The organism is Duganella paludis (assembly GCF_054461335.1).
The window spans coordinates 4,998,277-5,055,947 of sequence record NZ_CM136922.1 but is presented as its reverse complement, the minus strand read 5'-3'; the positions used below and the strand labels follow the sequence as shown (position 1 = coordinate 5,055,947).

Here is a 57,671-nt window from a genome sequence, read left to right as displayed (position 1 = left end):
CTGCGGCCGCGCGGGCGCGCGCACCGGTTTGGCCGTCGCCGGACGCGGCGGCGCCGGCCTGACCCTGGCCACCAGCGCGGCCGCGTGCACCGTTCCACCATCGAGCCGGAACACGCTGACCACGCGCTCCAAACTGGCCGCCTGATTCTGCATGGCCTCGGCCGCCGCTGCCGCCTCCTCCACCAGCGCCGCGTTCTGCTGCGTCACCGTGTCCATTTCGCTGACGGCTTGGTTGATCTGCTCGATGCCGGCGCTCTGCTCGTCGCCCGCCGTGGAAATCTCGGCCATGATGTCGGTCACGCGCTGCACGCTGGCCACCACTTCGCCCATGGTGTGGCCGGCCTGCTCCACCAGCTTGCTGCCGATCTCCACCTTCTCGACCGAGGTGCCGATCAACTCCTTGATCTCCCTGGCGGCCGAGGCCGACCGCTGCGCCAAGGTGCGCACCTCTGAAGCCACCACGGCAAAGCCGCGTCCCTGCTCGCCGGCGCGCGCCGCTTCCACCGCCGCGTTCAGCGCCAGAATATTGGTCTGGAAGGCGATGCCGTCGATCACCGCGATAATGTCGACGATCTTGCGCGAGGACTCGTTGATCGCGCCCATGGTGTCGACCACCTGCGATACCACCGCGCCGCCCTGCTGCGCCACCGCCGACGCCGACTGCGCCAGCTGATTGGCCTGGCGCGCATTGTCGTTGTTGGCGCGCACCGCGCTGGTCAGCTCCTCCATCGACGACGCCGTCTCCTCCAGCGAGCTGGCCTGCTGCTCGGTACGCGCCGACAAGTCCTGGTTGCCGGAGGCGATCTCGGACGAGGCCGACGCAATCATGGCGGTGCCGGTGCGCACCTCGCCGACGATGCCGGCCAGCGCGTCGCGCATCATCTTCATGGCGTGCAGCATGCTTTGCTTATCGTTGCTGTGGGTATCGACCACCACCGTCAGATCGCCCGAGGCGATCCGGCCGGCGATGTCGGCCGCGTAATCCGGTTCGCCGCCGAGCTGGCGCAGCAGGCCGCGCGCGATGCGCACCGAAGCCACCACGCCAACCGCGATCGCCACCGCGCTCAGCACCAGCATCAGCGTGCGGGCCCGCTCATAGGCGGCTACGGCCTCGGCCGCGCCGGCCTGGTTGTTGGCCTTTTGCAGCGCCGCATACTCATCCATCTCATCCTGCCAGATCTGGGTGGCCGGGCCGGCCTGCTTCATCAGCAAGTCCGTGGCTTCCTGATCCTTGTTGCCCAGCGCCAGCTCGAACACCTTGTCGTTCAGCGGACGCGTGAGCTTGGCCTGGGCGGCGATGCGGTCGCGGATTTCCACGCCCTTGGGCGTGGCCGGCAGCCTGGCCAACGCCTCGACCGCCTCGTTGTAATCCGCACGCGCCTTGACCACCTTTTCCATTTCCCGGCGAATGGCCGGCTCCTCCTCCAGCAGCACCACGCTGCGCGTGACCCGCGCCACGATATGCACCGCCTCCGACATATCGTTGACCATCTGCATCTTGACCGCGTTCTCGTTGACGATGCGGTCGAGCTTGGCATAGATCGTGCTCATGTTGTACACGCCCAGCGAGGCGATCACCAGCAGCAAAACCAGCACCAAACCGAAGCCCAAACCTAACCGGGTACCTACTTTCATGTTCGCCATTTCGAATTGCTCCTAGCAAGGGGATAGCAAGGATTGTACGCCTGGAAAATTAAAGTAATTTCACGAATTGCCACATTACAACACTTGCATATGTGAATTCTGTATGACCTTATAGCCAAATATTCACTCAATCGCCTATAAACCGTGGCTTATCACCTATAAAATGGCCGATTGCTGATCAATATGTAGTAAAGGGTGGGAAATGACGATCAATGTAATCCTCAATCTGCTTGTGGCGCTGGCCTTGCTGGGACTGTTATATGCGCAGCAGCGCAAGCACGCGTCGTTTTCGGTGCGCGTCTTCACCGGCATGGGGCTGGGCGTGGTGCTGGGTGCGGCGCTGCAGGCCATCTACGGCGCCGCTTCGGCCGACATCAAGACCACCAGCGACTACCTCGACATCGTCGGCAGCGGCTACGTCAAACTGCTACAGATGATCGTGATGCCGCTGATTATGGTGTCCATCATTTCCGCCATCCTCAAGCTCAAAGGCATCAACTCGCTGGGCAAGATCAGCGCGCTCACCATCGGCACGCTGATGCTCACCACGCTTGTCGCGGCCGGCATCGGCATCCTGATGGCCAAGGCCTTCAGCCTGAGCGCGGTCGGCCTGACCGCCACGGCGGCCGACGTCGCGCGCGGCGTCTACCTGCAGGGCAAAGTGGAGGCGGCGCAGGCGATCTCGCTGCCGAGCATGCTGCTGAGCTTCATCCCGGCCAATCCCTTCCTCGACATGACGGGCGGACGCAAGACCTCCACCATTGCGGTGGTGATCTTCTCGGTGTTCATCGGCATCGCCGCCACCGGCATCCACGACAAGAAGGCCGACATCTTCGCTTCGTTCGAACGCTTCATCCACGTCGCCCACGCGATCGTGATGCGCATCGTCACCCTGGTGCTGCGCCTGACACCGTATGGCGTGTTCGCGCTGATGGCGCAGGTGGTCTCGACCTCCAGCTACACCGACATCCTGCGCCTGGTCGACTTCGTGCTGGCCTCGTACAGCGCGCTGCTGCTGATGTTCGTGGTGCATCTGCTGATCATCAGCGGCCTGGGCCTGAACCCGCTGCGCTGGACCAAAAAAATCCTGCCGGTGCTGACCTTCGCCTTCACCTCGCGCAGCAGCGCCGGCGCGATTCCGATGAGCGTGCAAACGCAGACGCAGCGCCTAGGCACCTCGGAAGGCATCGCCAACTTCGCCGCCTCGTTCGGCGCCACCATCGGCCAGAACGGCTGCGCCGGCATCTACCCGGCCATGCTGGCGGTGATGATCGCGCCGACGGTGGGGGTCGATCCGTTCACGCTGGGCTTCATCGCCCCGCTGCTGGCGATTATCACCATCGGCTCGGTGGGCGTGGCCGGCGTGGGCGGCGGCGCCACCTTTGCGGCGCTGATCGTGCTGTCGTCGATGAACCTGCCGGTGGCGCTGGCCGGCCTGCTGATCTCGATCGAACCACTGATCGACATGGGCCGCACGGCGCTCAACGTCAGCGGCTCGATCACGGCCGGCGCCGTCACCAGCCGCGTGCTGGGCGAAACCGACCTCGCCATCTTCAACAGCGACGTCGAACCGGCTATCGACAGCGAACGCAAGGCGGCATAAAAAAAAGGGCCCGAAGGCCCTTTGTCGTTGTTGCAGCTTACATTAGAACTTGTAGTTGTACGCCACGCCGATCAGCGACAGGTGGGTCTGGTAGACGCCACGGGTGGTTTCGCCGTTGCCGGTGCAGGTGCGGGTCAGCGGGGTGCACTGGTTGGTGTAGTTGATCTTGGCATCCTTGAAGTCCAGGAAGCTGTACGCCAGGTCGATCGACGAACGCGGGCTCAGTTTCCAGTTGGCGCCGACCGAGTACTGCATGCGGTCGCTGTCCGGCAGCGCCGGGTGGGTCAGCTCGGCGCTCTTGACCGGCGATTCGTCATACGCCACGCCAGCGCGCAGGGTCAACTGTTCGTTGTAGGCGTAGTTGCCGCCCAGCGAAACGCGCACGGTGTTCTTCCACTGCTGACGAATCACTTCATCGCCTTCGCCGGTACCAGGGAATTCAATGTGCAGGTCGCCCATGCGGTTGTTGCGCGTGAAGGTCACGTCCGCCATGCCGGCCCATTTCGAATCGAACTGGTGGAACACGTTGGCCGACAGGGTCTCAGGCGTGCGCAGCTTGACCAGCGCCGCCGAGTTGACCTTGTTCGAGGCCGCGCTCAGCACTTTGTTGACGATCGGATCGGTGGTCACTTGCGAGAAGTCCCACACGGTGCTGCCCTTCAGCTGGTGCGATACCGACGAACGGTAAGCCAGGCCGAAACGGGTGGCTTCGTCGAGCGTGAACAGGTAGCCCAGGTTGAAGCCCCAGCCCCAGTCCTTGCCGTCGTTGGCGCCGTGCGCGTCGCGCGCGGTGGCCAGCAGCGCAGGATTGCCGCCCAGTGCGGCGATCTGCTTGATCAGGGCCGCGCCTTGTGCAGCGCCGGCGCCGCTCGACAACGCAGCGATCGTGCCAGGCACGTCCACAGCCTGGCCCAGCTCGGCTTTCATGAATTCAGCATTGATGCCGAAGCCGAAGGCGTGGTGCTGGTTCAGCTTCCACGACACCGACGGGTTCAGGGTGATGGCTTCCAGCTTGATGTTGGACAGCGCGTAGCGGCCGGTCCAGGTATTGCCGTAGTCCAGCTTGGCGCCGTATGGCACGAACAGGCCCAAGCCCACGGCCCAGCTGTCGTCGATCTTCTTGCTGATGTACAGCGATGGCGCAGCGACCGCGTCCGGCGCGTAGCCGTCGGCGCCGGTGCCGCCGGTCGTCTTGCCGGTGAAGCGGGTCGAGCCGGTGTCGTTGAAGGTCGAGTGCGGCACAACCACGGTGGTGCCGGCGCTGATCTGCGTACCTTCCAGGCGCGACATGCCGGCCGGATTGTAGAAGATGGTCGAAGCGTCGTTGGCTTCGGCGCCGTTGGCGTCGGCCGTACCCTGGCCGGCCACGCTTTGCGAACCGAAACGGTAACCGGAGGCCTGCGCGCTCACGGACATGGCGCCCAGGGCGGCGGCGATGATCAGGGGGAGATATTTATGCTGCATGACAGTCTCGCTTTTTGAATGGTTTTATGGGGATCCGGTAGCCGTTCGGTACAGGAAGGCCAGCAGCATACTACATAAATAAACCAGTTTCAAAAGAAACCGAGCACTTGTTCTACAAATAATCATAAAAAAAGGGCCCGCAGGCCCTTTCTCATGCTTAAGTAAAAATACTTTTAAGCAATCTTGCGAGTTTCCTCTTGCGGCGCTTCCGGCGTCGGCGCGCGGCGGCCGGTCACCTTGTGCACCAGCTTCATCACCGAGCGGTAGACGAAGCGCGCCAGCACCAGGAACAGCAGGGTTTCGACCACGATGGCCGTCACCGCCAGCACCATGCCGAAACGCTCGGCGCGGCGATGGGTCTTGGCGAGCGCGCTGTCCTTGGCGATCTCGATGCTGTCGTAGAAGGTCGGCACCATCAGCAGGGTCAGCACGGTCGAGGTGATCGTGCCGCCGATGATGGCGATCGCCATCGGACGGTAGAACTCGCCGCCCTCGCCCAAGCCGATGGCCACCGGCAGCATGCCGGCGATCAGCGCGAACGTCGTCATCAGGATCGGACGCAGACGCATGCGGCCGGCGTACATCAGCGCGTCTTCACGGCTGAAGCCCTCTTCCTCGCGCTTGCGCGCCGCGTCCAGCAGCAGGATGGCGTTCTTCGCCACCAGGCCCATCAGCATGATCACGCCGATCAGGCTCATCAGGTTGATGGTGCTATTGGTGGCCAGCAGGCCCAGCACCACGCCGATCAGCGACAGCGGCAGCGACAACATAACCGCCACCGGCGCCGTGAAGGAACCGAACTGCATCACCAGGATCAGATACATCAGGCCGACGCCGGCGATCAGGGCGATGCCCATGGCGCCGAACACTTCCTGCATGTCCTTGCCGGCGCCGCCCAGCGACAGACCGTAGCCTGGCGGGAAGTCGATGTCTTTCACCAGCTTCATGGCGTCGGTGGTCACTTCGCCCGGCGAGCGGCCTTCGACGTTGGCGCTGACCGAGATCACGCGCTTGCCATCCTTGTGCTTGATGGTGGACGGGCCCTTGCCCATGGTGACGCTGGCGATCTGGTCGAGCGGCACCATCTGGTTGGTGCCGGCCACGGCGATCGGCAGGCGCTCGATGTTCTCGGCGCTGGTGCGGTCCGACGGCGACAGGCGCACCGCCACGTCGCGCGACTCGCCGGTCGGGTCGACCCAGTCGCCCACTTCGATACCGGCGAACGCCACGCGCAGCGCTTGTGCCGCGTCGCCGGCGGCGATGCCCATCGAATTGGCCAGGCCGCGGTTCAGCACGATCTGCAGTTCATCCTTCGGATCCATCTCCGACAGGCCGACGTCCACCGCGCCCGGCACTTTGCGCAGGCGGTCCATGAAGGCGTTGGTGATTTCCATCAGCTTGCGCGAATCGGTGCCGGTGAATTCGATCTGCACCGGTTTGCGGGCGCCGTTGCTCAGGTCGTCCAGCACCGTGTATTCGGCGCCGACCAGCCCGGCCAGCTTCTCACGCAATTCCTTGGCCACTTCCACCGCGCCGCGATCGCGCTCGGTCTTCTTGCCGATGTCGACGTAGATACGGCCGCCGCTCAGGTTGACGTAGCTATTGGTTTCCTTGGTTTCCTTGATGCCACGGGCGATCACGGCCGCTTTTTCCAGTTTCAGGCGCGAGTATTCCAGCGAGCTCGACGACGGCGTGCGGACGTCGATCGCGATCGTGCCCCAGTCCGAGGACGGCACGAAGCTGGCGCCGCCGAACTTGGCTTGCAGGCCCAGCGCCGCCACGAAGGTGGCCACGGCGATGATGCCCATCGCGCGGCGGTGATGCAGCGCCCATTCGATGACGTTGCCGTAGCGGTCGGCCTGGTGGTCGAACCAGTGGTTGAACTTGACCAGCACTTTTTCAAAGCCCTTGCGCGGCGCCGTGTGGTGATCCGGTGGATCGCCCCAGAAGGCCGACAGCATCGGATCGAGCGTGAACGAAATCAGCAGCGAGACGGCCACCGAGCAGGTCACGGTCAGCGCGAACGGACGGAACCATTCGCCGGTGATGCCGGGCATGAAGGCCACCGGAATGAATACCGCCATGATCGAGAAGGTGGTGGCGGCCACCGCCATGCCGATCTCTGCCGTGCCTTTCAGCGCGGCGGTGCGGCGGTCGGCGCCCAGCTGCATGTGACGCACGATGTTTTCGCGCACCACGATGGCGTCATCGATCAGCACGCCGATCGCCAGCGACAGGCCCAGCAGGGTCATGAAGTTCAGCGTGAAGCCGCACAGCCAGACGCCGATGAAGGCCGCCAGCACCGAGGTCGGCAGCGACAACGCGGTGATCAAGGTCGAGCGCCACGAGTTCAGGAAGGCATACACCACGAAGATGGTCAGGCCGGCGCCGAACACCAGCGCGTGGATCACGTTGTCCAAGCTGCTCTCGGCGTTCGCGCCGTCATCCTGGGTGATCTCCAGCTTGGTGCCGGATTGCATTTCCTTCTGCATTTCTTCGGCCATGGTCTTGATCTTCTTGGCCACGGTCACGGTCGAGGCATCGCGCGAGCGGGTCACGGAGATACCGACGTTCGGCTTGCCCGAGCGCACGCTCAGGCTGTTGACTTCGGCGAAGCCGTCTTCAATCGTCGCCACTTGCGCCAGGCGCACCAGCTCGTTGCCATTGCGCTTGACCACCACCTGCTGGAACTCTTCCGGACGCTCGATGCGGCCGACCAGGCGGATGCTCTTCTCGTCCAGCTCGCCGCGCACCTTGCCCACCGGCGCATTGGTGTTCTGGTTGCGCAGCGCGTTGACCACGTCGCCGACGGAGACGTTGTACTCGCGCAGCTTCTCGGCCTTCAGCAGCACGCTCAGCTCGCGCTTCAGGGCGCCGTCGATATTCACCGTGGCGACGCCGTCGATGCTGCGGAAGCGGTCGGCCAGCTTGTCCTCGGCCAGGCGCGAAATCTCGGCGTGGCTCTGGCTGCTCGACGACAGCGCCATCTGCATCACCGGCTGCGCCGACGGATCGATGCGCTGCAGGATCGGCTCGCGCATCTCGATCGGCAGCTTGTAGCGTACCGCTGCGATGGCGTTGCGGATCTCGTCCGAGGCCTCGATCAAGTTCTTGGTGAAGGTGAACTTGATGAAGATGCTGGCATAGCCTTCGGCCGAGGTGCTGTTCAGCTCGGTCACACCGGTGATCGAGTTCAGCGATTTTTCCAGGCGGTTGACGATCTCGCGCTCGACCGTTTCAGGCGAAGCGCCCGGATACGGAATATTGACCACGATGAACGGGACTTCAACGTCCGGGTTCTGGTTGACGCGCAGCTTGTTCAGCGCCATCAAGCCCAGGCACATCATCGCAACGATCAGGACGATCGTGGCGATGGGCCGTTTGATACTAAAATCGGATAAGAACATGGCTGGGTCTCCTTTTTATTTTTCCGCGACCTTGCCAGACGAAGCCGAAGCCACAGCCTTAGGCGCCGTCAATTCCACTTTCTGGCCATCCTTGAAACCGGAGGCCGGCACGCGCACCACCATGTCGCCGGCCTGCAGGCCGCTCAACACCTGCCAGCGACCGCTGCGCTCGTCGCGGGTGCCGATGGTCAGCGGCACCTTGGCCAACTGGCCGCCTTTCACGCGCCACACATAATTACTGTCGCCGGCCTGCACCAGCGCCGACGGCGGCACCATCAGCGAGGCGGTGGTCTGCGCCTCGACGCGGCCTTCGGCGTACAAGCCGGCCACGCCCGGACGGGCCGCCTCGGCGAAGTCGACCAACACCTCGACCTGGCGGGTGACGGCATTGGCGGCCGGATCGACGCGCTTGATCTTGCCGCTGAAGCTCTGGCCTTCGTAGCCGTTCACGCGGAACAGCACCGGCTGGCCGAGCTTGACCACGCCGATCTTGTCGGCCGAGACCATGCCTTCGAAGCGCATGCTGCTCGGGTCGATTACTTTAATCAATTCCTTGCCGACCTGGGCGGTGTCGCCGTTGGACACCTTGCGGTCGCTGACGATGCCGTCGAACGGCGCGCGCACCACGGTGCGGGTCAGTTGCTGGCGTGCCGCGACCGAACGCGAACGGGCCGCCGCCAGATCGCTCTGGGCGTTGTTGCGGCGCACTTCGGCGTCCTCCAGGGCGGTGGTCGAGACCATGCCGGAGGCCAGCAGGGTTTTCTGGCGCTCGAACATGCGCTGGGTCTGGGCCAGGGTCTGCTCGGAGGCGCGGGTGGCTTCGTCGGCCGAGGTCAGGCTGTCGCGGATCGAGGTTTCGTCCAGGCGCAGCAGCACGTCGCCTTTTTTAACCGTCTCGCCATTTTCCTTTAGTACTTGAATTACGATGGCGTTGACTTCGGCGCGCAGGTCGGCGCGGCGCTCGGGCTGGATCGAACCGGTGATGACCGGGCCGGACGCCAGCGCGTCGGATTGGATGGTCAGCGTATCCTCGGGCGACATCTGCAATGTCACTTTCTTGTCGTCTTTACCTGCGGAAGCTGAGGCCGAAGCACTGGCTCCGGCTTTTTCAGGCTCCTTGGCTGATTTGCCGCATGCAACCAGGGCAGAGGCAATGGCGAGAGCGAGAAGGGATTTGCGCAACATAAAGTTCTCCAGAAAGTGGCACATTGGTGCTTTTAGAATATTAGCCAGACTACAGGGCGCAGAGTATCCCCGACTGCCCTGAACAGGTCAATCACAGTGCGACGGACGGTAGAATTTGTGGCTGAAACGCCAAATAACGGGATGAACGGTAAAGCTAATGGCCGCCGTTCGGACGCCGACCGGACAGTCGGCGGACAGTGACGCGGTAGTGAGCGCGTGCTCAGCCGCGCCCGAAAATGGCGTGAACCAGATGACCGATGGCGATGCCGGTGCACAGGCCGCCGGCGATTTCCACCAGGGTATGGCCCATACGCTCGCGCAACCACGTGTGGCCGCCCTCTTCCTTGGCCAGGCGGTTGATGGCCGCCGCCTGCTTGCCGACGTGCTGGCGCAGGCTGTTGGCGTCAATGATGACAATAAAGCAAAGCGTGACCGCCACGCCGAAAGCCGGATGGCCGATGCCCTCGCGCAGCGCGATCAGGGTGGCCATGCTCGACACCACGGCGCTATGGTTGCTCGGGAAGCCGCCGTTGCCCACCAGATTGAAGGCCCATTTACCGGCCTTGGCGCTATTAATCAGAAACTTGATCGGTCCGACCGTGATCCAGGTAATCAGCGGGGTGACGAGATACGCGATGTCCATCGTGGCTATCCTTTGCATTTTTGTGGCGACATTATGGCAGACGGCCCCCAGTGGCGGAAGCAAGTAATATAAAATCCCACCTATCCCAAATTTCCACAAAGACAACAACTATGCAGCACTTCCGTATCTCCATTGCCGTCTCCTTCATCCTCATGGCGCTGGCCGGCTGGTGGGGCTACACCCAGGGCGGGACCGCCGGCCTGGCGCAGGCGCTCTGGATCACCGCCGTGCTGGGTGTGCTGGAGGTGTCGCTGTCGTTCGACAACGCGGTGGTCAACGCCTCGGTGCTGCGCCACTGGAACGAATTCTGGCGCAAGCTGTTCCTCACGGTCGGCATCCTGGTCGCCGTGTTTGGCATGCGGCTGGTGTTCCCGCTGCTGATCGTCTCCATGGCCACCGGCTTCGGCCTGATCGACGTCTGGCACATGGCCCTCAACACGCCGGACGAATACTCGCGCCACCTGACCGGCGCGCACGCCGAAGTGGCCGCCTTCGGTGGCGCCTTCCTGCTGCTGGTGTTCCTCAACTTCCTGTTCGACGACCAGAAGGAACTGCACTGGTTGGGCTGGATCGAAGAAAAACTGGGCCAGCACGGCACCGAAAGCCTGTCCGTGCTGCTGGCGCTGCTGGCGGTGTTCGGCTGCGTCTCGCTGGTGGCGGCGGAAGAACAGTACAAAGTGCTGACGGCCGGCGTGGTCGGCATCATCATCTACCTGGCGGTGATGTGGATCAGCAGCCTGCTTGAGGAAGATCCGCCGGCCGACGACGAAGACATCACCGAAGCGGGCGTCGGCCAGGTGGTGGCGACGGTGGCCAAGGGCAGCTTCGGCGGTTTCCTCTACCTGGAAGTGCTGGACGCCTCGTTCAGCTTCGACGGCGTGATCGGCGCGTTTGCGATCACCTCGGACGTGGTCATCATCATGCTGGGCCTGGCGATCGGCGCCATGTTCGTGCGCTCGATGACGGTGTATTTGGTACACAAAGGCACGCTGGAAGAGTACGTCTACCTCGAGCACGGCGCGCACTACGCCATCGGCATCCTGGCGCTGATCATGCTGGCCAGCGTGAAATACCACATCCCTGAATGGTTCACCGGCCTGTCCGGGGTCGCCTTCATCGCGGTCTCGATCTGGTCGTCGCTACGTCACAAACGGCTGCACACGGCGTGATAAGATTCAAAACATTGCCTAACTTCGAATCGCCATGACCTCATCCAAACGCATCCTGCTGTACTTCTTCGGCCTGCTGGCCGCCGCCCTGCTGCTGTTGAGCCTGTACACCTGGGCCATGCTGCACATCTCCTACTCGGAGGGCGAACGCGCCGGCTACCTGCAGAAATTCTCCAGCCGTGGCTGGGTCTGCAAAACCTGGGAAGGCGAAATCCTGCTGACCTCGATGCCAGGCGCGATTCCGGAAAAGTTTGAATTCAGCGTCCGCGAGGAAAAGATCGCCAATGAGCTAACGGCCGCCACCGGCAAGCGCGTGGTGCTGTCCTACGCCCAACACAAGGGCGTGCCGAGCCAATGCTTCGGCGAAACTGAATACTTCATCACCAAAGTGGCCGTACAGCAATAAAGCAGCGTGATCTGATTTCCGGTAGACTCGGCTTTTTGCCGGAACTTCTATTATGCAACGTACACTCTTTGCGGCAGCAATGCTGGCCACGGCCGGAATCGCGGCGGCGCAAGAAGTGACCGTCTATGGCGGCGCCCTGCGCGTGAAGGAAGCCGACGAGGTCACTTTCAGCGCCGGCGCTTCCTACTCCCATCCCATCAACGACCATCTGGCGCTGAGCCTGAGCTACCTGAACGAAGGCCACCCGCTGAGCCATCACCGCGACGGCGTGGCCGGCCAGGTCTGGGGCCGCACCCGCAGCAACGTGCCGGGCTGGAGTTTCGCGGCCGGCATCGGGCAGTATTACTACTTCGATACCAGCGACCTGCACAGTCAAAGCGGCACCCTCTACACGAACGACCACGGCTGGGCCGCGATCTACAGCGTGCAGGCCACCTACCACTATGCGGACAGCCGCTGGTACAACCAGGTGCAGATCAACCGTATTGTGCCGTCCGGCAAGGACTCGACCACCTCGCTGATGGTGGGCGTCGGTTACCAATTCAACGGCGTCAAAGGCGACAAGCTGCACGTGGAAGGTCCGGCCGCCGACGAGGCCATCACGCTGATGGCCGGACAAGGCATCAACAACAGCCTGCGTTCGGAAACCGCGCTGATCGGCGCGCTGGAATACCGCCGCGCGGTCGGACACTACGTGGACTGGACGGTGACGGCCCTACATGAAGGCAACAGCGCGCAAAGCAAGCGCAATGGCGTGGCCACGCAACTGTGGCTGATACGCTCGCTGAGCCAGAAGGTCGAACTGGGCATGGGGGCCGGCCCCTACTTCAACCTCCGGGTGCCCGACGGCGAAGGCCAGCGCTCGCACCGTTCCGGCCTGGTGACGGTGGGCGCGCGCTACCACCTGGACCGGCGCGTGGTGGCTGAAGCGGCCTGGAACCGCGTCGTCACCGACTACCACCGCGACGCCGACCTGTTACTCGTCGGCATAGGCTACAGCTTCTAAATCCGGGGTCAGGTCCTCCATTGCTACACGAGCTCTACCGTAGCGAACGTTACGGTAGAGCTCGTGTAGCAATGGAGGACCTGACCCCGTTTTTTAACGGGAGCGCCAGACGGCTTGGGTGGTCTCCACCGGGCCGGTCTGACGTGCCGCTTCCTTGCGGGCGCGGGCGTCGTCCAGGGTGGCGACGACCGTGGCGCCTTCTGCGGCGATCTTGGCTTGTACTGAGGCCAGCACTTTTTGCGCGGCGCCCAGGCGGCGCGTTTCCAGTTCCGCCAGCTCCTGCTTGGCCACCGTCATCGCGGCCGTGGTGTCCGCTACTTTGCGCTGCATCGCGGCGTGCGCTTGCGCTGCTTCCAGCAACGCTTTCTGCGCCTCGGCCTTGTCGAGCATCGCTTGCGCGGCTTCCTGCTCGGCCTGCTCGCGCTGACGGGCGCTAGCTGCGACGTTCTTTTCCGCTTCCAGGCGAGCGGCGATCGATTGCGAGGCGCGGATTTCCGATGCCGTAGTGATGCGCTGCTGGGTCAGCTTCTGCTCGATCAGCGCCAGCGATTTGCGCTCGGCTTCGACGAATTCACGTTCGGCCTGCAGCAGCTCTTCCGCCTTGGCCGCTTTGTCCTGCTCCACACGGGCGCGTTCGGCGTGCACCGCGCCCAGCTCGACCGCCAAGTTGGCTTGCGCCGCCAGCGCCTGCGCGGCGATGGCTTTCTGTTCCGCTTCGGCCGATACCTGCGCCGCCATGATGCGCGCCGCTTCCGCTTGCTGATTGGCGGCGTCGGCCAGGCGCTGCTCGGCGTCGCGCTGCTGACGCAGAGCCTCGCTCTGCGCGCGTTCGGCGGCCACGCGCTGCTGCGCCGCTTCGGTGGCGCGTTGTTCCGCTTCCAGTTTGTCCTTGAGCGAGGCGATCGCCTGCTGCTCGGCGGCGGCGCGCGCCTGCTCGGCTTGCAACAGTGCGGCCGCTTGCTCGGCGCGCTGCTGCGCTACCGCGTTGGCGGCGTTCTGCGCTTCCACCTGACGCGTCAGCGTGGCGACTTCTTCCTGTTCGGCGGCGTTGCGGCTGGCGGCCAGGTCGGCGGCGGCGCGCGACAAGGCGTCGCGCTCGCGCGCCAGATCGGCGGCGCGCTGCTGTTCCACGCCATCGACGCGGGCCGCTTCGGCGGCCGCCGTATCGGCGCTCTGGCGCAGCTTGGCTTGCTCCAGTGCTTCGGCTTCCGCTTCCACCTTGGCCAGGGTCGCCATTTCGGCTTCCTCTTCGGCGTGCACGCGCGCCACGGCCACTGCGCGCAGCTGGTTGTCCACTTCGATGCGCGCTTCGGTCGCGGCCAGGATGCGGGCGTCGGCTTCACGGCGCGCCTGCGCGCTGGCGGCGGCCACCGCTTCCATGCGCTCGCGGTGGATGGCGGCGTCGCGGATTTCTTTTTCGGTTTGCAAACGCAGGCGCAGCGATTGCGCGGCGCTGCGTTCGGATTCGGCCTTGGCCAGGGCGATCTGCTCGCGTTCCTGCTCCAGGTGGGCCAGCGCGCGCGCTTCTTCCAGCGCCCGCACTTCGGCGGCGGCACGGTTGAAGGCTGCTTCCAGCGCGATCTGGTCGGCGCGTTCGCGCTGCTTGGTCAGTTCCAGCGCTTCGGCTTCGGCTTCGGCCAACTGCTGCGCGGTCTGGCGCGCGCCGTGGGCGTGACGCTCGCGCTCGCGGGCCAGCGTGGCGACGCGGGCGTCGGCCGAGGCGATACCGACCATTTCTTCCTTGGCGGCCTGGACGGCGGCAACCCGTTCGGCGGCCTGGCGGCGCGTTTCTTCGGTCTGGACTTGCAGTTCTTCAGCGGCGCGCGAGGCTTGCTCGGCCATCGCCGATTCGGCGGCCACCTGTTCGTGGGCGCGCTTGCGGCTTTGTTCTTCGGCTTTGGCGCGCTCCTCGGCGGCCTTGCGGATCTGGTTGTCGGCCTCGGCGCGGGCGCGCAGTTCGGCGGTTTCCTGTTTCACGGCATCCAAACGTGCGACGCTGGCCTGGGCGGCGGCACGCAGCGATTCCAGGCGTTCCTTGTTGGCGACGATCGCCTCTTCCGACGCTTGCGCATTTTGCAGCGCTATGGCGGCGGCGGCGGCATCCATGGCGGCGCGGTCTTCGGCCAGCGCGCGGGCGCGCGATTCGGCGTGGGCGCGGCTTTCGGCGGCGCAGGCCGCCTTGGCTTCGGCTTCCACCCGGGCGATGGCTTCCTGGATGGCCTTCATTTCCATCGCCGCGCGCGGCATGGTTGCCGGTTCCTCAGCGTCCTGCAGCGACACCAGGGGGATCGGGAGCAAATCGTGATCGTTCGCGCGGTCTGGTTGGGTCAGTTGTGCTTGCATGAGAGTTCTCGCTAGGGGATTTCCGAGCTCTCATTATCATGTAGCCTTCAAGCAAGCCTTGCCGCAAGAAGAGGCGGAAACACCCGCTATTTCTCAACTTGCCAAATTGGCTAGACCGGCAGCGGCGGCTCGTCCATCAGGGCCACCTGCTCGCGCAGTTCCAGCACCCTGTCCTGCCAGTAACGCTGGGTGTTGAACCACGGGAAAGCCGCCGGGAAGGCCGGGTCGTCCCAGCGCCGCGCCAGCCAGGCCGAGTAATGGATCAGGCGCAGCGTGCGCAGCGCTTCCACCAAGTGCATCTGGCGCGGGTTGAATTCGCAGAAGTCTTCGTAGCCGGCCAGGATGTCGCTCATCTGGCGCACCTGCTCGGCGCGCTCGCCGGACAGCATCATCCACAAATCCTGGATCGCCGGCCCCATGCGGCTATCGTCGAAGTCCACAAAGTGCGGCCCGGCGTCGGTCCACAGCACGTTGCCGCCGTGGCAATCGCCGTGCAGACGCAAGGCCGGCAGTTCGCCGGCACGGTCATAGCAGCGGCGCACGCCGTCCAGTGCCTGGGCGGCAATGGTGGCGTAGGCCTGCTTCAGGTCCGGCGGAATGAAACCGTTGGTTTGCAGGAAATCGCAGGGCTCGGTGCCGAAGGTGGCGATGTCCAGCGCCGGCCGGTGCGCGAACGGCTTGACCACCCCCACCGCGTGGATGCGGGCGATGAAGCGGCCGGTCCACTCCAGCACGGCCGGATCGCCCAGCTCGGGCGCGCGGCCGCCGTGGCGCGTGAACACGGCGAAGCGGAAGCCCTGGAAGTGGTGCAAGGTGCGGCCATCGATGGCCAGCGCCGGCACCACCGGGATTTCGGCGGCGGTCAATTCTTCGGTAAAGCCATGTTCTTCGAGGATGGCCTCGTCGCTCCAGCGGCCGGGGCGGTAGAACTTCACCACCAGCGGTTTGTCGTCTTCGATGCCGACCTGGTAGACGCGGTTTTCGTAGCTGTTCAGCGCCAGCAGGCGGCCATCGCCGCGCAGGCCGATACTGTCGAGGGCGTCGAGCACGCAGTCCGGGCCTAGTGCGGAATAAGGATGTTCTTGAGTCATAAGCCCCATTGTACGGGGCGCGGCGTGTATACTGGCAGCTTCCCCCAAATAAAAAGAGCAAAATATGCAACTCGACCAGCCTTTGAGCGACAAAGAATTCGACGAATTGGACAACTTCCTGTTGTCCGAGCGCAGCCCTGAAGATGCCATGACCATGGACATGCTGCATGGCTACCTGACCGCCATCGCCATCGGTCCGGAAACCATCATGCCGGCCGAATGGCTGAAGAAAGTCTGGGGCAAGGAAGACACCGACGTGCCGAAGTTCAAGCACGAAAAAGAAGAACAACGCATCATCGAACTGATCATGCGCTTCATGAACGAAGTGCTGGTGACGTTTGAAGTGGCGCCGAAAGAATTCGAGCCGCTGTTCGTCGAGCACGAGCACGAAGGCCAGACCCTGATCGACGCCGAAGCCTGGTGCTGGGGCTTCTGGGAAGGCATGGAGCTGCGTCCGGGTTCGTGGGACGCGGTGTGGGATTCGGAAGTCGGCCCGCTGATGCGCCCGATCTACCTGCTCGGCGCCGACGAGATCGAAGAGGAAGAACTGCCGCAGGTGGAAGATCCGGTCAAGGCGCACAAGCTGGCGCAGGAACTGGAAGCCAATCTGCCTAACATCTACAAGTACTGGCTGCCACGCCGCAAAGCTGCAGTGGAAACCGTCAAGCGCGACGAACCGAAAGTCGGCCGCAACGATGACTGCCCTTGCGGCAGCGGCAAGAAGTACAAGAAGTGCCACGGCGCCGATTCGGCCGAGTAACTGTTACAAAATAGACAAAATGATAGAGGGGCAACTCCCTCTTTCTAACGTAGAATTCAGGCATCTATCGTCAGGATGCCTATGGCTGCCCTCCCCTCCAAGCCACCGTCGCCGCCACCCGGCGACGGCCAGCTATCGGCCAACATCGGCGCGGGCTTGCTTTCCGCCGTCGTCATGCTGTGCTACGCGCTCAGCTACGCATCACTGATCTTCAGCGGCGAACTCGCCCCCTACTTGCCGGCCGGCGTACTGGCCACCCTAGTGACTTGCATCGTCGTGATGCCGGTGATTGCTCTCGGCAGCTCGATCCGCATCGCCATCGGCGGGCCGGACGGCAACACCGCCGCCATTCTGGCCGGCATGGCGGGCGGCATGGCGGCCGAGATGGTGCACAGCACCGGCAGCGGCAACGACATGCTGGTCACGCTGCTGGCCGCTCTCGCGCTCAGCTCGGTGGTGACGGGCGTGCTGCTCTACCTGCTCGGGGTCACACGCGGCAGCACGCTGATCCAGTTCCTGCCCTTTCCCGTCATTGCCGGCTACCTGGCGGGCACCGGCTACATGCTGCTGGAAGGCGCGTTCCGCGTATTGACCGGGCACAGCCTGCACTGGTCGCGCCTGGGCAGCCTGTTCGCCGTGCCCTGGCTGGCCTGGTTGCCGGCGCTGGTGGTCTGCGCGGCGTTACTGATCGGCACGCGCAAGCTCAAGCGCTTCACGCCGGTCATCCCGCTCGGCATCGGCGCAGGGCTGCTGGTGTTCTACGGCGGCATGTACTGGTCCGGCATGAGTACGGCCACCGCGCACCAGCTTGGCTTGTTGTTTGAAGCGGTGCCGCTGTCGGCGCTGCACATGCCGCTAACGCTGCCGCCGCAGCAAATCCACTGGCACGTGATCCTCGCGCACACACCGGAATTCCTGGCGGTGGCGGCGGTCTCGGCGCTGACTATCCTGCTCAACACCACCAGCACCGGACTGGCCTGCCAGCAAGAGCCCGACTTCGACCGGGAAATGCGCATGGCCGGCGCGGCCAACGTGTTGAGCGGCGTGTGTGGCGGCATCATCGGCTACCAATCGCTGAGCCGCACCATGCTCAACCGCCGTGCCGGCGCGACCGGGCGCAGCAGTGGCATCGCGGCCGCCGTGGGCTGTTTGCTGGTGGTGCTGCTGGTTCCCGGGCTGTTCGGCTGGATGCCGAAAGCGGTGCTGGTAGGCCTGCAGCTGTACTTCGCCATCGGCCTGCTGCAAGAGTGGATGGTGCGCTCCTACCGCAAGCTGGGCCATGCCGAGTATCTGTTGATCCCGTTGATCGTGCTGGTGATCGCGGTGCAGGGCGTGGTGGCCGGCATTGCGCTCGGCATCCTGGCCGCCTGCGTCATGTTCGTGGTCAAGTACGGCAGCGTCAGCGTCATCCGTGGTGAATTCGACCTGGGCAACCGCAGCTCCAACGTCGAGCGCTCGATCGAAGACACCGCGCTGTTGCGCGCACACAGCCACGCGGTGGTCGGCGCCAGCCTGCACGGTTTTCTGTTCTTCGCCACAGCCAACTCCTGCCTGCGCCATTTACGCCGGCGGCTGGCCATGGTGGACGGGCCGCGTTTCGTGCTGCTGGACTTCCGCCAGATCGACGGCATGGACGCCTCGACCTCGATCAGCTTCTTGAAGCTGCGCCAGAGCTGTGACGCCGCCGGCGTGCAATTGGCGCTGAGCGGCTTGCCGGTCGAAGCACGGCGCCTGCTAGAACGCACCGGCCTGTTCAGCGGCACGGTGATCGACTTCGACACCCTGGACTCCGGCCTCGAATGGATAGAAAACCGGCTACTGGAAGCGGCCCTGAAAGCGAATCCGGCGCCGCGCCCGGGCTGGGTCTCGAGCCTGCAAGCGCACTTCAGCGACGATGTCTGGCTGCGCCTGGAAGCGCAACTGGAGCCGCGCGCTTTGACGGCGGGCGAACTGCTGTTCGCGCGCGGCGACGCCGGCGACGCGGTGTACATCATCGAGCACGGGCGGCTGACGGTATCGCTGCCGATGACGGCGGGCGGCGCCTTGCGCTTGCGCTCATTCGGCGCCGGCACCATCGTCGGCGAAATGGCGCTCTACACGCAAAACCCGCGCAGCGCCGACGTCCGCGCCGACCAGCCGACGCTGGTGCGGCGGCTATCGCTGGCGGCGCTGCAGCGCATGGAAGCCGACGACGGCCCCAGCGCCCAGCAATTCCACCGCTTTGTCGTCAATGTCCTCGCTTCTCGCCTCACCGTCGCCAACGAAGCCGTCCGCGCCGCTTACTAAGCCGCAACGCAGCAGGTATGATGGCGACCGAGAGCCATTCAACCGCATGAAATGATGTCAAGAAATCACAAGCCGCCACCCGAGAAACGCGTACTGCCGCCGCGCGTGCTGGCTGAGGAGACGCCCGAGCAAGCCGCCGCCAGCAAGCTGGCGCGCGAGCAGCGCGATGCACAGGTGCGCGGCGTCAGCTCTATCCACGAGATGCGTGAAGCGATCAAGCTGGCTGCAAGCCACTTGCCCACCATCGCCGCTGTGCCGCGCGTCGGCAAGCTCGATGCCGCCGGATTCCGCGAACGCGCCGCAGCCGGTCTGCCGTTTTTGATTGAAGGGATCGTCGGCCGCTGGCCGCTGGCCAAGCATTCCCACGAGATCCTGCGCGAACGCCACGGCCACATGCCGGTGCGCGCCCGCGTCGGCGACTACATCAACACCGCCTTCGCGCCCAACCGCGCCATGCAGGATATGTCGATGGCCGAGTACCTCGACCTGGCCGAAGGCACCGACGGCCTTCCGCCCTACCTCGGCAACCTGGAGCTGCGTGAGCTGAACAGCATGTGCCACTGGCCCACCTGGTTCGACAAGATGGGGCCGCCGCGCTTCTGGATCGGCCCGGCCGGCACCGTGACGCCGCTGCATTGCGACTACGACGACAACATCTTCGCGCAGATCTGGGGCAGCAAGCGCATCTTCCTGTCGCCGCCGCATCATGACGAGTTCCTGTATCCGCGCGAGGCCAACGCCATCCTGTTCGGCTCGCCCTTCGATCCGGAAGCGCCCGACTACGAGCAGTTCCCGCTGGCGCGCCAGGCCGCCATGCTCGAGGTCATCGTCCATCCCGGCGACATGCTGTATGTGCCGGCCGGCTGGTATCACCAAGTGCGCGCGCTGACATTCTCGCTGTCGTCCAACCGCTGGGCCAGGGGTGTGCCGCTGGCGCTGGCCCAGCATGGGCCACTCACATAAACGGAATGTACTCGATGCCGTGCTGGATCGCGCCGATCACGGCGGCTTGGTTCTCCGCGCTTTCGCTGAAGTCCATCAGCACCTGCTCGCGAGATACGGCGGCGTGCAGCGAATCCATCCAGAAGTTGTAGCCGGCTGTGTCGGCCACGCGGTGCAGCACATTCTGGTACAGCTTGGTGAGGAAGTCAGCGTCGGAGGGATGGGCGCCACCATACAGCGCGGCGAATTCCGTGCTGTGCATGAAGCCACGCGCAACCTCCGCAAAGCTCACGCCCTTGTCCATCGAGTCCAGCCAGAAGCCGATGCCGGCCTTATCCGGCGTACGGTCGAACGCCGCCTGGTAAATGCGGTACAACTGGCCGGCGCTGCCGTCGAGGTCGAGCGCCAGCGACTTGTCGCTGAAGCGCAGGCGCTCCAGGTTGAGCAGGTTGGCGCTGGCGCCGTTGCTGTCCACCACGCTGTAGCCGTCGCCGCTTGCGGTGATGGTGTAGCCGCTGCTGGCGACGTCGAATGCCAGCGTATCGACGCCCGCGCCGCCGTCGTAATAACCGTAACCCAATCCTGCCTGCAGCACATCGGCGCCGGCGCTGCCGTGGGCGGCGTGGCCAGCCTGCGTCGTGCCCAGCGATTGCGCCTTGCCGTTAAGGGTGAAGCTGTCGATGGTGTAGTACGCGGTGCCGCCGTCAGACTTGAACAGCGCGGCCAGGAAGTCCCTGCCGGCCAGGACATCGCTGGAAATACTGCCGGACAGCTTGAGTGTGCCGACTCCGCCGACTTCGCTGACTTGGGTCGACAGCGACGAAGCACCGTTACCCAGCGCTTTGGCGTCCACGAAGTGCATGCTATCGGCGTCATAGCGAATGGTGAGCGACACGCTATTGGTACCGGCCTTCCAATCGGCCGAAGACAGGTCCAGCGTCAGCTGGTCGCCACTGATGGCGAGCGTGCCTACCGCCGTCGGGGCCTTGCCATCGGTCACCGTGAACTGGGTATTAATGCCCATCGCCCGCAGCTGCTCGGTGGTGTAGACCGCGCGATTGCCGGCCAGGTCGTAGACCCACACCTGCTCGATATGGTAGACGCCCGGAGCGGTGTTCCGGGTCAGCGTCATCGTCTCGCTGCCGCTCTCGGGAGTGGCATCGTTGTAGCCGTCGCCGTAGCCAAGGACGCCGCCCAATGTCACGCTGCCGGTGACGCCGTAATTGGAAACCACATCGTTATCGAATAACAGCACCACCCGATCAATGCCTTTGCCGCCAGCGTTGTCGTGCGCAGCGGCGCCGAAGCTTACTGTCTGATCGCCGCCGCCGACCGCGATAGTGGAAGGAAGACTCAGGCTGTCCAGCATGGGCGCCACCTTGTCCGCCGTGGTGCCCGTCACGGTAAATGTCGTGCTCATTCCCAGCGCCTCAAGCTGAGAGGTGGTGTACACGGCGCGGTTGCCCGCCATGTCGTACACCCACACTTGCTCGATGGCGTAAGTTCCCGGCGCCGTGGCCGTGGTCAACTTCATGGAGTCGCTGCCGGTATTGGGCGTCGCATCGTTGTAGCCGTCGTCGTAACCCAAGCTCCCGCCCAGCGTTATGCTGCCTGTAGTGCCATACGATGACACCACGTCGTTATTGAAAAGCAGCACCACTCGGTCCACGCCCTTGCCGCCCGCGTTATCGTGGGCGGTTGCACCGAACGTTACGCTGCGGTCGCCTTGACTCAAATCGATGGTCTGCGGCAAGCTCAGGCTATCCAACGTCGGCGCCACCGTGTCGGCCGTGGTGCCGATCACCGTGAACGACGTGCCGATGCCCATGGCCTGCAACTGTTGCGTAGTATAGGTGGCGCGGTTGCCGGCCAGGTCGTAGACCCAGACCTGTTCCACGGTGTAAACGCCAGGTGCTGTGGCCGTGGTCAAGGCCATGCTCTCGCTACCGCTGTTGGGTGTGGCGTCGCCGTAGCCATCGCCGTAACCGAGGCTACCGCCCAGCGTCACACTGCCGGCGGCGCCGTAGCTGGACATCAAATCCTTATCGAACAGCAACACGACCCGGTCAATGCCGCTACCGCCGGCCTCGTCACGAGCGCCAGCGCCGAAGGTGAACGACGCGCCTCCTTTGCCAAGGTCTATGATGGACGGTAAAGTCAAACTGGTCAGAACTGGCAGCGTGGTATCGCTCAAAATCGCATCCTCGTATTGATTATTGGTTATAAATAATACCGAAAATCAATTATATCGAGAAGGAAACTTTATTTAAATACCAATTGATGAAAAAAAATATCAAGGTCAGGTCTTGAGGGCGTCGATGAGTTCCTTGACGTCAGCGAGCAGCACGCCGATGCATTCCTTCGCGCTGGGAAAATGGCGGTTGCCCAGCGTGATCACTTGGGCGCGGGCGTCGATCCAGATTTCGCCGCTCTTGCTTTGCTCGATCAGCTCCGCATGGGCGCTGGCCGTGTAGCGTTGCGCGCGCGGCGCGTCGCCGGCGGCGTCCTGGTCGGCCACGCAGCGGATCTCGATCCGCCAGCCCCGGTATTCGGCTTTAACGATCTGCTTCACGCGCGCTCCCTTGGCAAGACTGAGTCAGGGCGACCGCCGAGCGGTGCGCTTCCTGCGCGGTCACGAACGATGCCACCTCGTCCAGCGTCGGCGCCAGCCAGCGCAGTGGCGCCGCGATGCTGCCGACCAGCGTGGTGTGGCTGACCTTGTCGTAGTACACCTCGCGCACCGGCACTTGCCGCGCACGTAAGGCGTCGGCCAGTCCGCCCGTATTGCGCTGGGGGTTCACCAGCTTGTCGCTGCGGGCGGCGATCAGCAGGGCCGGCGGCGCCCCCGCGCTGACATGCCGTATCGGCTGCGATTCGGGCGGTGTATTCGGGAAGTGGAATACCGGCCTGGTGGTCGGATTTTCAATCGGCAAAAAGTCATACGGCCCGGCCAGCCCGATCCAGCCGCGCAGCTCGGCCGGCGACATGCCCTGCTCCGCCAGCCAGCGGCCGTCGAGCGCGATCATGGCGGCGTTGTAGGCGCCGGCGCTGTGGCCCATCACGTACAGGCGCTTGGGATCGCCGCCGTAATGGCCCGCCTCGCGCCGCGCCCACGCCACCGCCTGCGCCACGTCTTTCAGGAAATCCGGGTAGCGCACCTCGGGATACAGCCGGTAATCGGCAATCACCGTGACGATGCCACGCGACGCCAGTGCGCGGCCAACGAAGGCGTAATCGCCGCGATCGCCGCCGCCCCAATTGCCGCCGTAGAAGAACACCACCACCGGCGCACCATTGGCATCAGGCGGGCGATACACGTCCAGCTTGCGGCGCGGCCCTTCGCCGTAGGCCAGGTCCGCCGTCACGGTGGCGCCGCCGCCCGGCGACAACGCGTTCAGCGCCGTCAACGGCGAACAGGCGGCCAGCGCCAGCAACAACAGCGGCGCGGCGGCAAGCAATACGATGGCGGATCGGGTCATGGCTGGCGCTCGGACAGTTGAGATGGGCCAATATAGCCCACTCGCCGGCAATCCAGCGTGCGCCAGGGCACGGCGAAAAAAAACGCCGGACTGGGCCGGCGTTCTCGCATTACAGCTTGATGAAGTGCTCGCGGTAGTATTTCAGCTCCTCGATCGATTCGAGAATATCGGCCAGCGCCGTGTGCTTTTGCGCTTTCTTGAAGCCGCTGACCATTTCCGGTTTCCAGCGCTTGCCCAGCTCTTTCAGGGTCGAGACGTCGATATTCCGGTAGTGGAAGAACGCTTCCAGCTTCGGCATGTAGCGCACCATGAAACGGCGGTCCTGGCCGATGGTGTTGCCGCACATCGGCGCTTTGCCCTTCGGCACCCACAGCTTCATGAACTTGATCAGCTCTTCCTCGGCGTGCGCCTCGGTCACGGTCGAGGCCTTGACGCGCTCGGTCAGGCCCGAGCGGCCGTGCGTGCCCTTGTTCCAGTTATCCATCTTGTCCAGCGTTTCGTCCGACTGGTGAATGGCGAACACCGGGCCTTCGGCCAGCACGTTCAGGTGCATGTCGGTGATGACAATGGCAACTTCGATAATGCGGTCGGTGTCCGGCTCCAGGCCGGTCATTTCCATGTCGACCCACACCAGATTGAACTCGTTCTGGCGCGGCGCGGCCGGCGCAGCAGCGGAACCCTCTGGCAAATCTGTAGCTTGTGACATAATTCTCTCTTGGCTAAATTAATCCGAATCCGCCATTTTCTCACAGGCACAGAATGTATTCACTCGCGTTTTCGATTTTGTTCGTATCTTTCATCATTTTGACGCTGCTGGTCCGCTTCTGGCTGGCCTCGCGCCATATCCGTCATGTGCTGACCCATCGCGGCGCCGTGCCGGCGGAATTCGCTGAAAAGATCCCGCTCGCGGCCCACCAGAAGGCCGCCGACTACACCATCGCGCGCACCAAGTTCGGCCTGCTGACGCTGCTGGTCAACACCCTGGTGCTGATCGGCTTCACCCTGCTGGGCGGCCTGCAATGGCTGTCGCTGCAACTGTTCCAGGTGACCGGCGCCGGCATGGGCTACCAGCTGGCCCTGCTGGCCGCGTTCACCCTGATCTCGGGCGCCATCGACCTGCCGTTCGACTATTACAAGCAGTTCAAGCTAGAGCAACGTTTCGGTTTCAACAAGATGAGCAAGGGCCTGTTCTTTGCCGACATGATCAAGGGTTCCCTGCTGGCCGCCGCCATCGGCCTACCGCTGGCGTGGGTGGTGCTGACCCTGATGGACCAGGCCGGCGACCTGTGGTGGCTGTACACCTGGGTGGTGTGGAGCGGCTTCCAGCTGCTGATGATGGTGCTGTACCCGACCGTGATCGCGCCCATCTTCAACAAGTTCATGCCGCTGGAAGACCAGTCGCTGAAAGCCCGCATCGAAGGCTTGATGCAGCGCGTCGGCTTCGCCTCCAAGGGCCTGTTCGTGATGGACGGCTCCAAGCGCAGCGCCCACGGCAACGCCTATTTCTCCGGCTTCGGCGCGGCCAAGCGCATCGTCTTCTTCGACACCCTGCTGGCGCGCCTGCAGCCGCAGGAGATCGAGGCGGTGCTGGCGCATGAGCTGGGCCACTTCAAGCTCAAGCACATCGTCAAGCGCATCGCCATGATGTTCGCCATTTCGCTGGGCTTCCTGGCCCTGCTCGGCTACCTGAAGACCCAGCCGTGGTTCTTCGACGGCCTCGGCGTCAATCCGGTGCTGCTGCCGGGCCAGGGCAACGACGCCATGGCGCTGCTGCTGTTCATGCTGGTGCTGCCGGTGTTCACCTTCCTGCTCAATCCGCTGACCTCGATCGGCTCGCGCAAGCACGAGTTTGAAGCCGACGCCTTCGCCGCCAAGCACACCGATGCCCGCGACTTGGTCTCGGCGCTGGTCAAAATGTACGAAGACAACGCCTCGACACTGACGCCCGATCCGCTGCACTCGGCCTTCTACGACTCGCACCCGCCAGCCAGCGTGCGCATCCGTCAACTGAATCTGGCGGCCCAATGAGCGATAAACGTGTAGCCACCATCATCGCCGCCCACGGCCGCCACTACCTGGCGGAAGCGGACGGCGTCAAGCTGCAGTGCGTCACGCGCGGCAAGAAGACCAACGTGGCCGTCGGCGATGTCGTCAACATCACCATGACCTCGCCCGACCAGGGCGTCATCGACAAGATCGAGGAACGCAAGACGCTGCTGTACCGCTCGGACCAGTACAAGTCCAAGCTGCTGGCCGCCAATCTGACCCAGCTGTTCATCGTGGTCGCCACCGAGCCCGGCTTCACCGACGACCTGGTCTCGCGCTCGCTGGTGGCGGCCGAGGCGGCCGGCATCAAGGCCCACCTGATCCTCAACAAGACCGACGTGGTGGAGTCGCTGGAACGCACCCGCGAACGCGTGCGCGCCTACTCCTCGCTCGGCTACCCGGTGCACGAGGTGTCGGCCAAGGCCAACCCGGAACACACGCTGTCCGTGCTCAAGCCGCTGCTGGCGGGCCAGTCGTCGATTTTGATCGGCCAGTCCGGCATGGGCAAGTCCTCGCTGATCAACCTGCTGATTCCGGAAGCCGACATCGCCGTGCGCGAAATCTCGGCCGCGCTCGACACCGGCAAGCACACCACCACCTTCACCCGCCTGTACACGCTGCCGGAGCTGGGGCCGGACTCGGCCATCATCGATTCGCCGGGCTTCCAGGAATTCGGCCTCTACCATCTGAGCGAGGGCATGCTGGAGCGCGCTTTTGTAGAATTCGAGCCGTATCTCGGTCATTGCAAGTTCTACAATTGCCGTCACCTGATCGAACCGCAATGCGCGGTACTGGCCGCTGTCCAGGAGGGCAAGATCGCCAAAATGCGGCACACCCTGTACGGACAGCTATTGCACGAATCTTCACAGACCCTGTACTAATTACAAGGGTTTGTGTCTATAATGCCTTGAGGCAATTAGCCCGAGGGACCGTGATGGACATGTTTGCGCTCGACGACGCGTTGGCCGACTGGGAGGCAGCCCTGCCGACCTTGCGCGGCCCTGCGCGGCTGCCGATGCTGCTGCCGCTGGCGTGGCATCTGCGCCAGCGCGACACCCCGCGCGCCCTCGACCTGGCGGCCGAAGGCCTGACCCTGCTGCCTGCCGCCGAGCTGCCCGACGCGGACGCCCAATCCATCGCCGCCCGCTTCCTGCTGGTGCGCGCCGAAGCGACCTGGCTGTCCGGCAAGCTGGACGTGGCCGACGACCAGGCCGTCGACGCCGCCGCCCGTTTCACCACCCTGAACGACCCGCTCGGCCGCGCCGACGCCCACTGGCTGCGCGCCTGGATCGCCATCGACAGCGGCGAGCACGCGCGCGCCGCCGACGAACTGGAACAGATGGCCGCCGCCGCCGCGCAAGCCGGCGACGCCCAGCGCCAGGCCGTCGCCGACGCCGTCAACGCCCGCTGGAGCGTGCTGCGCGACCTGCCCAGCGCGCAGCAGCGCTGGTCCGGGCGTTTCAGCCGGGACGACGAAAACCTGCCGGCGGTGGTCGGCTGGATTTACGACTACTACGGCCTGTCGGCCAGCCAGTCCAGCGACTTCGGTTCCGCCGCCGCCCACTACCTGCGCTGCTACGAGGCGGCGCTGGAGAGCGGCCAGATGCGCCTGGCGATTACCGCCGCCATCAACATCGGCCTCGATTTCACGGTCCTCAACGACCACCACGCGGCGCTGGAATGGATGGAGAGCGCGCTCGATCTGGCCCGCCCCACCGGCTGGCCGCGCAGCATCGGCGCCTGTCTGATGCACACCGCCGACACCATGCGCCGCCTCGGCCGGCTCGAGGCCACCGAGGAACTGCTGCAGGAAGCGCTGCAGATCCTGGCGCCGATGTCGGCCGCGCGCACCTATGCCACCGCCCTGCACTACCTGGGCGACCTGTCGCTCGACAAGGCCGACTACACGGCCGCCTTGGACGCCTTCCGCAAGCTGCAGGCGCGCAGCGAAGCCTTGCAGCACGCCGACTTCCAGAGCATCGCGCGGCGCGGCCAGGCCCACGCGCTGTGCTTCCTCGACCGTCCGCAGGAAGCGCTGGCCATGGCCGACCGCGCAGCCGAACTGGCGCAGGCCCAGGCCAACCGCTACAACCACGTGGCGGCGCTGCGCGTGATGTCGCTGATCCACCTGCGCCACCAGTTGCCCACGCCGCCCGGCATGACGGAGCCCAACGCCACCCTGCACTACCTGCACCAGGCGCTGGCGGTGGCGGCCCATATCGACGGCTATACCCTGCCCTGCGACCTGCACGACGCGCTGGCGCGCGAATACGCGCAGATCGGCGACTACCAGAAGGCCTACGCCTCGGCCCAGCTGTCGGCCGCCGCGCGCGAGAAGACCCACAGCCAGGAAGCCACCAACCGCGCCATCGCCATGCAGGTGCAGCACCAGACCGAACACGCGCGCGCCGAAGGCCAGCACCACCGCGAGCTGGCCGCCGCCGAGGCGCGCCGCGTGCAGCTGCTGCAGCAGACCAGCACCACGCTGGAGCGCCTGTCGGCCATCGGCCAGGAGATCACCACCCACCTCGACGCCAGCGCCGTGTTCCAGGCGCTGGACCGCCACGTGCAGGCGCTGTTGCCGGCCAATTCGCTGGCGGTGTACATGTGCGATCCGGGCTGCGACACCATCAGCCGCGTGTTCGGCATGGAGAACGGCGTACCGCTGGCCAGCAACACCATCGATATCGGCAACCCGCGCGCCAACGCCGCCCGCAGCCTGCGCGAGCGCCAGGAGATCTACGTGGCGGAGGCCGGTCCGAACGACATCTTCCTGGCGCCCGGCACCCAGGTCATGGCCAGCGCCATCTACGTGCCGCTGTCGGTGGGCGAACGGGTGCTGGGCGTGATGACGGTGCAGTGCTCCATGCCCAACGCCTACGGCGCGCGCGAGCGCCTGATCTTCCGCACCCTGTGCGCCTACGGCGCCATCGCGCTCGATAACGCCGAGGCCTACCGCCAGTTGAAGGACGCGCAAACGCAACTGGTGTCGCAGGAGAAGCTGGCGGCGCTGGGTGCGCTGATGGCCGGCGTGGCGCACGAATTGAATACGCCGATCGGCAACAGCCTGCTGATCGCCAGCACCCTGATGCAAAAGACCGAGGAGCTGGAAGCGCAGATGAACAGCACCGGCCTGAAACGCTCGTCGCTGGCGAACTACCTGGAGGACGCGCGCAAGGCACACGACCTGGTGATGCGCGGCCTGACCAGCGCGGCCAACCTGGTCAACAGCTTCAAGCAGGTGGCGGTGGACCGCACCACCGAGCAGCGGCGTGAATTCAATCTGGCGCAAGTGTCGCAGGAAGTCATCGCCACCATGATGAACCGCATCCGCGCCTCCAACCACCGCATCGAGGTCGAGGTACCGGACACGATTTCGCTCGACAGCTATCCCGGCCCCTACGGCCAGGTGATCGCCAACTTCATCAACAACGCGCTGCTGCACGCCTTTACCCGCGAAGGCAACGGCTGCATGTGGCTGCGCGCGCAAGCGCAGACGGACGGCCGGGTGCAGGTCACGTTCCGCGACAATGGCAGCGGCATCGCGCCCGAACACATGTCGCGCATCTTCGATCCCTTCTTCACCACCAAGCTCGGACAAGGCGGCAGCGGCCTCGGACTGTCGATCAGCTACAACATTGTCACTTCGCTTATGGGCGGCCTGATTTCCGTCCACAGCTCGCGCGACGGCACCATCTTCACCCTCGATCTCCCTCTGACGGCGCCGGCGCACCAGCAGCCCGCCGCCAACCAGATCTACCGCCGCTGAAACCACCTGTCTAGACAGGAGATTCTGCGGCGATTAGCCCTATCCGCCGAATTGCCTTTATAATTGATCGGCTAAGCTTTAGCTATCTGTCAGTTGTCATTATGCCTATCCAAAAACCGATCAAGCATTACCTGCAGTTTTCCGACCTCACGCTGGAAGAGTACGAGTACGTCATCGAACGCGCGCACCTCATCAAGCGCAAGTTCAAGAACTACGAGATCTACCACCCGCTGATCGACCGCACCCTGGTCATGGTCTTCGAGAAGAACTCGACCCGTACCCGCCTGTCCTTCGAGGCCGGCATGCACCAGCTGGGCGGCGCCGCCATCTACCTGAACACGCGCGACTCGCAGCTGGGCCGCGGCGAACCGGTGGAAGACGCCGGCCAGGTGATGAGCCGCATGTGCGACATCATCATGGTGCGCACCTTCGGCCAGGAGATCATCGAGCGTTTCGCCGCCAATTCGCGCGTGCCGGTGATTAATGGCCTGACCAACGAACACCATCCGTGCCAGGTCTTCGCCGACATTTTCACCTACTACGAGCATCGCGGCTCGATCACCGGCAAGACGGTGGCCTGGGTGGGCGACGCCAACAACATGCTGTACTCCTGGCTGCAGGCGGCCGAAGTCTTCGGCTTCCACGTCAACGTGTCCACGCCCAAGGGCTACGACATGGACATGTCGCTGGTGTCGACCGACCGCTACACCTTCTTCGAGAACCCATCGGACGCCTGCCAAGGCGCGCACCTGGTCAACACCGACGTCTGGACCAGCATGGGCTACGAAGAAGAAAACGCCGCCCGCCTGAAGGCCTTCGACGGCTGGATCGTCGACAGCGCCAAGATGGCGCGCGCCGCACCGGATGCGCTGTTCATGCACTGCCTGCCGGCGCATCGCGGCGAGGAAGTCTCGGCCGACGTCATCGACGGCCCGCAATCGGTGGTCTGGGACGAGGCGGAGAACCGCCTGCACATCCAGAAGGCGCTGATCGAGTACCTGCTGATCGGCCGCGTCGAAACAACGAACTAAATTCAACACACACTTGGAACTAGCATGAGCGACATTAAAAAAGTAGTCCTCGCCTACTCGGGCGGCCTCGATACCTCCGTCATTCTGAAATGGCTGCAGGATAACTACCAATGCGAAATCGTCACCTTCACCGCCGATCTGGGCCAGGGTGAAGAGCTGGAACCGGCACGCGCCAAGGCGCTGAAGTTCGGCATCAAGCCAGAGAACATCTACATCGACGACGTGCGCGAAGAATTCGTGCGCGACTTCGTGTTCCCTATGTTCCGCGCCAACACCGTGTACGAAGGCGAATACCTGCTGGGCACCTCGATCGCGCGTCCGCTGATCGCCAAGCGCCTGATCGAAATCGCCAACGAAACCGGCGCCGACGCCATCTCGCACGGCGCCACCGGCAAGGGCAACGACCAGGTGCGCTTCGAACTGGGCGCCTACGCGCTGAAACCAGGCGTGAAAGTCATCGCTCCATGGCGCGAGTGGGATCTGCTGTCGCGCGAAAAACTGCTGAAGTACGCGGAAGACGCAGGCATCGCCATCGACATGAAGCACAAGAACGGTGGCGCACCGTACTCGATGGACGCCAACCTGCTGCACATCTCCTTCGAAGGCCGCCACCTGGAAAACCCGAGCGCCGAAGCCGAGGAATCGATGTGGCGCTGGAGCGTCAGCCCTGAGGCGGCGCCCGACCAGGCCGAGTACATCGACCTCGAATACGAAAAAGGCGACATCGTCGCCATCAACGGCGTGCGCATGTCGCCGGCCACCGTGCTGACCGAACTGAATCGCCTGGGCGGCAAGCATGGCATCGGCCGCCTGGACCTGGTGGAAAACCGCTACGTCGGCATGAAGTCGCGCGGCTGCTACGAAACCCCTGGCGGCACCATCATGCTGAAAGGCCACCGCGCCATCGAGTCGATCACCCTGGACCGCGAAGTGGCCCACCTGAAGGACGACCTGATGCCACGCTACGCCTCGATGATCTACAACGGCTACTGGTGGGCGCCGGAGCGCGTCGCGCTGCAAACCCTGATCGACCACACCCAGGCCACGGTCAATGGCTGGGTGCGCATCAAGCTGTACAAGGGTAATGTGATCGTCGTCTCGCGCGATTCGAAGACCGACTCCCTGTTTGATATGAACATCGCCACCTTCGACGAAGACGGCGGCGCCTACAACCAGGCCGACGCCGGCGGCTTCATCAAACTGAACGCGCTGCGCATGCGCATCGCCGCCAACGCACGTTTGAAGCGCGGCCAGTAAAGCGGCCAATAAGCGGCCAATAAGGTCGTCAAACCGCCACGCTGAAAATGGCCGCTCGCTGAGCGGCCATTTTTTTGATACATTGCTTGCACACCCCGACGGAGAGTGAAGCGGCCATGTTCAAAAACCTCAGTATCAAACAAAAACTCGCCTCTGGATTCGGCGCCATCGTCGTCATCATCATCATCCTGCTGGCACTCGCCTACAACAACTTCACCAAGCTTTCCACCGCCAACGAGTGGGACAAACACACGCTGCAAGTGCTGCTGCAGGCGCGCGAGATCGAAACCGCCCTGATACAGGTGCAGAATTCCACGCGCGGCTTCATGCTCACCGGCGAAGAGAGCATCACCAAGCCGATCCCGATCGAGGAAGACAAGGTGCGCCACCACATGGGCGAGATCACGCGCCTGACATCCGACAACTCCTCCCAGCAGGAGCGCCTGAAACGCCTGGCGCCCATGATGCAGAACTGGATCGACAATGTGATCCACCCGCTGCTGGAAAAGCGCCGCGCCCTGAACAAGCAGGTTGGCGTGTCGCAGCAGGTGGCGACATCGGCCGATGTCCTGAATGGCACCAAGATCATCGCCGATGTGCGCCAGCTGCTGCGCGACATCAGCGACGAGGAAAACCGCCTGCTGGCCGAACGCAGCAAAACCTCCAGCGACCTGTCCCAATCGATGATGCTGTTGCTGGTGCTGGGCGGCGGCCTTTGCACCGTGCTGGCCATCGTCATCGGCACGCTGCTGTCCGGGGCCCTGGCCGGACCGCTGATGCGCCTCAACGCGGTGGTCGAACGCATTGCCGGCGGCGATCAAAACGCCCGCGTGGTGGTGGACTCGCGCGATGAACTTGGCCAGGTGTCGATCGCCTTCAACCAGATGACGCAATCGATCCAGGACAACCAGGCCAAGGAACTGGCGGCCACCAACGACCTGCGGGCCAAGGTCGACGCCCTGCTCGGCGTGGTGTCGAAGGCCGCCGCCGGCGACCTGACCGGCAAGATCACGGTCAGCGGCGACGACGCCATCGGCCAGCTGGCCGCTGGGCTGGACCGCATGTTCGAGAACTTGCGCGCGCTGCTCAACAACGTGCAGAAGGCCGGCATCCAGGTCACCACCTCGGCCACCGAAATCGCCGCATCCGCCAAGGAGCAGGAAGCGACCGGGATGGAACAGGCCCAGACCAGCGTCGAAATCCTCAGCACCACCAAGGAAATCTCGGCCAATATCTCGCAACTGGTCAAGACCATGGAGGACGCCACCTCGGTGGCCGACTACACCACGCACGCCACTGCAGACGCCCAGAATAATCTGCAGCGCATGGACGGCACCATGCAGAACATGGTGACCGCCACCGATTCGATCAACGCCAAACTGGCGGCATTGTCCGAAAAGGCTTCCAATATCAACAGCGTTCTGATTACAATCACGAAGGTGGCCGACCAGACCAACATCCTGTCGCTGAACGCAGCCATCGAGGCTGAAAAGGCCGGCGAGGCGGGACGCGGCTTTTCCGTGGTCGCCACCGAAATCCGCAGGCTGGCAGACCAAACCTCCGTCTCCACCTGGGACATCGAACAGATGCTCAAGGAGATGCAGTCTGCCGTCTCCGCCAGCGTGATGGGCATGGACAAATTCTCCGAAGAGATCCGCCGCAGCGTGGGCGAAGTACGCCAGGTGACCAACCAACTCTCCGGCGTGATGGACCAGGTTCAGAAACTGGCGCCGCAATTCGACATGGTGCTGCAAGGGATGCAGTCGCAAGCCGTGGGCGCCACCCAGATCACCGAGACCATGATGCAGTTGAACGAAGCCACCCAACAAACCGTGGAATCGCTGAAATCGACCAGCGAAGCGGTCCACCAATTGCAGTATGCTGCGGGCGGGCTGCAAAGCAGCGTCGCCACCTTCTCGGTGGCGGGCTGAGACACCCCAATAGAGAATAGAGTCCGGAGAAAAAATTGTTTAAAAACTTGAGTATCAAGAAGAAGCTGTACCTCGGGTTTGGCGCCATCCTGGCCATCATCCTGGTGCTGCTGTCGATCGCCTACAACCGCTTCAACACGCTGTCCGAGGCCAACGCATGGGACCGCCACACGATGGAGGTCCTCCAGGACATCGACGTGCTGCGCAACGACCTGCTGCAAGTGCAGGTGGAGGCGCGTGGCTACTACCTGACCGGCAGCGAGCAACGCCTTCAGCGCGCGCGCAAGGAGATGGCCGACATTCCGGCGTCGGTCGCCGCGCTGCAAAAGATCACCTCCGATAATCCGGCCCAGGTGACCCGCTTCAAGCAACTGGCGGAAATGGTCCGCGTCTGGACCGGCGAAGTGATCGAGTCCCAACTCAAGATGCGCCAGGAACTGGGCGACAAGCCCGGCGCCGCCGACGCCATGGGCCGCACGCCGCAGCTGTCGGGCGCCACCTCCGCCATCGGCGACATTTACAAATTGATGAACGATGCGACGGCCGAAGAGAAACGGCTGCTGGTCGAGCGCAGCAAGGCCTCCGAAGAGCTGCAGCAATCCATGCGCACGGTACTGACCTTGGGCGGTGTGGTGTGCGTGGCGCTGTCGCTCGGCATCGCCTGGCTGCTGGTGGGATCGCTACTGTCGCCGCTGAACAATCTGACGCAGGCGGTGGGCCGGATCGCCGGCGGCGACCAGTCGGCGCGCGCGCACGTGTTGTCGGCCGATGAACTGGGCGCGGTGACCACGGAGTTCAACCGCATGGCGCAGGCGATCCAGGACAACCAGGCCAACGAACTGGCGGCCACCAACCTGCTCAAGTCCAAGGTCGACTCGCTGCTCGGCGTAGTGTCGAAAGCGGCGTCGGGCGACCTGACCGGCAAGATCGAAGTGCAAGGCAGCGACGCCATCGGCCAGTTGGCCAATGGCCTGGACCGCATGTTCCTGAACCTGCGCGCGCTGCTCAACAACGTGCAGAAGGCCGGCATCCAGGTCACCACATCGGCCACCGAAATCGCCGCCTCCGCCAAGCAGCAGGAAGCCACCGGCATCGAACAGGCGCAGACCAGCGTCGAGATCCTCAGCACCACCAAGGAAATCTCGGCCAACACCTCGCAGCTGCTCAAGACCATGGAGGAAGCGACCGCCGTCGCCGACTACACCACCACCGCCACCGCCGACGCGCAAAACAACCTGCAGCGCATGGACAACACCATGCAGCACATGGTGTCGGCCACCGATTCGATCAACGCCAAGCTGGCGGCGCTGTCGGAAAAGGCCTCCAACATCAACAGCGTGCTGATTACCATCACCAAGGTGGCCGACCAGACCAACATCCTGTCGCTGAACGCCGCCATCGAGGCCGAGAAGGCCGGCGAAGCGGGTCGCGGCTTCTCCGTGGTGGCGACCGAGATCCGCCGCCTGGCCGACCAGACCTCCGTCTCCACCTGGGATATCGAGCAGATGCTCAAGGAGATGCAATCGGCCGTATCGGCCAGCGTGATGGGCATGGATAAATTCTCCGAAGAGATCCGCCGCAGCGTGGGCGAAGTGCGCCAGGTGACCGACCAGCTGTCCGGCGTGATGGACCAGGTGCAGAAACTGGCGCCGCAGTTCGACCTGGTGCTGCAGGGGATGCAGTCGCAGGCGGTGGGCGCGGAACAGATCAGCGCCACCATGATGCAGCTGAACGACGCCACCCAGCAGACCGTGGAATCGCTCAAGGCCACCAGCGAAGCGGTGCACCAGCTGCAGTACGCGGCCGGCGACCTGCAAAGCAGCGTGGCCAACTTCGCCGTCGCGGTATAACGGCGGACGCCATGAAACTACTCGTCTTCCACATCGGCGCCGACCGCTACGGCTTGCGCCTGCGCGATGTGCTGCGCGTGCTGCCGCTGGTGGAACTCAAGCAGCTGCCGCTGGCGCCCGACAGCGTGGCCGGCATCATGGACCTGCACGGTGCGCCGGTGCCGGTGATCGACTTGTGCCGCGCCAGCGGCCTGCCCAGCGGCGAGGACCATTTCGACACCCGCATCATCGTGGCCGACTATGTGACGCCGGAGGGTGCGCACCACGCGCTGGGCCTGCGCGCCGAGCGCGTGCTGGGCGTGCAGGAAGTGGGCGATGAACTGCTGCGCGACAGCGGCGTGCAGGCCGCCCCCTTCCTCGGCGTGGTGGCCAGCGACGCGCAAGGCATGCTGCAAGTGGTCGAGCTGGCGCAGCTGCTGCCGGCCGAGCTGTGCGCCCTGCTGTTCCAGTCGGCGGATAGCACTACATGACACCCGCCCAATCCATGCTGCGAGCGGCCACCGGCTTGAACCTGTCCAAGTCGGTGGTGGAGCGCGCGATCAAGAATCGCATGGAGCAAACCGAGGTGGCCGATCACGACGCCTACCTGCAGCAAATGACGCCGGAGGAGCTGACCGCGCTGGTGGAACTGGTGGTGGTGCCGGAATCGTGGTTCTACCGCGACCCGCAAGCCTTCCAGGCCATGACCGAATTCGTGCGCGCGCGCCTGGCCACCGACAACGGGCGGCTGGTGCGCATCCTGTCGATACCCTGCGCCGGCGGCGAGGAGCCGTACACCATGGCGATGGTGCTGACCGACGCCGGCATCGCGCCGGGGAATTTCATGATCGACGCCTTCGACATCAGCCCGACCTGCGTGGCGCGCGCCAAGAGCGGCATCTACGGCCGCAATGCTTTCCGCGCGCAGGACCTGGGCTTTCGCGACCTGCATTTCACCAGCGCCGGCGACGGCGACTACCGCATCAACGACGCCATACGCAAGCAGGTGCGCTTCAAACAGGGCAACCTGCTGGAGTTCGACCTGAGCACGCGCAGCGGCCACTACGACGTGATCTTCTGCCGCAACCTGCTGATCTACTTCGACAAGCCCACCACCAAGGCCGCCATCGCCAAGCTGGAGGCGCTGCTGATGGATGACGGGCAGCTGTTCGCCGGCTATGCCGAAGTGCCGTCGTTCTGCCAGCATGGCTTTTCGCCGCTGTCGTACAGCCAGGCGTTCGGCTTGCGCAAGGAGGCCGCCGCAGCGGCGCACAAGCAGGCACACACCGCGCGCGCGACCGACAAGACCGCACCGCCACGCGCCGCACGTCCATCGCGCGCCGTGGCTTCGCCGCCCTCGCCGCCTGCATCCGCGCCGCAGCCGACGACAATGCGCGCGCGCGCAACGCCGACGCTCGGCGCGGCCGCCCGCGCCGCAGCTGCAACGCCTGCGATGCCTGCCACAGCGCCTGCGCCCGCCGCCGCCAACCTGCTGGCCGACGCACGCCGCCTGGCCGACCTGGGCGACGTCAAGGCCGCCGAAACGAAATGCCGCGATCACCTTGCCCAACATCCCGAATCGGCGGAAGCCTATTTCATCCTCGGCCTGCTGAATGAGCTGACCAACAAGCCGCAGATGGCATCGGAGTACTGGAAGCGCTGCATCTACCTGCAGCCGGACCACTACGAAGCCCTGTGCCACCTCGCCCTGCTGGCTGAAGCCAACAACGACGCCGCCGGCGCCGCCGCGCTCAAGGCGCGCGCCGCCCGCATCTACAAACGCCAGCAGGCATCCTGAGACGCCAAGTGAAACGCTAAGCCATGAGCACAACCATCATCGAAGCCTGCTGGAACCAGATCGGCGTGAACGGCGACCAGAGTTGCGAGAAGCTGGAGCAGCACGTCCACTGCCGCAACTGCGAAGTCTACGCCGCCGCCGCGCAACAGAACCTGCAGCGCGTGGTCGGCGACGACTACAAAAAAGACTGGGCCGCGCACTTCCGCCAGGCCGCCACCGATACCCAGCAGCAGGACGCCTCCTGCCTGGTATTCCGCATCGGCCGCGAATGGCTGTCGCTGCCGACCCGCATGTTCGTCGCCGTGGCGCCGATCGCCACGCCGCACCGCCTGCCGCACCGCGCCTCGCGCGGCTTGCGCGGCATCGTCAACGTCGGCGGCACGCTCTATCCCTGCATGTCGCTGGCCGAACTGCTGGGCATCGACGAAGCGGAGGGTGAAGCGGCCACCCACCGCCACACCTTCGCGCGCCTGCTGCTCACGCGCTGGGAAGACCAGTCCTACGCCATTCCGGTGGCCGACCTGCATGGCCTGCTGCGCTACGCCAGCGCCACGGTGCAGGCGCCGGCCGCCACCATCAACAAGGGCTTGTCCCGCTTCCTGTCCGGCGTGATATCGCATCAAAACATGCGTATCGGCGTGCTCGATGAAGCGCTGATCGGCTACCAACTCGCGAGAACCCTACGATGAGCGTCGATAACAACGGAGACCTGAGCCAGTTCTCCATGCTGGACCTGTTCCGCATGGAGGCCGACAGCCAGACCCAGATCCTGACCGACGGCCTGCTGGCGATGGAGCGCCTGAAGGACGACGCCAGCGCGGTGGAATCGATGATGCGCGCGGCGCACTCGATCAAAGGCGCGGCCTCCATCGTCGGGCTGGAAGTAGTGGTGCAGCTGGCGCACGGCATGGAGGACGCGTTCATCGCCGCGCAGAACGGCAAGCTGGCGCTGACGCCCAACCGCGTCGACGTGCTGCTGGCCGGCGTGGACCTGATCCTGCAGCTTTCACGCCTGCAGGACAGCGGCGTGGACGCCTGGCTGGCCGCCAACAGCGGTCAAATCAACAGCACCATGAACGCGATCTCCACCATCGCCTTCCTGCCGGAGCCAATCAGCTTCGCGCCGCCAACTCCAGCCGCCGCTCCCGCCGCCATACCGACCTTCCCGATCGGCGAGCTGCCGATCGCGCCGCAGCCCTCAGCCGTAAGTCCAGCTGCATCGGCTGCATCGGCTCCGACGCCTGCCGAAGAAACCGCCGCCACCCGCCAGTTGGCGCAAGCACCGATGAAGCACGCGCAAAACTTCGACAAGCTGCTGTCGCTGGCCAGCGAATCGCGCATCAACGCGCACCAGATGCACCCGTTCATCCAGAACATGCAGCGCTTCAAGCGCAACCAGAGCAGCCTGTTCACGCTGATCGAGCAACTGCACGAAGCGATCTCCAACAGCAGCGACGCCAGCCTGAAGGAAAAATCCCTGCTGGCGCTGCAGAAGACGCATCCCCTCAAGCAATTCGTGCTGGAGCACATCGCCGACATCGAAGCCTACGAGCGCCGCCTGCTAGGCGTCTCGCAAGGCATGGTGGACGAAGTGCTGACCATGCGCATGCGCCCCTTCAGGGACGGCGTGCAGCACTTCCCGCGCATGGTGCGCGACCTCTCGCGCAGCCTGGGCAAGGACGTGCAGTTGCAGATCATCGGCGAAGACACGCTGGTCGACCGCGACATCCTGGCCAAGATCGAGAGCCCGCTCAACCACATGCTGCGCAACGCCATCGACCACGGCATGGACAACGCCGCCGACCGCATCGCCGCCGGCAAGCCGGGCACCGGCACCATCGTGCTGGAGGCCAAACACCGCGCCGGCATGCTCAGTATTGAAATCAGCGACGACGGCAAAGGCGTCGACCTCGAACGCATCCGCGCCCGCGTGATCGAACGCAAAATGGCGCCGGCGCAGATGGCGACCTCGATGTCGGCGGCCGAATTGATGGAGTTCCTGTTCCTGCCCGCCTTCAGCCTGAAGGACAACATCACCGAAATCTCCGGGCGCGGCGTCGGCCTGGACATCGTGCACGAAACCATCCGCTCGCAGAACGGCACCGTGCGCATCGAATCCGAACTGGGTGTCGGCTTCCGCACCTACATCACGCTGCCGCTGACGCAATCGATCGTGCGTGCGCTGGTGGTGGACGTCAAGGGCGAAGCCTACGCCGTGCCGATCGTGCAGGTGGAGCGCGTGCTCAAGGTGCCGCAAGCGTCCATCCACACGCTGGAGAGCAAGCAGTTCTTCGACTTCGGCGGCGAGCATCTCGGCCTGGTCTCGGCCTCGCAGGTGCTGGAGCTGGGCGACACCGACGCCGGCGCCGGCGAACTGCCGGTGGTCGTCATCGGCGCCGGCGCGCGCCGCTATGCGCTGGTGGTGGACGCCATTCGCGGCGAACAAAGCCTGGCGGTGCAGGCCATCGACCCGATCTTCGGCAAGATGCGCGACATCTCCTCGGCCGCCCTGCTCGACAACGGCGAGCCGGTGCTGATCCTCGACGTGCCGGACCTGCTACTCTCGATCGACAAGCTGCTGCACGAAGGCGGCCTGCATCAACTGGCCAAGTCCGACGCCGCCGAGCGCCGCCGGACCAAGCGCATCCTGGTGGTGGACGACTCCCTCACCGTGCGCGAGATGGAGCGCAAGCTGCTGATGGCGCGCGGCTTCCTGGTCGATATCGCTATCGATGGCATCGACGGCTGGAACGTGGTGCGCAGCGGCGACTACGACCTGGTGATCACCGACGTCGACATGCCGCGCATGGACGGTATCGAACTGGTAACACTGATTAAAAAAGATATACACCTGCATAAATTGCCAGTCATGATAGTCTCTTATAAAGATCGACCGGAGGATCGCGCACGCGGCCTGTCGGCCGGCGCAGACTACTACCTGACCAAGGGCAGCTTCCATGACGAAACGCTGCTCGATGCAGTCAGCGATTTGATTGGGGACGCCCGTAGATGAAGATAGCCATCGCCAACGATGTCGCCATGGCGGCCGAGGCGCTGCGGCGCGTGATCGCCAGCACCGCCGAACACCAGGTATTGTGGATCGCGCGCACCGGCGCCGAAGCGGTGCGCATGTGTGCCGACAACCGCCCGGACCTGATCCTGATGGACCTGAACATGCCGGAGCTTGACGGCGTGGAGGCCACGCGCCAGATCATGGAACACAGCCCGTGCGCCATCCTGGTGGTGACAGGCCGGCCGCAGGACAACGTCAACCAGGTGTTCCGCGCGCTGGGCGCCGGCGCGCTCGACGTGACGGCCACGCCGGTGCTACAAGGCCAGCCGGGCGGCGATGCCGAACTGCTGGCCAAGATCCGCACCATGGACAAGCTGATACGCCACAGCGGCGGCAACCAGGCCATGCTGCCCCGCACCGCCGCCAACGCCAATGGCAACGGCCACGCGGGCGACGGGCCGGACACCGAACGAGTCACCTCGCTGCTGGCCATCGGCGCTTCCACCGGCGGGCCGGTGGCGGTGTCCAAGCTGCTGGCCGGCTGGAAGGCGCCGCGCGGCTGCGCCATCGTGGTGGTGCAGCACATCGACCAGCACTTCGCCGACAACTTCGCGCGCTGGCTGGGCGAACAGCTGGAGATGCCGGTGCGCTCCGCCGAAGAAGGCGACGAACTGGTGGCCGGCACCATCCTCATCGCCAAGAGCAACGATCACCTGACGCTGGATCAAAACCTTCGCTTGCGTTACGATATCCACCCGAAGGACTACGCCTACCGGCCGTCGGTGGACGTGTTCTTCCACTGCGTGGCGCAGCACTGGAAAGGCGAAGCGGTGGGCGTGCTGTTGACCGGCATGGGCCGCGACGGCGCCGAAGGCTTGCTGGCGATGCGCCGCGCCGGCCAGACCACCATCGCCCAGGACCAGGCCAGCAGCGCGGTGTACGGCATGCCGCGCGCGGCGGCGGAGCTGGATGCGGCACAAATGATTTTACCGCTGGCGAAGATCGGACCGGTCTTGCGCAGCACCCTGGGTGGACGTGGTCAATAACAAGCAAAGAGAATCCTGATGTCCGAAGCAAATGTAATCGCAGCAGATCAAGAGCCGTCCCTGCCTATCTTCAAGGTGAGAGTGCTGCTGGTGGACGATCAGTTGATCATCGTCGAAGCCGTGCGGCGCATGTTGAGCGACCAGCCCGACATCGAATTCCACTACGTGACCGACGCCACCAAATCGCTGGACACCGCGCTGCAGCTGCAGCCGACCGTGATCCTGCAGGACCTGGTGATGCCGACCATCGACGGCTTCGGCCAGATCACGCAATACCGCAACGAGGAAAGCCTGCGGCACGTGCCGGTGATCGTCCTCTCGGCCAAGGAAGACCCCAAGCTCAAGGCGCACAGCTTCGGCACCGGCGCCAACGACTACATGGTCAAGCTGCCGGACAAGCTGGAACTGCTGGCGCGCGTGCGCTATCACTCGGGCGCGCACATCAGCCGCCTGCAGCGCGACCAGGCCTTCCGCTTCCTGCGCGAGAGCCAGAAGCAGCTGGCCGACGCCAACATCGAACTGCAAAAGCTGGCGGCGCTCGACGGCCTGACCGGCATCGCCAACCGCCGCCGCTTCGACGACACCATGCGCATCGAATGGCAGCGCGGCCAGCGCGACAAGAAGCCGTTGACGCTGCTGATGTGCGACGTCGACTTCTTCAAACTATATAACGACAGCTTCGGCCACCTGGCGGGCGACCTATGCCTGAAAAAAGTGGCCGCTGTGTTGACCGAACATCTGAAGCGCCCGGCCGACCTGGCCGCGCGCTACGGCGGCGAGGAATTCGCAATTATCCTGCCCGAGACTCAATTGACTGGGGCACTGATCGTGGCCGAGTCATGCCGCCGCCACCTGGAGCAGCTCGCGATCGAAAATCCGCAGGCAACCACGGAAATGTCATGCGTGACCATGTCGGTCGGCGTGGCCAGCGTGGTGCCCTCGCCTGCGGGCAGCGTGGAAGAGCTGATCCGGCAAGCCGACCGGGCCCTGTACGCGGCCAAGAATGGTGGCCGCAACCGCGTGGTGAACGCGGACGACCTGCCCGGTCTCACACCATAACCAAGGAAAAACAGCAGCATGAGTGCACAAATCGAGCAAGTCAGCGTCGTCAAGAAATCGAACATCTACTTTGACGGCAAGTGCGTATCGCACACCGTCATCCTGGCCGACGGCAGCAAGAAAAGCGTGGGCGTGATCTTCCCATCGAGCCTGACCTTCAACACCGGCGCGCCGGAAATCATGGAAATCACGGGCGGCGTCTGCAAGGTGCGCCTGGACGGCGCCAGTGAATGGCAGACCTACAGCGCGGGCCAAGAGTTCAGCGTGGCCGGCAACAGCAAGTTCGACATCGAAACCGTCGAGACCCTCGACTACGTTTGCCACTTCGGCTAAACAAATTCAGGGTCAGTTCCGACATTCGGACACGAGCCCAACCGTAGCGGCCGCTACGGTTGGGCTCGTGTCCGAATGTCGGAACTGACCCCGAATTTAGATGAAGACAGGCTCCGGCTCCAGCAGCACGCCATAGCGCGCCTGCACGTCGGCCTGTATCGCCTTGGCCAGCGCCACCACTTCCGCACCGGTGGCGCCGCCGTTATTCACCAGCACCAGCGCCTGTTTCGGATAGACGCCGGCCGCGCCCAGGCTCTTGCCTTTCCACCCGCATTGATCGATCAGCCAGCCGGCGGCCAGCTTCTCGCTGCCATCGGGCTGCGCATGATGCACCAGGTTCGGGAAGCGCTCCAGCAGCGCCGCACATTGCGCGCCCGGCACCACAGGATTCTTGAAGAAGCTGCCGGCGTTGCCGATCGCCGCAGGATCGGGCAGCTTGCGGCGGCGGATGGCGATCACCGCTTCCGCCACCTGCTGCGGCGTCGGCGCATCCGCCATGCCCGGCTCCGCCGCCAGTTCCGCATAGCGCAGGTTCGGCGTCCATTGCTTGGGCAGCGCGAACGTTACGTCCAAAATAATCAGCTGCCGCGCTTCCTGCTTGAACACGCTGTCGCGATAGCCGAAACGGCAGGCCGCCGCGTCCATCACGCGCGTCTCGCCGTTGGCTGGATCGAACACCGTCACGCTGTGGAAGACGTCCTTGATTTCCAGTCCGTAGGCGCCGATATTCTGGATCGGCGCCGCGCCCACCGTGCCCGGAATCAGCGATAAATTTTCCAGCCCGCCGATGCCCTGCGCCACCGTCCACTGCACGAACGCGTGCCAGTTTTCACCGGCCGACGCACGCACGAAATGATGCCGGTCATCGCCGCTGATCAGCTCCTTGCCTTCGAGCGCGATGTGCAGCACCAGGCCGTCGAAGTCGCCCGTCAGCAGCACATTGCTGCCGCCGCCCAACACCAGCTTCGGCAAAGTAGCCCAGGCGCCATCAGCATAAACGCCGAGCAGTTGCTCCTTTTTCGTCACACGCAGATAGGCGCGCGCCGTCGCGGCAATGCCGAAAGTGTTGAGGGGTTGGAGGGAATGTTGATACTGGATGGAAGACGATGCGGGCATGAGGGAAATAAGCAATAAATTTAGTCGATTATAGAGCGAAACAAGTAAAAAACCAGTGTCGATATGGCTGCGAACGGCGGGTTGTCCGTTAAAATGGCAGTCTTTGAAGCAGCAAGATAAAGGAAATAGTTATGCCGTCGTTTGATGTAGTTTTGGAAGCCGATATGATCGAAGTAAAGAATGCCGTCGAGCAATCTCAAAAGGAGATCGCCACGCGCTTCGACTTCAAAGGCACCGGCGCCGCCGTCGAACAGAAGGAACGCGAACTGACCGTCACCGCCGATTCCGATTTCCAGTTGCAGCAGGTGCGCGACGTCCTGACCACCAAGCTGTCCAAGCGCAAGGTCGACGTGCGCTTCCTCGACGACGGCGAGATCAAGAAGATCGGCGGCGACAAGGTGCGCCAGGTGATCAAGGTCAAGAACGGCATCGAAACGGAAGACGCCAAGAAGATCGTGCGCATCATCAAGGACAGCAAGATGAAGGTGCAAGCCAGCATCCAGGGCGAATCGGTGCGCATCACCGGCGCCAAGCGCGACGACCTGCAGGCTGCCATGGCCCTGCTGCGCAAGGACGCCACCGACCTGCCGCTGGAATTCAACAACTTCCGCGACTGATCCCCTTCCGCGCACGGCCGGCCGGCGCGGCCGTGCCGTCATCAAGCTGTAGTACGCATGGAGTAGAATGACCGGGAGTCCCGATCATGCGTACTACCGCGCGACCGCAATTAACTTCGGTAGTCTAAGGATAGCAATGAAACGTGTTGATGATTTCCGCCTGCGATTTGGCAACGACGAGTATGTGCCCATCATGATCGGCGGAATGGGGGTCGACATCTCGACCTCGGAACTGGCGCTGGAGGCGGCCCGTCTGGGCGGCATCGGCCATATCTCGGACGCGATGGTGGAAGACGTTTCGGACCGCAAGTTCGACACCAGCTTCGTCAAGGACAAGACCAAGCTCTACAAGCACAACATCAACAACATGGACAAGTCGATTGTCCAGTTCGACCTGCAGCGCCTGGCCGAAGCCCAGCGCCTGCACATCGGCGCCACCATGAAGGCGAAACAGGGCCACGGCCTGATCTTCGTCAACTGCATGGAAAAGCTGACCATGAACGGCCCGCGCGAGACTCTGCGCACCCGCCTGAACGCGGCGCTGGACGCCGGCATCGACGGCATCACGCTGTCGGCCGGCCTGCACTTCGGTTCGTTCGCGCTGATGGCCGATCACCCGCGCTTCCGTGAAGCCAAGCTGGGCATTATCGTATCGTCGGTGCGCGCGCTGCAGATCTTCCTGCGCAAGAACGCCAAGCTGAACCGTCTGCCGGATTACGTGATTGTCGAAGGCCCGCTGGCCGGCGGCCACCTGGGTTTCGGCCTGGACGACTGGCAGGATTACGACCTGATGACCATCACCCAGGAATTGTTGGCGTATTTCAAGCAAGAGAACCTGGACATTCCGCTGATCGCGGCCGGCGGCATCTTCACCGGTTCGGACGCGGTGCGCTTCCTGGAAGCCGGCGCGGCGGGCGTGCAGGTGGCGACCCGCTTCACCGTCACCAAGGAATGCGGCCTGCCGGAGAAGGTCAAGCAGGAATACTTCAAGGCGTCGGAAGACGACATCATCGTCAACGGTGTGTCGCCTACCGGCTACCCGATGCGCATGCTGAAGAACACGCCGGCGATCGGCTCCGGCATCCGTCCGGGCTGCGAATCCTACGGCTATCTGCTGGACGCCTGCGGCAACTGCTCCTACATCAACGCCTACAACCGCGAGGTTGAAGCGCATCCGGAAGCCAAGACCGTGGTGGTGATGGACAAGACCTGCCTGTGCACGCACATGCGCAACTTCAACTGCTGGACCTGCGGCCACTACACCTACAAGCTGAAGGACACCTCGTTCAAGAAGCCGGATGGCGACTACCAGATGCTGACCGCCGAACACGTGTTCAAGGACTACCAGTTCAGCACCGATGATTTAATAGCATTACCTGAAAAAGAGTTCTAATTAAAACTGGCGTGTGTGCTGCGACGCTCAAGATCGTCGCATGGCCACACGCCGTTTTTTTTAACCTTCGCTGGTGATCCGGTGGATCAGTGCTCCCTGCACATCCTCCGCCATCTCGTTGTCGACCTGGCAGGTGCCGGCATTCTCGTGCCCACCACCGCCGTATTCCAGCATCAGCGCGCCGATATTGGTCTTCGAGGTACGGTTCAGGATCGATTTGCCGGTCGCGAACACGGTATTCTGGTTCTTCAGGCCCCACAGCACGTGGATCGAGATATTCGTCTGCGGGAAAATGGCATAGACGATGAAGCGGTTGCCGGCGAAGATGATCTCTTCGTTGCGCAGATCCAGCACCACCAGGTTCTTGTGCACGGTGGCGCAGCGGCGGATCTGGTCCTTGCACTTCTCTGCATGCTCGAAGTACAGCTCCTTGCGCTCCTTCACGTCCGGCAGTTCCATGATCTCTGCAATCGAGTGATTCTTGCAGTAGTCGATCAAGTCCATCATCAGGTTGTAGTTGGAGATGCGGAACTCGCGGAAGCGGCCCAGGCCGGTACGCGCATCCATCAGGAAGTTCAGCAAGTCCCAGCCTTCCGGATTCAGCACTTCCTGCTCGTTGAAGCGCGCGGCATCGCCCTTGTCGACCGCCGCCATCATGTCGTCCCACGACGCCGGGAAGGCTTTCAGGCCGCCGTAGTAGTCATACACCACGCGCGCGGCGGACGGCGCTTCGGGATGGATGACATGGTTCTCGCGATCGCCGGTGTTGCGGATCGTTTCAGACAAGTGGTGATCGAACGCGATGTGGGCGGTTGCGACATACGGCAGATTGGTCGTGATGTCCCGATCGGTGATAGTGATCTTGCCGTCCTGCATATCCTTCGGATGGACGAACAGGATCTCATCGATCAAATCGAGGTGCTTGAGCAGTACCGCGCAAACCAGACCATCGAAGTCACTGCGCGTAACCAAGCGATATTTTTTTGACATGTATGCACCCTTTAGTAGTTTGGTCCCTGCAACGACTAATGATACATAAAAAAATCCGCCAGCAGTATCAATCTATTTGAGCTTATAAGCGGATAAACGATCAGTTGAGTAAACGCAAAAAGGCCCGTTCACATTGAACGGGCCCTCTTACTTAATAACTAGCTTGACGATAACCTACTTTCACACTGGTTGCAGCACTATCATCGGCGTAGAGTCGTTTCACGGTCCTGTTCGGGATGGGAAGGGGTGGGACCGACTTACTATGGTCATCAAGCTTTGACTTGTATGCTGTGGCGCCGACGGCGCCACAGCGAATCTGGAAGAAGTAAAGTTGGGGTAGCACACTCATCATCAGAGTAAATGCGTATAACCGTCAAGGTTATAGGGACAAGCCTTACGGGCAATTAGTATCAGTTAGCTTAATGCATTACTGCACTTCCACACCTGACCTATCAACGTCCTGGTCTCGAACGACCCTTCAAAGAGCTCAAGGCTCTGGGAAATCTCATCTCAAGGCAAGTTTCCCGCTTAGATGCTTTCAGCGGTTATCTCTTCCGAACTTAGCTACCCGGCAATGCCACTGGCGTGACAACCGGTACACCAGAGGTTCGTCCACTCCGGTCCTCTCGTACTAGGAGCAGCCCCCTTCAAATTTCCAACGCCCACGGCAGATAGGGACCAAACTGTCTCACGACGTTTTAAACCCAGCTCACGTACCACTTTAAATGGCGAACAGCCATACCCTTGGGACCGGCTACAGCCCCAGGATGTGATGAGCCGACATCGAGGTGCCAAACTCCCCCGTCGATATGAACTCTTGGGAGGAATCAGCCTGTTATCCCCAGAGTACCTTTTATCCGTTGAGCGATGGCCCTTCCATACAGAACCACCGGATCACTATGTCCTACTTTCGTACCTGCTCGACTTGTCGGTCTCGCAGTTAAGCACGCTTATGCCATTGCACTATCATCACGATGTCCGACCGTAATTAGCGTACCTTCGAACTCCTCCGTTACACTTTAGGAGGAGACCGCCCCAGTCAAACTGCCTACCATGCACTGTCCCCGATCCGGATAACGGACCAAGGTTAGAACCTCAAACAAACCAGGGTGGTATTTCAAGGTTGGCTCCACGCAGACTGGCGTCCACGCTTCAAAGCCTCCCACCTATCCTACACAGATTGGTTCAAAGTCCAATGCAAAGCTACAGTAAAGGTTCATGGGGTCTTTCCGTCTAGCCGCGGGTAGATTGCATCATCACAAACATTTCAACTTCGCTGAGTCTCGGGAGGAGACAGTGTGGCCATCGTTACGCCATTCGTGCAGGTCGGAACTTACCCGACAAGGAATTTCGCTACCTTAGGACCGTTATAGTTACGGCCGCCGTTTACTGGGACTTCAATCAAGAGCTTGCACCCCATCATTTAATCTTCCAGCACCGGGCAGGCGTCACACCCTATACGTCCACTTTCGTGTTTGCAGAGTGCTGTGTTTTTATTAAACAGTCGCAGCCACCATTTTATTGCAACCTTTTCGCCCTATCACAGTAAAGTGACCAAGCTACCGAGGCGTACCTTTTCCCGAAGTTACGGTACCAATTTGCCGAGTTCCTTCTCCCGAGTTCTCTCAAGCGCCTTAGAATACTCATCTCGCCCACCTGTGTCGGTTTGCGGTACGGTCTCGTATGACTGAAGCTTAGAGGCTTTTCTTGGAACCACTTCCGATTGCTACGTGCACAAGTGCACTCGTCCCACTCCCTTGAATTACGTGCCCGGATTTGCCTAAGCACCTTCTATGAAGCAGAAACTGACTATTCCAACAGTCAGACAACCTTCCGCGATCCGTCCCCCCATCGCATCATACGACGGTGCAGGAATATTAACCTGCTTCCCATCAGCTACGCATCTCTGCCTCGCCTTAGGGGCCGACTCACCCTGCTCCGATGAACGTTGAACAGGAAACCTTGGGCTTACGGCGTGGGGGCTTTTCACCCCCATTATCGCTACTCATGTCAGCATTCGCACTTCTGATACCTCCAGCATCCTTTACAAGACACCTTCGCAGGCTTACAGAACGCTCTCCTACCATATGCTTACGCATATCCGCAGCTTCGGTGACTGGCTTAGCCCCGTTACATCTTCCGCGCAGGACGACTCGATCAGTGAGCTATTACGCTTTCTTTAAATGATGGCTGCTTCTAAGCCAACATCCTGACTGTTTTAGCCTTCCCACTTCGTTTTCCACTTAGCCAATCTTTGGGACCTTAGCTGGCGGTCTGGGTTGTTTCCCTCTTGACGCCGGACGTTAGCACCCGACGTCTGTCTCCCAAGCTCGCACTCATCGGTATTCGGAGTTTGCAATGGTTTGGTAAGTCGCGATGACCCCCTAGCCATAACAGTGCTCTACCCCCGATGGTGATACTTGAGGCACTACCTAAATAGTTTTCGGAGAGAACCAGCTATTTCCAAGTTTGTTTAGCCTTTCACCCCTACCCACAGCTCATCCCCTAATTTTTCAACATTAGTGGGTTCGGACCTCCAGTGCGTGTTACCGCACCTTCATCCTGGCCATGAGTAGATCACTTGGTTTCGGGTCTACACCCAGCGACTATCGCCCTGTTCGGACTCGATTTCTCTACGGCTTCCCTATTCGGTTAACCTTGCCACTGAATGTAAGTCGCTGACCCATTATACAAAAGGTACGCAGTCACCCCACGAAGAGGCTCCTACTGTTTGTATGCACACGGTTTCAGGATCTATTTCACTCCCCTCCCGGGGTTCTTTTCGCCTTTCCCTCACGGTACTGGTTCACTATCGGTCGATTACGAGTATTTAGCCTTGGAGGATGGTCCCCCCATATTCAGACAGGATTTCTCGTGTCCCGCCCTACTTGTCGCACGCTTAGTACCACCGGTCTGATTTCATGTACGGGGCTATCACCCGCTATGGCTGCCATTTCCAGAGCATTCCATTATCAGTCCGACTATCACGTTCAGGCTCTTCCCATTTCGCTCGCCACTACTTTGGGAATCTCGGTTGATTTCTTTTCCTGCAGCTACTTAGATGTTTCAGTTCGCCGCGTTCGCTTCGTACACCTATGTATTCAGTGTACGATGACCTAAAAGGCCGGGTTTCCCCATTCGGAAATCTGCGGATCAAAGCTTGTTTGCTAGCTCCCCGCAGCTTATCGCAAGCTACTACGTCCTTCATCGCCTGTAATCGCCAAGGCATCCACCATGTGCACTTATTCACTTGTCCCTATAACCTTGACGGCTATAAGTCTAAGCATTTACTACTATGTGATGATGAGTTTTACTACCCAAGCATGTATCTGTCGATACACGCTTAATAAAACTTTACTTCTTCCAGATTGTTAAAGAACGATACTACTTTTACCTAAACCCGAGCACCAGGCTGGCTTACGTAAAAGCAGGTATTGGTGGAGGATGACGGGATCGAACCGACGACCCCCTGCTTGCAAAGCAGGTGCTCTCCCAGCTGAGCTAATCCCCCAATATGGTGCAACTGGTAGGGCTGGTTGGACTCGAACCAACGACCCCCGCGTTATCAACACGGTGCTCTAACCAGCTGAGCTACAGCCCCAATATTTGCTGTTCTCTATTCATTACAGTCGATAAGTGTGAGCGCTTGAAATGTTCCGAAGAACCTGCAAACTCTAGAAAGGAGGTGATCCAGCCGCACCTTCCGATACGGCTACCTTGTTACGACTTCACCCCAGTCACGAATCCTACCGTGGTAAGCGCCCTCCTTGCGGTTAAGCTACCTACTTCTGGTAAAACCCGCTCCCATGGTGTGACGGGCGGTGTGTACAAGACCCGGGAACGTATTCACCGCGACATGCTGATCCGCGATTACTAGCGATTCCAACTTCATGCAGTCGAGTTGCAGACTACAATCCGGACTACGATACACTTTCTGGGATTAGCTCCCCCTCGCGGGTTGGCGGCCCTCTGTATGTACCATTGTATGACGTGTGAAGCCCTACCCATAAGGGCCATGAGGACTTGACGTCATCCCCACCTTCCTCCGGTTTGTCACCGGCAGTCTCATTAGAGTGCTCTTTCGTAGCAACTAATGACAAGGGTTGCGCTCGTTGCGGGACTTAACCCAACATCTCACGACACGAGCTGACGACAGCCATGCAGCACCTGTGTAATGGTTCCCTTTCGGGCACTCCCAAATCTCTTCGGGATTCCATCCATGTCAAGGGTAGGTAAGGTTTTTCGCGTTGCATCGAATTAATCCACATCATCCACCGCTTGTGCGGGTCCCCGTCAATTCCTTTGAGTTTTAATCTTGCGACCGTACTCCCCAGGCGGTCTACTTCACGCGTTAGCTGCGTTACCAAGTCAATTAAGACCCGACAACTAGTAGACATCGTTTAGGGCGTGGACTACCAGGGTATCTAATCCTGTTTGCTCCCCACGCTTTCGTGCATGAGCGTCAGTTTTGACCCAGGGGGCTGCCTTCGCCATCGGTGTTCCTCCACATATCTACGCATTTCACTGCTACACGTGGAATTCTACCCCCCTCTGCCAAACTCTAGCCTTGCAGTCTCCATTGCCATTCCCAGGTTGAGCCCGGGGATTTCACAACAGACTTACAAAACCGCCTGCGCACGCTTTACGCCCAGTAATTCCGATTAACGCTTGCACCCTACGTATTACCGCGGCTGCTGGCACGTAGTTAGCCGGTGCTTATTCTTCAGGTACCGTCATGAGCCACGAGTATTATTCGTAACCTTTTCTTCCCTGACAAAAGAGCTTTACAACCCGAAGGCCTTCTTCACTCACGCGGCATTGCTGGATCAGGCTTGCGCCCATTGTCCAAAATTCCCCACTGCTGCCTCCCGTAGGAGTCTGGACCGTGTCTCAGTTCCAGTGTGGCTGGTCGTCCTCTCAGACCAGCTACTGATCGATGCCTTGGTAGGCTTTTACCCTACCAACTAGCTAATCAGATATCGGCCGCTCCAGGAGCACAAGGCCCGAAGGTCCCCTGCTTTCATCCTTAGATCGTATGCGGTATTAGCGTAACTTTCGCTACGTTATCCCCCACTCTTGGGTACGTTCCGATATATTACTCACCCGTTCGCCACTCGCCACCAGGTTGCCCCGTGCTGCCGTTCGACTTGCATGTGTAAGGCATGCCGCCAGCGTTCAATCTGAGCCAGGATCAAACTCTTTAGTTTAATCTCTGTTTTATCCGTTTTAGCGGATGGTTCGCTCTTACTCAAAATACTGACAGTATTTCTACTGAATATTTATTGCTTGAGCATTTAATGCTTTTTGTTGCAGCATCAAACGCCCACATTTATCGACTGTAAATTTTTAAAGACCGGTGTTGCTAGCTGTTGAAGCGTTGTGTTCATCAGCACAGAAGCGAGATTATGAAGCGTTTCTTTTATCTCGTCAACCCCTCAGTTTTCATCGTTTCGCTTTGCAGCGTCTGCGTTGTTCTGCGAGGGACCGAACTATAGCAAACCTCAAACGGGTTTGGCAAGGGCTTCGTATGCATTTACCGTCTGATCCCAGTTTTTTGCAGACTGTCGCAATCGCATGGCGTGTGCGGACGATGCTGGGTACACTTGCTCCATGTTAAGAGTGAAAGCTGTATATGTTTCCTACCCCTAAAGTACAAGACACCTTGAAGACCGCCGGCGGCCTGCTGCATCGCGGCTTCGACGTTACCTCCACCTGGGTGACCCAACTGTCGTGGTGGAAGTTCCTGGTGTTTGCGGTTCTGATGCTGATTGCCGGTTCCATCCTGCAGGACGAGCTGTTCTCTTCCAGTCCGGTGAGTGACGATATCGATCGCGGCAGCCATACGCAGAAACGCAAGAGCGGCGACACCAATATCCTGATCGATGACAGCGGTATCCATTTCAACCCGCGCAAGATCCGCAACAAGAACACCGACGAAGGAACGGCGCCCGTCGCGCCGCCGGAAGCGCCTGAAGCGCCAGCCTCGCCGGCAGCCCCCGAAACGCCCGCCGCCCCCGCCACCCCTGGCGCCGCCGCTAAAAACGACATCCCCGCCCTGCCCTCGCTGCCCGGCGAGGAAGTGCACATCGACCTGCCGCCGCAGATCGGCGAAGAACTGTCCAACGCCATTGAAGAAGCGGTCGACGTCGCCGCCGAGCAGAAAGTGGCCCGTTACCACGGCCAGGCGTCCACCTGGTTCAAGAGTTTCATCACGCTGCTGGTGCTGGCTCTGTTCGGCACCAAGGTCCTGATGGGCAAGAAAATGCGCGCCGAGGCCGAAACCCAGACCGCCAACGCCACCGCCGAACGCGAATCCATGCAGCGCCAGCTCAGCGAGGCGAAGATGCAGATGATGCAGGCCCAGGTTGAGCCGCACTTCCTGTTCAATACCCTGGCCTCGGTTGAGCACCTGATCGAAACCGATCCGCCGCGCGCCTCGGCCATGCAGCGCAGCCTGATCAAATACCTGCGTGCGGTGCTGCCGCAAATGCGCGACAACGCCCTGATCACCAACCTCGGCCGCGAGGCCGACATGGTGGAGGCCTACCTGAACCTGCTGAAAATGCGCATGGAAGAACGCCTGACCGTCGACCTCGACATCCCGGACGGCCTGCGCACCGCCGCCTTCCCGCCGATGATGCTGCAATCGATGGTGGAAAACGCCATCAAGCATGGCCTTGAAGGCAAGCCCGAAGGCGGCACCCTGAAAGTGCGCGCCGACGTGGCCCACAACAAGCTGCGCGTGATCGTCATCGACGACGGCCTGGGCTTCGGCGCCAAGCCGAGCGACGGCACCGGCCTGGGCCTGACCAATATCCGCGAACGCCTGAAGCTGCTGCACGGCGACCAGGGCCAGCTGCTGATCGCCGCCAACAGCCCGAGCGGGGTCATTGTGACCATCGAAGTGCCTTATCAGCTGGCGAACAAGTCGCATTGATTGCTAATTACCGCGATTCGTTGAATAATAATTTAAACAACCTTCACACCCGAACAAGATGCCTACAGCAATCATTGCAGACGACGAACGTTTAATGCGCGACCAGTTGCGCATGCGCCTGGGCCAGGTCTGGCCCGAGCTGGAAATTATTGGCGAGGCCAAGAATGGCGACGAGGCCATCGAGCTGGTCGAGGAACTCCAGCCGGACTTCACCTTCCTCGACATCCGCATGCCCGGCAAGACCGGCATGGAAGCGGCCTCCGTGATCGGCAACAAGAGCAATATCGTGTTCGTGACCGCCTACGACGCCTACGCCGTGGAAGCCTTCGAGCGCGGCGCCATCGACTACGTGCTGAAACCGCCCGAGCAGGAGCGCCTGCAGATCACCGTCGACCGCCTCAAGACCCGCCTGAACAAGCCGTCCGCCGCCAGCGACGTCAACGCCAGCGTGACCGCCATGCTGGCCCAGCTGACCGAAAAGATCGCCGCGCCCAAGCCGGCCTTCCTGCAATGGATCCAGGCCAGCATCGGCCAGGACCTGCGCATGATTCCGGTCGAGGAAATCCTGTTCTTCCGTTCCGACGAAAAATACACCTGCGTACAGACCGAGAAATACGAAGCCCTGATCCGCAAGCCGGTGCGCGACCTGGCCGAGGAGCTGGACCCTGCCCTGTTCTGGCAAATCCACCGCGCCACCCTGGTCAACGTCAACGCCATCGAAGGCGTGACCCGCGACATCCGCGGCCGCCACCTGGTGATGATCAAGGGCCGCTCCGACAAGCTGGAAGTCAGCCGCAGCTTCCTGCATCTGTTCAAGCAGATGTAAAGGCCTGCGGCATATCAAGTCCCGTTCCGGCGCACTGACATAAGGTAGCTCCACGCGGCTGATTTCCAGCCGCAGGGAGATCCCATGCGCCGAATCCGAACACTGCTGTTATTAGGCGCCGCCCTGGCGCTCACCGGGCGCTTCTGCTGGCGCCTCGGCTGCGAGCGCGACTCTACCGCCACCGAACGCTCCTACGCCCAGCTGCGCGAGCTGTCGGCCGCGCTGCAAACCGTCCGCGAGGAAGAACGCAAGCACATCGCGCGCGAGTTGCACGACGACCTCGGCCAGCTGCTGGCCACACTGCGCGGCGACCTGGCGCTGCTGCAGCGCCACACCAGCAACAACGCCGCCACCCGCAAGCTGCAGGCGGGCATGGATGAATTGCTGATGACGGCGATTACCTCGCTGCGCCGCATAGCCGGCAACCTGCGCCCGCGCGCGCTCGATGAGGGTGGTTTGTATTTTGCGCTGCAGAGCTTGCGCCATGAGTTTGAAGCGCGCAACGGCATCAGTTGCGCACTGGACGCCAACGAAGAGGAACTGGTACTGGACGACGCCTACAGCACAGCCATCTTCCGCATTGCGCAGGAAGCGCTGACCAACATCGCCCGCCACGCCGAGGCGCACAAGGTGGGCTTGTCGCTGTATCGCCAGGATGGGGCCTTGCACATCACCATCCATGATGACGGCCGCGGCATCGCCGAAAAAGACATGGACAAAGCTTCGTCCTTCGGCCTGATCGGGATGCGCGAACGCGTCTGGGCACTGCATGGCGAGATCGCCATCGCCAGCGACGGCGGCACCCGGATCATGATCCGGCTGCCGCTGCCGCCCGCCCCTACAACCTAAACAGCTTAGAACGAGTGACGCAGGCCCACGTTGAAGGCTTTGTCGCCGGTGCCCGCTTCGTTGTTGTTGCCAACGGTGTAGCCGGCGCCGTTCTTGTTCTTGATCTTGGCGTAAGCGACGTAGGTGCTGGTACGCTTCGACAGGGCGTACAGGTAGCCGACGGCCCACTGGTTGGCGTCCTGGTTGCTGGCGGTCTTGTCGTTCTTGTTGATGAACGAAGCCATGATGGTGCCGGCGCCGACCGGGATCTGCGCACCGATCAGGTAGTCCACGCTGTCCGTGCTGGCTTTAGGCGCGACGGTGTAGCCGTAGGCGTTGGCCACCGGGATCTGGGAGCTGTTCACGCCATCGTTCGAGCCGTAGGCGAAGTAAGCCTTGACGACTTTGAAGTCGTAGTTGGCGGCGAACATGGTGGTGCGGCCGCTGGACTGCTGGCGTGCCGGGGTGGTGCCAACGGCAACGGTGTCGTTGTTCTTGTTGTTGTGCACCAGGCGCGCGTTCAGCGGGCCTTGGGCGTAGTTCAGGCCCAGGCCGAACTGACGGCCGGCGGTCGAGCTGCCGTTCTGCTCGCCCAGGGCGTACAGTGCGTCGGCGCTGAAACCTTGGATGACCGGGGTCGAGTACACCAGGGCGTTGCTCACGCGGGTGTTGGCGCCGGCGGTTGGGAACAGGTTCTTGATGCTGCCGGCATAGCCAGCGCCGAACGGGTCGGCAACCTGGCTTTGGGCCAGGTACAGCATGGTGTATTGACGGCCAATGGTCAGCTGGCCGGCTTCTTTGCTTTTCAGGCCGACGAAGGCCTGACGGTTGAAGATGCTGTTGGCGGTGTCCAGCGAGCCGTCATCGGCCTTGAAGCCGGTTTCCAGTTGGAAGATGGCCGACAGGCCGTTGCCCAGGTCTTCCGTACCACGGAAGCCCAGACGGGACTGGCCGCCGATACCGCTGGTGACTTTGGTCACGGAACCGGCCGAGCCGCCGCGCTCGCTAACGATACCGGCGTCCACCAGGCCGTAGATCGTTACGTTCGATTGAGCTTGAGCTTGCGCAGCGAAGCCGCCGATGATCAGTGCTGCCAGAGTAAGTTTTTTCACTTGATGTTCTCTACTTAGGGTTGAAAGAAATTGCGTTGTTGATTCCACGGCCGGAATCATGCCTGTCAATTACTTCAACAATGTGACAACGATCATTTGTTGTAAATGAACATCAAATGAACATCAAGTGATAACTTTTATTTGAGGCGGCAGCTCAGCAAATAGTAGTACTCCAGGCGCTCGATGCGGATCTGGCGCCCGTGGTTGGCGAAGCGCTTGCGCAGCGTGCTGTCGGTCAGGTAGTTCTTCATGATCTCGTAGCGCTGGCCGTCGTCGGCGGTGAGGATCTGGAAGGTGTTGCCCTGCGCATCGGTGCGGGCGATGACCATGGAATTGCCGTCGACATAGGATTCGTCCAGCAACACCACCAGGATGTCCTTGCCCAGCTTGGCGCGCAGCATCTTCAGGAAGCTGTCGTACTGCTCGCGCGGCACGTGGCTCCACAGGCCGGCGGCAAACACGGCGGTGTACTGGCCTTCCAGGCCGTCCGGCAGGTTGAAGGCGTCCAGCTGGCCGAACGTGACCACGTCCTCGTCCAGGCCGCGTGTTTCCGCCAGATCCAGCATTTCCTGCAGGATGTCGGTGGCGTACACCGATTCGGCGGTTTCGGAGATCAGGTCGGTCCAGTAGGCCGTGCCGCAGGCCAGTTCCAGCACCTTATGGCCGGTGAACATCTCGGCGACCATTTCCTGCAAATCATCCAGATCGTCGAAACGCTCTTCCTGGGCGTAGACCTGGTCATAGTTGTCGGCGTTGACGGCGTAATATTGTGTCAACTGATTGGTAATCATGATGATGCTTTCTTTATAGTTCGTAGTTATCTTTTTCGCCACTCATCGCCTGTTCGATCAATTTACGGTTGAGCGTAGGCGCCAGCAGTTCGATAAAGGTGTAGATATAGCTGCGCAGATAGGCGCCCTGCTTGACCGCCACCCGCGACACGTTCATGCCGAACAGGTGGCCCACAGGGATGGCGCGCAGGTTCTTGTCGCGCTCGGCGTCGAAGGCCATGCCCGCTATGATACCAATCCCCATGCCCAACTCCACATAAGTCTTGATCACGTCGGCGTCGATGGCTTCCAGCAGCACGTCCAGCTTCAGGCCGCGCAAGGCAAACGCGTGGTCTATCTTGCTGCGGCCGGCAAAGGCGCCATCATACGTGATGATCGGGAATGCCGCGATCTCTTCCAGCGTCGGCTGCTTGGTGCGCAGCAGCGGATGGTCGGGCGCAACCACGATCACGTGCTCCCATTGATAACATGGCAAGGTCACCAGGCCGGTCACGCCGGCGATCGATTCGGTGGCGATGCAC

Annotated in this window: 42 protein-coding genes, 2 tRNA genes and 3 rRNA genes (2 of these 47 only partly in view); 26 read left to right on the top strand and 21 right to left on the bottom strand. The window is 62.3% G+C overall.

The window, feature by feature from the left end; genetic code table 11:
- A protein-coding gene (locus ACXZ1M_RS22260) for a methyl-accepting chemotaxis protein (RefSeq protein WP_459049798.1) crosses the window boundary here: on the bottom strand, positions 1-1,635 show its 5' portion. 54 nt of this gene lie to the left of the window's left edge; the window shows 1,635 of its 1,689 coding nt (coding positions 1-1,635); it begins with the start codon at positions 1,633-1,635; its stop codon lies beyond the left edge, outside the window.
- A gap of 211 nt (positions 1,636-1,846) precedes the next feature.
- Between ACXZ1M_RS22260 and ACXZ1M_RS22255 the strand changes: the two genes are divergently transcribed.
- Positions 1,847-3,247, top strand: a complete 1,401-nt coding sequence (locus ACXZ1M_RS22255; protein ID WP_459049797.1) for an L-cystine transporter — start codon at positions 1,847-1,849, stop codon at positions 3,245-3,247.
- Positions 3,248-3,289: 42 nt separating this feature from the next.
- Here ACXZ1M_RS22255 and ACXZ1M_RS22250 read toward each other — a convergent pair whose 3' ends face one another.
- The 4 genes from ACXZ1M_RS22250 to ACXZ1M_RS22235 form a co-directional block, all read right to left on the bottom strand.
- Complete coding sequence (locus ACXZ1M_RS22250; protein WP_459049796.1) at positions 3,290-4,711, bottom strand: OmpP1/FadL family transporter; 1,422 nt, start codon at positions 4,709-4,711, stop codon at positions 3,290-3,292.
- A gap of 173 nt (positions 4,712-4,884) precedes the next feature.
- Positions 4,885-8,118 (bottom strand): efflux RND transporter permease subunit, encoded by a 3,234-nt coding sequence (locus ACXZ1M_RS22245; RefSeq protein WP_459049795.1) that lies wholly within the window; start codon positions 8,116-8,118, stop codon positions 4,885-4,887.
- Positions 8,119-8,133: 15 nt separating this feature from the next.
- Positions 8,134-9,303, bottom strand: coding sequence for an efflux RND transporter periplasmic adaptor subunit (locus ACXZ1M_RS22240; protein WP_459049794.1), 1,170 nt, complete (start codon positions 9,301-9,303; stop codon positions 8,134-8,136).
- Positions 9,304-9,523: 220 nt separating this feature from the next.
- The gene (locus ACXZ1M_RS22235; protein ID WP_459049793.1) at positions 9,524-9,946 is read right to left on the bottom strand and encodes a divergent PAP2 family protein; all 423 of its coding nucleotides are present in this window, start codon (positions 9,944-9,946) and stop codon (positions 9,524-9,526) included.
- A 110-nt stretch (positions 9,947-10,056) separates the two neighbouring features.
- Between ACXZ1M_RS22235 and ACXZ1M_RS22230 the strand changes: the two genes are divergently transcribed.
- Genes ACXZ1M_RS22230 through ACXZ1M_RS22220 form a run of 3 tightly spaced genes read left to right on the top strand, consistent with a single transcriptional unit; the run spans position 10,057 to position 12,527 of the window.
- Positions 10,057-11,115 (top strand): DUF475 domain-containing protein, encoded by a 1,059-nt coding sequence (locus ACXZ1M_RS22230; protein ID WP_459049792.1) that lies wholly within the window; start codon positions 10,057-10,059, stop codon positions 11,113-11,115.
- A gap of 34 nt (positions 11,116-11,149) precedes the next feature.
- Positions 11,150-11,521, top strand: a complete 372-nt coding sequence (locus ACXZ1M_RS22225) for a hypothetical protein (RefSeq protein WP_459049791.1) — start codon at positions 11,150-11,152, stop codon at positions 11,519-11,521.
- Between the two features lie 52 nt (positions 11,522-11,573).
- A complete protein-coding gene (locus tag ACXZ1M_RS22220) occupies positions 11,574-12,527 on the top strand; it encodes a hypothetical protein (RefSeq protein WP_459049790.1) in 954 nt (317 codons plus the stop codon).
- A 93-nt stretch (positions 12,528-12,620) separates the two neighbouring features.
- Here the strand turns inward: ACXZ1M_RS22220 and ACXZ1M_RS22215 are convergent, their stop codons facing one another.
- Together ACXZ1M_RS22215 and ACXZ1M_RS22210 are read right to left on the bottom strand one after the other, a co-directional pair.
- Complete coding sequence (locus ACXZ1M_RS22215; protein WP_459049789.1) at positions 12,621-14,870, bottom strand: coiled-coil domain-containing protein; 2,250 nt, start codon at positions 14,868-14,870, stop codon at positions 12,621-12,623.
- Positions 14,871-14,980: 110 nt separating this feature from the next.
- A complete protein-coding gene (locus ACXZ1M_RS22210) occupies positions 14,981-15,961 on the bottom strand; it encodes a serine/threonine protein kinase (RefSeq protein ID WP_459049788.1) in 981 nt (326 codons plus the stop codon).
- Between the two features lie 64 nt (positions 15,962-16,025).
- On the opposite strand from ACXZ1M_RS22210, the gene ACXZ1M_RS22205 reads away from it, so the two are divergent.
- From ACXZ1M_RS22205 to ACXZ1M_RS22195, 3 genes are all read left to right on the top strand, one after another.
- A complete protein-coding gene (locus tag ACXZ1M_RS22205; protein ID WP_459049787.1) occupies positions 16,026-16,721 on the top strand; it encodes a UPF0149 family protein in 696 nt (231 codons plus the stop codon).
- Between the two features lie 81 nt (positions 16,722-16,802).
- A complete protein-coding gene (locus tag ACXZ1M_RS22200; protein ID WP_459049786.1) occupies positions 16,803-19,007 on the top strand; it encodes a SulP family inorganic anion transporter in 2,205 nt (734 codons plus the stop codon).
- Between the two features lie 54 nt (positions 19,008-19,061).
- Entirely contained in the window at positions 19,062-19,970 is a 909-nt protein-coding gene (locus ACXZ1M_RS22195) for a cupin-like domain-containing protein (protein ID WP_459054064.1), read from the top strand.
- Here ACXZ1M_RS22195 and ACXZ1M_RS22190 read toward each other — a convergent pair.
- The 4 genes from ACXZ1M_RS22190 to orn all read right to left on the bottom strand — a co-directional run bounded on the left by ACXZ1M_RS22190 (position 19,963) and on the right by orn (position 24,134).
- Entirely contained in the window at positions 19,963-22,143 is a 2,181-nt protein-coding gene (locus ACXZ1M_RS22190) for a DUF4214 domain-containing protein (protein WP_459049785.1), read from the bottom strand. The two genes, ACXZ1M_RS22195 and ACXZ1M_RS22190, sit on opposite strands and share 8 nt — an antisense overlap.
- Positions 22,144-22,248: 105 nt before the next feature.
- A complete protein-coding gene (locus tag ACXZ1M_RS22185; RefSeq protein ID WP_459049784.1) occupies positions 22,249-22,521 on the bottom strand; it encodes a hypothetical protein in 273 nt (90 codons plus the stop codon).
- Positions 22,505-23,428 carry an alpha/beta hydrolase gene (locus tag ACXZ1M_RS22180; RefSeq protein WP_459049783.1) on the bottom strand — a complete coding sequence of 308 codons (924 nt, stop codon included), beginning with the start codon at positions 23,426-23,428 and terminating at the stop codon, positions 22,505-22,507. The genes ACXZ1M_RS22185 and ACXZ1M_RS22180 overlap by 17 nt, the downstream gene beginning before the upstream one ends.
- Before the next feature lie 109 nt (positions 23,429-23,537).
- Complete coding sequence (gene orn / locus ACXZ1M_RS22175; RefSeq protein ID WP_459049782.1) at positions 23,538-24,134, bottom strand: oligoribonuclease; 597 nt, start codon at positions 24,132-24,134, stop codon at positions 23,538-23,540.
- Positions 24,135-24,187: 53 nt separating this feature from the next.
- Here orn and ACXZ1M_RS22170 point away from each other — a divergent pair, with 53 nt between their 5' ends.
- The 14 genes from ACXZ1M_RS22170 to ppnP all read left to right on the top strand — a co-directional run bounded on the left by ACXZ1M_RS22170 (position 24,188) and on the right by ppnP (position 42,540).
- On the top strand, positions 24,188-25,456 hold the full coding sequence (locus ACXZ1M_RS22170) for a M48 family metallopeptidase (protein WP_459049781.1): 1,269 nt from the start codon (positions 24,188-24,190) through the stop codon (positions 25,454-25,456).
- Complete coding sequence (gene rsgA / locus ACXZ1M_RS22165) at positions 25,453-26,355, top strand: ribosome small subunit-dependent GTPase A (protein ID WP_459049780.1); 903 nt, start codon at positions 25,453-25,455, stop codon at positions 26,353-26,355. The genes ACXZ1M_RS22170 and rsgA overlap by 4 nt, the downstream gene beginning before the upstream one ends.
- A gap of 53 nt (positions 26,356-26,408) precedes the next feature.
- Positions 26,409-29,243: an ATP-binding protein gene (locus ACXZ1M_RS22160; RefSeq protein WP_459054063.1), complete on the top strand. Its 2,835-nt coding sequence runs from the start codon at positions 26,409-26,411 to the stop codon at positions 29,241-29,243.
- A gap of 101 nt (positions 29,244-29,344) precedes the next feature.
- Positions 29,345-30,274 carry an ornithine carbamoyltransferase gene (gene argF / locus ACXZ1M_RS22155; RefSeq protein WP_459049779.1) on the top strand — a complete coding sequence of 310 codons (930 nt, stop codon included), beginning with the start codon at positions 29,345-29,347 and terminating at the stop codon, positions 30,272-30,274.
- Positions 30,275-30,298: 24 nt separating this feature from the next.
- Positions 30,299-31,531 (top strand): argininosuccinate synthase, encoded by a 1,233-nt coding sequence (locus tag ACXZ1M_RS22150; RefSeq protein WP_373991217.1) that lies wholly within the window; start codon positions 30,299-30,301, stop codon positions 31,529-31,531.
- 116 nt (positions 31,532-31,647) lie between these two features.
- Entirely contained in the window at positions 31,648-33,462 is a 1,815-nt protein-coding gene (locus ACXZ1M_RS22145; protein WP_459049778.1) for a methyl-accepting chemotaxis protein, read from the top strand.
- A 35-nt stretch (positions 33,463-33,497) separates the two neighbouring features.
- The gene (locus tag ACXZ1M_RS22140; RefSeq protein ID WP_459049777.1) at positions 33,498-35,312 is read left to right on the top strand and encodes a methyl-accepting chemotaxis protein; all 1,815 of its coding nucleotides are present in this window, start codon (positions 33,498-33,500) and stop codon (positions 35,310-35,312) included.
- An 11-nt stretch (positions 35,313-35,323) separates the two neighbouring features.
- On the top strand, positions 35,324-35,782 hold the full coding sequence (locus tag ACXZ1M_RS22135; RefSeq protein ID WP_459049776.1) for a chemotaxis protein CheW: 459 nt from the start codon (positions 35,324-35,326) through the stop codon (positions 35,780-35,782).
- Complete coding sequence (locus ACXZ1M_RS22130) at positions 35,779-37,089, top strand: CheR family methyltransferase (RefSeq protein ID WP_459049775.1); 1,311 nt, start codon at positions 35,779-35,781, stop codon at positions 37,087-37,089. The genes ACXZ1M_RS22135 and ACXZ1M_RS22130 overlap by 4 nt, the downstream gene beginning before the upstream one ends.
- Positions 37,090-37,112: 23 nt before the next feature.
- The gene (locus ACXZ1M_RS22125) at positions 37,113-37,778 is read left to right on the top strand and encodes a chemotaxis protein CheW (RefSeq protein ID WP_459049774.1); all 666 of its coding nucleotides are present in this window, start codon (positions 37,113-37,115) and stop codon (positions 37,776-37,778) included.
- Positions 37,775-40,102: a hybrid sensor histidine kinase/response regulator gene (locus ACXZ1M_RS22120; protein WP_459049773.1), complete on the top strand. Its 2,328-nt coding sequence runs from the start codon at positions 37,775-37,777 to the stop codon at positions 40,100-40,102. The genes ACXZ1M_RS22125 and ACXZ1M_RS22120 overlap by 4 nt, the downstream gene beginning before the upstream one ends.
- Positions 40,099-41,148: a chemotaxis-specific protein-glutamate methyltransferase CheB gene (cheB, locus tag ACXZ1M_RS22115; protein WP_459049772.1), complete on the top strand. Its 1,050-nt coding sequence runs from the start codon at positions 40,099-40,101 to the stop codon at positions 41,146-41,148. The genes ACXZ1M_RS22120 and cheB overlap by 4 nt, the downstream gene beginning before the upstream one ends.
- Positions 41,149-41,166: 18 nt before the next feature.
- Positions 41,167-42,207, top strand: a complete 1,041-nt coding sequence (locus ACXZ1M_RS22110; RefSeq protein ID WP_459049770.1) for a diguanylate cyclase — start codon at positions 41,167-41,169, stop codon at positions 42,205-42,207.
- A gap of 18 nt (positions 42,208-42,225) precedes the next feature.
- The gene (gene ppnP / locus ACXZ1M_RS22105; RefSeq protein ID WP_459049769.1) at positions 42,226-42,540 is read left to right on the top strand and encodes a pyrimidine/purine nucleoside phosphorylase; all 315 of its coding nucleotides are present in this window, start codon (positions 42,226-42,228) and stop codon (positions 42,538-42,540) included.
- Positions 42,541-42,636: 96 nt separating this feature from the next.
- Here the strand turns inward: ppnP and murB are convergent, their stop codons facing one another.
- The gene (gene murB, locus ACXZ1M_RS22100; protein WP_459049768.1) at positions 42,637-43,656 is read right to left on the bottom strand and encodes a UDP-N-acetylmuramate dehydrogenase; all 1,020 of its coding nucleotides are present in this window, start codon (positions 43,654-43,656) and stop codon (positions 42,637-42,639) included.
- A gap of 131 nt (positions 43,657-43,787) precedes the next feature.
- Here murB and ACXZ1M_RS22095 point away from each other — a divergent pair, with 131 nt between their 5' ends.
- Entirely contained in the window at positions 43,788-44,273 is a 486-nt protein-coding gene (locus ACXZ1M_RS22095; protein WP_459049767.1) for a YajQ family cyclic di-GMP-binding protein, read from the top strand.
- Between the two features lie 136 nt (positions 44,274-44,409).
- Complete coding sequence (locus ACXZ1M_RS22090; RefSeq protein WP_459049766.1) at positions 44,410-45,666, top strand: nitronate monooxygenase; 1,257 nt, start codon at positions 44,410-44,412, stop codon at positions 45,664-45,666.
- A 60-nt stretch (positions 45,667-45,726) separates the two neighbouring features.
- Here the strand turns inward: ACXZ1M_RS22090 and ACXZ1M_RS22085 are convergent, their stop codons facing one another.
- The 6 genes from ACXZ1M_RS22085 to ACXZ1M_RS22060 form a co-directional block, all read right to left on the bottom strand.
- A complete protein-coding gene (locus ACXZ1M_RS22085; protein WP_459049765.1) occupies positions 45,727-46,656 on the bottom strand; it encodes an exopolyphosphatase in 930 nt (309 codons plus the stop codon).
- A gap of 161 nt (positions 46,657-46,817) precedes the next feature.
- Positions 46,818-46,930, bottom strand: a 5S ribosomal RNA gene (gene rrf, locus ACXZ1M_RS22080).
- Positions 46,931-47,039: 109 nt separating this feature from the next.
- Positions 47,040-49,912: ribosomal RNA gene (locus ACXZ1M_RS22075) — 23S ribosomal RNA — on the bottom strand.
- A 179-nt stretch (positions 49,913-50,091) separates the two neighbouring features.
- A tRNA-Ala gene (locus ACXZ1M_RS22070) sits at positions 50,092-50,167 on the bottom strand.
- 13 nt (positions 50,168-50,180) lie between these two features.
- Positions 50,181-50,257: transfer RNA gene (locus ACXZ1M_RS22065), tRNA-Ile, on the bottom strand.
- A 77-nt stretch (positions 50,258-50,334) separates the two neighbouring features.
- Positions 50,335-51,863: ribosomal RNA gene (locus ACXZ1M_RS22060) — 16S ribosomal RNA — on the bottom strand.
- The 16S, 23S and 5S rRNA genes sit together here with 2 tRNA genes alongside, the layout of an rRNA operon.
- Before the next feature lie 425 nt (positions 51,864-52,288).
- On the opposite strand from ACXZ1M_RS22060, the gene ACXZ1M_RS22055 reads away from it, so the two are divergent.
- From ACXZ1M_RS22055 to ACXZ1M_RS22045, 3 genes are all read left to right on the top strand, one after another.
- Positions 52,289-53,593 carry a sensor histidine kinase gene (locus tag ACXZ1M_RS22055; protein WP_459049764.1) on the top strand — a complete coding sequence of 435 codons (1,305 nt, stop codon included), beginning with the start codon at positions 52,289-52,291 and terminating at the stop codon, positions 53,591-53,593.
- Positions 53,594-53,651: 58 nt separating this feature from the next.
- The gene (locus ACXZ1M_RS22050) at positions 53,652-54,419 is read left to right on the top strand and encodes a LytR/AlgR family response regulator transcription factor (protein WP_459049763.1); all 768 of its coding nucleotides are present in this window, start codon (positions 53,652-53,654) and stop codon (positions 54,417-54,419) included.
- 84 nt (positions 54,420-54,503) lie between these two features.
- Positions 54,504-55,268 carry a sensor histidine kinase gene (locus ACXZ1M_RS22045; protein ID WP_459049762.1) on the top strand — a complete coding sequence of 255 codons (765 nt, stop codon included), beginning with the start codon at positions 54,504-54,506 and terminating at the stop codon, positions 55,266-55,268.
- Between the two features lie 5 nt (positions 55,269-55,273).
- Here the strand turns inward: ACXZ1M_RS22045 and ACXZ1M_RS22040 are convergent, their stop codons facing one another.
- The 3 genes from ACXZ1M_RS22040 to ACXZ1M_RS22030 form a co-directional block, all read right to left on the bottom strand.
- Positions 55,274-56,359, bottom strand: coding sequence for a porin (locus ACXZ1M_RS22040; protein ID WP_459049761.1), 1,086 nt, complete (start codon positions 56,357-56,359; stop codon positions 55,274-55,276).
- Positions 56,360-56,496: 137 nt separating this feature from the next.
- Entirely contained in the window at positions 56,497-57,150 is a 654-nt protein-coding gene (locus tag ACXZ1M_RS22035) for a class I SAM-dependent methyltransferase (protein ID WP_459049760.1), read from the bottom strand.
- Positions 57,151-57,163: 13 nt separating this feature from the next.
- On the bottom strand, positions 57,164-57,671 hold the 3' portion of the coding sequence (locus ACXZ1M_RS22030) for a CysB family HTH-type transcriptional regulator (RefSeq protein ID WP_459049759.1). It continues 434 nt past the right edge of the window; only the last 508 of its 942 coding nucleotides appear in the window; its start codon lies beyond the right edge, outside the window — the gene reads right to left on this strand; the stop codon is at positions 57,164-57,166.

Excerpts from the sequence above, each read along its gene's own strand:
- ACXZ1M_RS22240 (WP_459049794.1), bottom strand. The coding sequence starts at position 9,303 with ATGTTGCGCAAATCCCTTCTCGCTCTCGCCATTGCCTCTGCCCTGGTT.
- ppnP (WP_459049769.1), top strand. The coding sequence starts at position 42,226 with ATGAGTGCACAAATCGAGCAAGTCAGCGTCGTCAAGAAATCGAACATC.
- ACXZ1M_RS22195 (WP_459054064.1), top strand. The coding sequence starts at position 19,062 with ATGTCAAGAAATCACAAGCCGCCACCCGAGAAACGCGTACTGCCGCCG.
- ACXZ1M_RS22215 (WP_459049789.1), bottom strand. The coding sequence starts at position 14,870 with ATGCAAGCACAACTGACCCAACCAGACCGCGCGAACGATCACGATTTG.
- ACXZ1M_RS22095 (WP_459049767.1), top strand. The coding sequence starts at position 43,788 with ATGCCGTCGTTTGATGTAGTTTTGGAAGCCGATATGATCGAAGTAAAG.
- orn (WP_459049782.1), bottom strand. The coding sequence starts at position 24,134 with ATGTCACAAGCTACAGATTTGCCAGAGGGTTCCGCTGCTGCGCCGGCC.
- ACXZ1M_RS22205 (WP_459049787.1), top strand. The coding sequence starts at position 16,026 with ATGCAACTCGACCAGCCTTTGAGCGACAAAGAATTCGACGAATTGGAC.
- ACXZ1M_RS22130 (WP_459049775.1), top strand. The coding sequence starts at position 35,779 with ATGACACCCGCCCAATCCATGCTGCGAGCGGCCACCGGCTTGAACCTG.
- argF (WP_459049779.1), top strand. The coding sequence starts at position 29,345 with ATGCCTATCCAAAAACCGATCAAGCATTACCTGCAGTTTTCCGACCTC.
- ACXZ1M_RS22220 (WP_459049790.1), top strand. The coding sequence starts at position 11,574 with ATGCAACGTACACTCTTTGCGGCAGCAATGCTGGCCACGGCCGGAATC.
- ACXZ1M_RS22235 (WP_459049793.1), bottom strand. The coding sequence starts at position 9,946 with ATGGACATCGCGTATCTCGTCACCCCGCTGATTACCTGGATCACGGTC.
- ACXZ1M_RS22110 (WP_459049770.1), top strand. The coding sequence starts at position 41,167 with ATGTCCGAAGCAAATGTAATCGCAGCAGATCAAGAGCCGTCCCTGCCT.
- ACXZ1M_RS22120 (WP_459049773.1), top strand. The coding sequence starts at position 37,775 with ATGAGCGTCGATAACAACGGAGACCTGAGCCAGTTCTCCATGCTGGAC.
- ACXZ1M_RS22225 (WP_459049791.1), top strand. The coding sequence starts at position 11,150 with ATGACCTCATCCAAACGCATCCTGCTGTACTTCTTCGGCCTGCTGGCC.
- ACXZ1M_RS22125 (WP_459049774.1), top strand. The coding sequence starts at position 37,113 with ATGAGCACAACCATCATCGAAGCCTGCTGGAACCAGATCGGCGTGAAC.
- ACXZ1M_RS22160 (WP_459054063.1), top strand. The coding sequence starts at position 26,409 with ATGGACATGTTTGCGCTCGACGACGCGTTGGCCGACTGGGAGGCAGCC.
- ACXZ1M_RS22055 (WP_459049764.1), top strand. The coding sequence starts at position 52,289 with ATGTTTCCTACCCCTAAAGTACAAGACACCTTGAAGACCGCCGGCGGC.
- ACXZ1M_RS22090 (WP_459049766.1), top strand. The coding sequence starts at position 44,410 with ATGAAACGTGTTGATGATTTCCGCCTGCGATTTGGCAACGACGAGTAT.
- ACXZ1M_RS22135 (WP_459049776.1), top strand. The coding sequence starts at position 35,324 with ATGAAACTACTCGTCTTCCACATCGGCGCCGACCGCTACGGCTTGCGC.
- ACXZ1M_RS22245 (WP_459049795.1), bottom strand. The coding sequence starts at position 8,118 with ATGTTCTTATCCGATTTTAGTATCAAACGGCCCATCGCCACGATCGTC.
- ACXZ1M_RS22085 (WP_459049765.1), bottom strand. The coding sequence starts at position 46,656 with ATGTCAAAAAAATATCGCTTGGTTACGCGCAGTGACTTCGATGGTCTG.
- ACXZ1M_RS22200 (WP_459049786.1), top strand. The coding sequence starts at position 16,803 with ATGGCTGCCCTCCCCTCCAAGCCACCGTCGCCGCCACCCGGCGACGGC.
- ACXZ1M_RS22250 (WP_459049796.1), bottom strand. The coding sequence starts at position 4,711 with ATGCAGCATAAATATCTCCCCCTGATCATCGCCGCCGCCCTGGGCGCC.
- ACXZ1M_RS22170 (WP_459049781.1), top strand. The coding sequence starts at position 24,188 with ATGTATTCACTCGCGTTTTCGATTTTGTTCGTATCTTTCATCATTTTG.
- ACXZ1M_RS22145 (WP_459049778.1), top strand. The coding sequence starts at position 31,648 with ATGTTCAAAAACCTCAGTATCAAACAAAAACTCGCCTCTGGATTCGGC.
- cheB (WP_459049772.1), top strand. The coding sequence starts at position 40,099 with ATGAAGATAGCCATCGCCAACGATGTCGCCATGGCGGCCGAGGCGCTG.
- murB (WP_459049768.1), bottom strand. The coding sequence starts at position 43,656 with ATGCCCGCATCGTCTTCCATCCAGTATCAACATTCCCTCCAACCCCTC.
- ACXZ1M_RS22050 (WP_459049763.1), top strand. The coding sequence starts at position 53,652 with ATGCCTACAGCAATCATTGCAGACGACGAACGTTTAATGCGCGACCAG.
- ACXZ1M_RS22210 (WP_459049788.1), bottom strand. The coding sequence starts at position 15,961 with ATGACTCAAGAACATCCTTATTCCGCACTAGGCCCGGACTGCGTGCTC.
- ACXZ1M_RS22035 (WP_459049760.1), bottom strand. The coding sequence starts at position 57,150 with ATGATTACCAATCAGTTGACACAATATTACGCCGTCAACGCCGACAAC.
- ACXZ1M_RS22150 (WP_373991217.1), top strand. The coding sequence starts at position 30,299 with ATGAGCGACATTAAAAAAGTAGTCCTCGCCTACTCGGGCGGCCTCGAT.
- ACXZ1M_RS22180 (WP_459049783.1), bottom strand. The coding sequence starts at position 23,428 with ATGACCCGATCCGCCATCGTATTGCTTGCCGCCGCGCCGCTGTTGTTG.
- rsgA (WP_459049780.1), top strand. The coding sequence starts at position 25,453 with ATGAGCGATAAACGTGTAGCCACCATCATCGCCGCCCACGGCCGCCAC.
- ACXZ1M_RS22255 (WP_459049797.1), top strand. The coding sequence starts at position 1,847 with ATGACGATCAATGTAATCCTCAATCTGCTTGTGGCGCTGGCCTTGCTG.
- ACXZ1M_RS22045 (WP_459049762.1), top strand. The coding sequence starts at position 54,504 with ATGCGCCGAATCCGAACACTGCTGTTATTAGGCGCCGCCCTGGCGCTC.
- ACXZ1M_RS22230 (WP_459049792.1), top strand. The coding sequence starts at position 10,057 with ATGCAGCACTTCCGTATCTCCATTGCCGTCTCCTTCATCCTCATGGCG.